This window comes from Hyphomonas sp. GM-8P (assembly GCF_003263315.1).
GTDB lineage: Bacteria > Pseudomonadota > Alphaproteobacteria > Caulobacterales > Hyphomonadaceae > Hyphomonas.
On sequence record NZ_AWFE01000094.1, the window covers coordinates 54215 to 110214 of the forward strand.

Below are 56000 nucleotides of genomic sequence, written 5' to 3' on the forward strand. Positions count from 1 at the left end.
GCGCCATGGCGGAGGCCCGGGCCCTGATCGAACGGGGGCTCGACCCCGAACTGCCAGCGATGAAGGCCCATGGCATGCCGTGGCTGGCCGCCTTTGCCCGCGGCGAAATCAGCGCCGAATTCGCCGCCGAGAACGCCAAGCGCGACACGCGGCGCTATGCAAAGAGGCAATTCACGTGGATTGGCAGGCAGTTCCCGTTCTGGCCGAGAATTCCCGGCACCGAAATGAGCGATCGCATGCGGGTGATTCTTGCCCTCTACAGGGAGATTGACAGGGAGATGGAGGCAGATTATTCCTAGCCCCCGTCGTTGGAGGAAACGCACGTGCGCATGTCAGAGGTACTCGTACTTAGACACCCGTAGCCGGAGTTCGCCAGAACCGGTTGCGGGTGTGCGCACAAAAGGGTCTCCGAAGGGGGCCCTTTTTCTTTTCAGAAAACATCCCGGACAAAACCTTCCTTTCTAACCTCAGACGCCAGAGCCAAGTCATGACCGTCAAAACCAAACAGAAGACCGAAACCCGCCTGATGACCGGCGCCGAGATCGTAATCACGGCCCTCCGGGAACAGGGCGTAGAGGTCATGTTTGGGTATCCGGGCGGCGCCGTCCTGCCGATCTATGACGCGTTGTTCGCCGCCGACGACATCCGCCACATCCTGGTGCGCCATGAACAGGGCGCGGGCCATGCCGCCGAAGGCTATGCCCGCTCCACCGGCAAGTGCGGCGTGGCGCTGGTCACCTCCGGCCCCGGCGCGACCAACATGGTCACCCCGATCACCGATGCGATGATGGATTCGATCCCGATGGTCGTCATCTCCGGCCAGGTGCCGACACACCTGATCGGCACGGACGCCTTCCAGGAAGCCGACACGACCGGCATCACGCGCAGCTGCGCCAAGCACAATTACCTCGTCACCGATGTCGACCAGCTGGCCCGTACCATCCATGAGGCCTTCCACATCGCAACGTCCGGCCGCCCCGGCCCGGTCGTCATCGACATCCCGAAGGACGTCCAGTTCGCCACCGGCACCTATTCCGGCAAGGACGGCGTCCACAAGCCGACCTATGCCCCGCGCACCGAACCGCAGCCGGAAGCCATCGAGGCTGTCGCCGAGCTGATCGCCATGGCCCGCCGGCCCGTTTTCTACACCGGCGGCGGCGTCATCAATTCCGGCCCGAAAGCCTCCGTAGCGCTGCGCAAGCTGCAGGCCGAGACGGGCATTCCGGTCACCTCCACCCTGATGGGCCTCGGCGCCTTCCCGGCCTCCCACAAGGACTGGCTGGGCATGGTGGGCATGCATGGCAGCTACGAAGCCAACAATGCGATGCACGATTGCGACCTGATGATCTGCGTCGGCGCCCGCTTCGACGACCGCGTGACCGGCCGGATCGACGCCTTTTCGCCGAATTCCAAGAAGGTCCACATCGATATCGACCCTTCCTCGATCAACAAGATCGTCCGGGTCGACGTGCCGATCGTTGCCGACTGCGCCGCAGCACTGGAAGCGCTGATCGCGGCCGTGAAGCACCGCAAGGGCAAGAAACCGGACCTGAAACCCTGGAAGGCCGAGATCGACGCCTGGCGCGCCCGCGACTGCTTCGCCTATGAGCCGTCGGACAAGATCATCAAGCCGCAATACGCGATCGAGCGCCTCTATGCCCTCACCCGCGAGCGCGAGACCTTCATCACGACCGAGGTCGGCCAGCACCAGATGTGGGCGGCGCAGTTCTTCCATTTCGACGAGCCGAACCACTGGATGACATCCGGCGGCCTCGGCACGATGGGTTATGGCCTGCCGGCAGCTGTCGGCGTGCAGTGCGCCCATCCGGAAGCCCTCGTCATCGACATTGCGGGCGAAGCCTCGATCCAGATGATGATGCAGGAACTCTCCACGGCGGTTCAGTTCTGCCTGCCGGTGAAAGTGTTCATCCTCAACAATGAATGGATGGGCATGGTGCGCCAGTGGCAGGAATTGCTGCATGGCGAACGCTATTCGCACTCCTACTCGGAAAGCCTTCCGGACTTCGTGAAACTGGCTGAAGCCATGGGCGCCCATGGCATCCGCTGCGAGGACCCTGCCCAGCTGGACGACAAGATCATGGAAATGATCGAGCATCCGGGCCCGGTCCTGTTCGACTGCATGATCGAGAAGGACGGCAACTGCCTTCCGATGATCCCGTCGGGCTCTGCACATAACGAGATGATCCTCGGGCAGATAACTGGTAACGAGATTGGTGAGACCGGGCGCAAGCTGGTCTGACTTCTGAGAGACCGGGAACCGGCGACGCTTCAGGGGATGGTGATGGCCACAGACAATATCTGGCAGATGCTGACCGACAATGTCGGGACGGTGGTTACGGTACTGTCCGCCATTGCCGCCGTGATCAGTGCCCTCGCCAGCCGCGCCGAAACCCGCAAGCAGCGCCAGTTGCGCACCGAGCAGCTCCGCCAGACGATCGACAGTTCCAGCCTGGACTGGGGCAGCGCCGCCATCGACACGATGGCACGGGCGGCCATGCTCGCCCGCACCCGCCACCTGCACGGCAATGAAGGCTCCTTCCAGTCGGCCAAAGCGGCAACGCTGGTGAACCTGACCGCACTGATCGACCGGGGCCGCATGTTCTTCCCCAATCTGGACGAGCAAAAAAAGGGCACGGAAAAGGATGGCGCCTATCGGGGCTCCCGTCCGCCAATCCTGGACGCAATCGTCTGGGTTCATTGTGAAATTTCAGCTCTCACCCGCGATGGCGGTCCGACGGGCGACAACAGCGCCGACTTCATTGACGACTGCCGCCGCCTCGTTGTCTCGGAACTGCAGGCCCATCTCGACCCGCGCCGGTTGAACCAGGTCGTCGGACGGTATGACGGACAGACCCGCACCCACCAGAAGCAGGCGATCGAACGCGCTCAGTCCCTCAGGCAGCTGCTCTTGACTCGGCGTCCCGGGGTCTCCATCGACAACTCAAACCGCCACCCAGAACAGCCGGAGACTGTACAATGAGCGACGGATCCGGAACGCCCGCCCCAAACGGGCCGAAATCCGCTTACTTCCTCAATCACGAGGACGAAGCCGTCGAGCGCCGCACGCTGGCCGTGCTGGTGGACAACGAGCCGGGCGTGCTGGCCCGTGTCGTCGGCCTGTTCTCCGGCCGTGGCTACAATATCGACAGCCTGACGGTCGCGGAGGTGGATTCCTCCAGCCACCAGTCGCGCATCACCATCGTCACCCAGGGCACGCCGCATATCCTGGAACAGATCGAAGCGCATCTGATGCGTCTCGTGCCGGTCGGCGAAGTCGTGGACATCACCAAGTCGAAGCGCGGGATCGAGCGCGAACTGGCCCTCGTGAAAGTGGCCGGCACCGGCGAAAAGCGCGTCGAAGCACTGCGTATTGCCCAGATTTTCCGGGCGAATGTGATCGATACGACGAATGAGAGCTTCATTTTCGAGATCACCGGCGCGTCGGATAAAATCAGCCAGTTCGTGGACCTGATGACGCCGCTCGGCCTCGTCGAGGTGAGCCGTACGGGCGTTCTCTCCATCAAGCGTGGTAAGGAGAAGGGATGAGACGTCTCTTCGCCCTCCCTTTCCTGGCGGCCTGTTTTACGGCGCCTGCCCTCGCCGAAGTGCCGGTGCCGGACAGCTGCCAGCCGCGCATCGCGGGCGTCGCCCTCGCTGTGGCCGATGAGGCCGGCGAGGCGCAGCTGACATGCGATGTCGACCGCGCCGCCATCTTCCAGAGCCGGGCGAACGCGATTTTCGGACCGGTCAGTAATCCGCTGGTGCAGGTCGTTGACCTCGCGGTTTCGCTGAGCGGGGCGGTCTACGTATATGCCGTCAGTGACGTGCAGGGCGCGATGATCCTCGACGCCCGCTCCGTCCCGGCGGACATGGACGATCCCGACAATGTGCCGGTCTGCCACCTGCACACGCTGATGCCGGATGAGGCCGCATCCGAGGTTTCCCTTGGCCTGCTGAAGGCCGCCTCGCCCGACCTGCCCGGCTATGCCGAGCGGATGGAAGTCGTGGTCAATCCGGACGGATCGCACCGGTCTGTTCTCTTGCTCGACTCCCACGACGTGGTCAGCCGCGTGCAGACCGCGAACGGGACACGCGATTTCTCCCGCCACATCCGCCAGAGCGACGATGTGGCGAAACTCAACGAATTGATCATTGGCGTCGCCAATGTCAGCGACGGCTGGGACTGCAACGCCCCCTGACCGCCTAACCCCTATCCAGAACAACCCCCGACGGAGCCGAACGGAAGCCCATGAAAGTTTATTACGAGCAGGACGCAGACCTCGCCCTCATCCAGAGCAAGAAAGTGGCCGTTGTCGGCTATGGCAGCCAGGGCCACGCCCACGTGCTGAACATGCGCGACAGCGGTGTGAAGCAGGTCAAGGTCGCCCTTCAGGAAGGGTCCGCCAGCCGCAAGAAGGCAGAGGCCGAAGGCCTTGAAGTCGTCACCCCGGCAGAAGCCGCCCAGTGGGCAGACGTGCTCATGATCCTCGTGCCGGACGAAAAGCAGGCTGTGCTTTACGCCAACGAGATCGAGCCGCACCTGCGTGCCGGCCAGCACATCATGTTCGGCCACGGCTTCAACGTGCACTACAACCTGATCCGCCCGCGCGCCGATGTTGACGTGTCCCTGTCGGCCCCGAAAGGCCCCGGCCACACGCTGCGCGCACAATACCAGATGGGCTTCGGCCTGCCGGGCCTGATTGCCATCCACCAGGACGCCACGGGCACAGCCCAGGCTGTCGCCCTCTCCTATTCGAAAGCCATCGGCAACACCCGCGCCGGCGTCATTGAGACGAGCTTCCGTGAAGAGACCGAAACCGACCTCTTCGGCGAACAGGCCGTGCTTTGCGGCGGGATCGTCGAGCTGATCAAGGCTGGCTACGAAACGCTGGTCGAAGCCGGATACGCGCCGGAAATGGCCTATTTCGAGTGCCTTCACGAGACCAAGCTGATTGTCGACCTGATCTATGAAGGCGGCATCGCCAACATGAACTACTCGATCTCCAATACAGCCGAGTATGGCGAATACGTTTCCGGCCCCCGCGTCGTGAACTCGGATGCCAAGGCGAACATGAAAAAGGTCCTGGAAGACATCCAGAACGGCACGTTCGCGCGCAACTGGGTGCTGGAAAACCAGGCCGGCGCGCCGGGCTTCAACGCCATGCGCCAGCGCATGAACAGCCACCCGATCGAAGAAGTCGGCGAAAAACTGCGCGGCATGATGCACTGGGCCCAGAACGACCGCCTGGTCGACAAGTCCCGCAACTAACTCACTCTCGCGCCTCCGCTCGAACGCTGATAGAGCGGAGGCGTGACCTCAACTGGCCCCTTTCTCGTCGCCGGAGCGAACCGCCCGCTGGGGGCATTGATCGCGCTGGACCTTGCTGCCCGCGGGCTGAAGGTCGTCGCGACACGGCGCCATCCCGATGCAGAGCTTGACGCCCGGCTGCATGTCGCCGGTATCGAACTCGCCCCACTCGACCTGTCAGACCTTGCCGCCGTCCGCGCGCTTGCCCCGGAAGTCCGCGGTGCGGTGCTGACCCCGATCCTGTCAATCTCTGCTCCGGCGGCGCGGGCCTTCTGCGAGGGCGGCGTGGAGCGGGGCGTTGTCTTCTCATCCAACAATGTCGCCATCGTCGGGGCTGATCCGGTTTATGACCGGCTGCGTGCGGCAGAGACCGATGTGCAGGACGGCGCGCCCGGCTGGGCGATCCTGCGGCCAACCATGATCTATGGCTATCCGGGCGATGGGAACCTGTCGCGCCTGCTGAAACTGCTGGCCCGCCTGCCTGTGTTTCCGCGTCTCGGGTCAGGCAAAGCCAGCCAGCAACCGATCCATGTCGAAGACCTTTCCCGGCTGGCGGCAGCGCTGGTGTCGAATGAATGGAAGGCAGCCGGTCTTCTTGCTGTTGGCGGCCCGCAAACCCTGCCGCACCGGGACCTGATCACGACCGCGCGCCAGGCATCGGGCCATGCCGGGATCGATATTCCCGTCCCGCTCGGCCCCATACGTGCGCTGGTCTCTCTCCTGTCCGGTCTCGGCCTGAAGCTGCCGCTCAGCCCGGCGCAGCTCGCCCGGGTCGATCTCGACAAGGCGGCTGTGGACCCGGCCGAAATCCCGGCTACGCTGCAGCCCCGGATCACGCCGGAAGAAGGCCTCACACGGCTCGCGCGGGACCTGGAGCTCTAATCGCCTGCCGGAATACGGTTGAGATCGACAAACCCCTCGACCCCCGGCACGCGGCCTTTCATCGAATATTGCCAGATGAGCACTTCGCCCTCCGGCGGGCCGGACAGGCTGCGCATCCAGACCGGGTTCGCGGGAAAGCGGCCTTCCAGCCAATCGCGGTGAAATTCGGGCGTCGTGTAGAGCACAGGCGGGACGCCATATTCCGCCTCCAGCGCATTCAGGAAATCCTCGATCTCGGCCAGTACGGCCTCCTTCGGGCCGTCCGGCGTACAATTGTGTGCGTATTCAAGGTCCACGGCCGGCGGCAGTGTGCCGTCACGTACTTCCACTGACTGGATGAAATTCGCCGCCTGCGCGGCCCCGTTCCGGCAAAGCAGGTAAAAATGATAGGCGCCGACATGCCAGCCCCGCTGGCTCGCCTCCAGCCAGTTTTCCTGGAACCGGGTATCCTTCCAGTCCCGCCCCTCGGTGGCCTTCAGGTACACGAAATCGATGGGCGCACTGCCGAGCGCCTCCCAGTTTACCCGGCCATTGTGATGGGAAAGGTCAATGCCTTCATTGCCCGGTGCAAATGGCCCATCGGGCGTGGCTTCCGGCGCAGGCATGGCCGGCTGGGAACAGGCCGCCAGTGCCAGAAAAACCGTCGCAATCAGGCCCGTGATACGCATATTCCGATCCAACTCCCCCGCCCCGGCAGACCTGAGGCCCGTGCGGGGCCAAATCGGGGCAAGTGCCCGATCCGCTGGCGAGCGGACACCAAACCCCCCATGGAATCAACAGATTCCGCTATCCGGGCATGATCCATGCATAGACGCGCTGATAGACTAGAGAAGGGTTCAAACCTCCATGGCACCTGCAGATAAAATGCGCGGCGGAGAACCGGCAAACCTGATCCTTGAGGGAACGCGCCTCGAAGGCGATCTTCACTTCACCACACAGCTGGTCGTGGCGGGCCTGATCAAAGGCAACATCCGCTGCGAAAGCATGCTGATCATCGAACGCGGCGGACGGGTCGAAGGCCGGATCGAAGCGCCGGTGATCATCGTGCACGGGGAACTGGAAGGCACGGTCCTGGCAAACCAGTCGATCGAGATCTGGTCGGGCGCAAATGTTGGCGGCGATGTCGCCGCACGTTCCGTCCGCGTTGATGAAGGCGCCATGCTGACGGCAAACCTGCTGATCGCGGCAGACCTTCCGGATCGTTTGGGCCCACCTGAGCCTCAACAAGTTCCAGCGCCGGCAGGCATCAAGGAGCCGGTCGCCGCAGTCTCGCAACCTGCTGCGCCGACTGTCCCGCCTGTCACGGATACGCGTCCGGCAGCGCCCATGTCACCGCCGGCTTCGTTCCTCTCATCCGGCCCGGCAACCAGCCGCAGCTAAGCACAAGGCCGCGCAGCGCCTCAGCCGCCGCGCATGTCTTTCAGGCGTTCATAAGCAACGGAATCGGGATCGTACGCGCCCAGCTCGTCCAACCGGTCGCACGCCCATTCATAGTCACGGTTGCAGGACTCCTGCAGCACACGCGTGCCTTCGGGCACATTCTTGGCTCCGCCCGTGCCAGTGAACAGCATGTTGCCATAACCGGCACAGCCGCTGACTTCGCCGAGGTCACAGGACTGCTTGTAAAGGCTGCGGGCCTTCACCGGATTGGCGTCCATGCCGCGTCCCAGCATGGTGAGGTAGGCCAGCGAGGAACATCCCTTCCCATTGTCGCCATTGCAGGCCCGTTCGTACGCCTTGATGGCCAGGCCGTAGTCCTGCGTACCGCCGGTCCCTTTGCGATAGGAGTCGCCCGCCTTCACACAGGCATCATAGTCCCGCGCGGCACAGGCCGTGTTGGCTTCCTGACGCGCGGCACGCTGTGTGGCGAACGTCTCCTTGGCGTTTTCGAGCGCGATCTCGGCCTGGGATTTCTCGACCCGGCCATACTGGGCCGCGGCCGGCAAGGCGATGGCGCAACAGGTCAGCGCCGCTGCAATCAGAGGGGAGCGTATCATGGGGTCTGCCCTTCCTAAGTCATTGTTCCGTCTCTGATATAGGGACCGGATCAGGGCGTCACCAAGGCTTTGCCAGCTTAAGCTTTCTTAACCCGCACTTGTCGCTTCCACACCTGCGGGGCAGTATCCGCCGCTCAACGCACGGTCGGAGAAAAGGGAGATATCCGGATGGCTGCAGAAGACCAGGCCCCGATCGGATCGGGATTCCACGACAAGTCCACCGCCGCCGAAGTGATCGAGGGAATCGACCTGTCCGGCAAGAATGCCATTGTCACCGGCGGTTATTCCGGCATCGGACTGGAAACGGTGCGAGCCCTCGCCTCGGCGGGCGCACGGGTCACCGTCCCGGCCCGGCGGCTCGATACGGCCGAAGCCGCACTGGCGGATGTGGCTGGCGACATCGAGATCGCTGCCATGGACCTCGCTGATCTTGCCAGCGTCGAGAAATTCACCCGCGAATATGACGAGACCGGACGGGGCCTCGACATCCTGATCAACAATGCCGGCATCATGGCCTGCCCGCTGGAACGGGTCGGCCCCGGCTGGGAAAGCCAGTTCGGTATCAACCATCTCGGGCACATGGCGATGAGCCTCGCCCTCGCCCCGGCCATGCAGCGCACGGAAAATTCTCGTCTCGTTGCCCTGTCATCGATCGGCCATGCCCGGTCGGACATCATCTGGGACGATCCGAACTATACCGAGCGCGCTTACGACAAATGGGAGGCCTACGGACAGGCCAAGACCGCCGACGCCCTGTTTGCCCTCGGCGTAGACCGGCGCGGCCGGGATATCGGCATCCGCGCCTTCTCCGTCCATCCGGGCGGCATCTTCACACCGTTGCAGCGCCACCTGCCGGAAGAGGAAATGGTCGCGCTCGGCTGGAAGGCGCCGGACGGGTCCATTCCACCCATGGTGCTGGAACGGTTCAAGACACCCGAACAAGGCGCCTCCACAACCGTCTGGGCGGCAACGTCGCCCCAGTTGGCCGATCGCGGTGGCGTCTATTGCGAGGATTGCGATATCGCGCAGCTGGCCACGGAATCGAGCGAACGCTGGGAACATGTCCGCCCATGGGCCTGTGATGACGAACGGGCAGAACGCCTGTGGGAAATGAGTGAGAAAATGCTGACCGAAGCCTGATCCGATAACGGACCGTCCTGAGGAGGACTGATAAATGAAACAGATTGCACTACTCAGCCTGGCCGGCGCCCTGCTGACTGCATGCGCCACACCCGCCGCAGAACCAGCTCCGGAAGCCCCCGTGGCCGCCCCGGTCGCACCGGAAGCAGACGACGCCCCTGCGCCCAAGGTTTCGCCGGGCGGCTTCGACTATGAAAGTGTCTTCGGACAGGACGACCGACCGGAACAGGATTACGACTTGTACCCAGTGCGGAAATCCGCCGAAGTACTCGCCTTTGCGGGCATCATGCCCGGCATGACCGTTGTGGAGATGGAAGCCGGAGATGGCTTCTATACGGAGCTGCTCTCCCGGGTCGCGGGGCCAGACGGCAAGGTCTACATGCAGAACCCGCCATCCTTCAAAGCTTTCCTCGGCGACTCCGTCTCGAAACGGGTCGATGGCCGGCTGCTGAATGTTCAGATCGTGGAGAGCGCCTTCGACAACCTGTCCAATGTGCCGGACGCAGACGCAGATATCGTGACCTGGTTCCTCGGCCCGCATGAGCTCTGGTACACGCCGAAAGACGAACCGGAGGGCGTCCTCGGAGATCCCGACATGACGTTCGACGAGATTGCCCGTGTGCTGAAGCCGGGCGGCCATCTGGTCGTGCTGGACCACATGGCACCAGCCGGCTCACCGCCGACAACCGGCGGCGATACGCACAGGATCGACAAGGCTGTCATCATCGCGCTGGCTGAAAATCACGGCCTGACGCTGGTGGATGAAAGCGACGTGCTGGCCAATCCGGACGATGATGGCACTGTGCAGGTGTTCGACCCGGCCGTCCGGCGCAAGACTGACCGGTTCCTGTTGAAATTCGCCAAATAGGCGTTTTTGGCACAAAACATGCATCTCCCGGGGCGAGTTTTGGATTTGCCCGGGAGTTGTCTCATGTCCGCCATTCGTTATGTCGCCGTCTCGCTCGCCGCTGCCAGCGTTGCCCTGCCCGTTCTTGCTGCTGAAGGTGGCCAGCTGCGCGGCCGTCTGGAAGCTGACTTCCTGCCGAAAGGCGAAGAGGCCCCGGCGGTCATGGAAACCGTTGTGGTGACGGACAAAGACGGATCAGACCTGCTGGTCTCCAAGCCTGCGATCATCCGCTATGATGCAGCGCCGGAAGTTCCGGTCCGGATGGTTGCGGAAACGCGCGGCCAGGATCCGGAGCGCGCCAGCAAGACGGCAACTGAGACGCACTAGGCTGCGCGGGCCATTCCGTTTCAGGACGGAACAACATTCTCCGACAGAAGCAGTTCGCGCTGTGCACTCACGGCGCGCATGGCTTGTGCCGGTAGCCAGCAGGTGACTTCCAGTCCGCCGCCATCGACCGGCTTCATGCCGACGGTGCCGCCGTGCAGGTCGACAAAATGCTTCACCAGCGCAAGGCCCAGCCCCGCGCCGCGCTGGTCGCCTGAGACGAAGCTGTCGAAGCTCGTCGCACGCTTGTCCGCCTCAAGGCCTCGGCCATTGTCGCGGACAGAGAAGGTCACCATGTCACCCATGCGCTGGGCCGAGATGACAATCTCGCCGCCGGAATCGGTGAAGCGCAGCGAGTTGGAAATCAGGTTGAACAGGATCTGGCGGATGCGCCGCTCGTCGGCACGGATCATGCCCAGCTTGCCTTCGATCTCAGACCGGACCGCGATCTGCGTATCCTCGGCCTTCGAGACAACCATCTCGATACTTTCCTCGATCACGCCAGCCAGATCGACATCTTCGAGGTCGAGATCCATGCGGCCGGCTTCGATCATGGCGAGATCGAGGATGTTCTCGATCAGCTTGGACAGGTGATCCGAAGCAGACAGGATGGCGCTGACATAATCCTTCTGGCGCTCGGTCAGGTCGCCATTGCGCTGGGTCTCCAGCAGCTCTGCATAGCCAAAGATAACCGTGAGTGGTGAACGCAACTGGTAGGAGACATTGCGGACGAATTCCGTCTTCAGGCGGTCAGCGGCTTCGAAGGCTTCGGCGCGCTCGCGCAGGGCGGATTCGACGCGGCGGGTCGCTGTCACATCGGCAAAGGCGATCAGCGTGTTCCCGTCCGGCAGTGGATGGGTGAGGTAAGTCAGGATGGAGCCGTCCGACCGGCGCATTTCACCCGTCGTTGACTGGCGCGCCTTGGCGGAGGGATCGGTGATGTGGCTCTTCATGGCCGCCCAGATTTCCGTGTCGTGGAACAGCGGAATGCACTCCTCCACCACATCGTCATAATCCGGATGGTCCTTCAGCATCTCTTCGCTGAGGCTCCACAGGCGCTCGAACGCATTATTGTGCAGCTTCATGCGTCCGTCGCCGCCGAACACGGCAACGGCTTCGTGGAGATTGTCGAGCGTGGAGCTCTGCGTCTTCACAATCGCATTGAACCGCGTCTGCAGCTCCAGTTCGCCGGTAATGTCCTTGAACAGAAGAAGCAGGCCGCCCATCGGGTGGCGCTGACGCGTAACCGACAGGGTCCGCTCGTCCGGAAGCGACCAGGTGTCTTCCTTCACCCCGTCAATGTCGAGATAGTAGGAGAGCTCTTCAGCGCGCCATTCGGCATAGTTCGCCCGGGCCGGCAATTTGCGTCGCTCGCGCAGCCGGTCCAGCAGTTGGCCATGGCCGGGACGATCCAGCAGGAAGCTCTCATCGAGATCCCACATGTCGCGGAACGCCTTGTTGTAGAAGGTCAGCTTCCGGTCGGCGCCGAAGATCGCGACGGCATCGGCCACATGGTTCAGGGTCTCATCATGGGCACGGACGTGACGGTTCAGTTCGTCGCGCGCGTCTTCCTGCGCGGTCACATCCAGTGCCATCGCCCCTGCCCCGCCGGATAGCGGGAAAGTCAGGATACGCATCGCCCGGCGCGCACCATTGATGGTGATGTGGCGCGTCTCGTCGATGTCGATACCTTCGCTGATCGTCTTGCGAGCCTGATCGGCAGTCGCCTGGTCCAGCATCAGCTGGCGGTCCAGCACCCGGTCGAGATTGGTCCCGTCGACGGCTTCGATATAGGCGGGGTTCACCCATTGCAGCTTGCCCATGCCGGACATGCGCCAGGCCGGGAACGGCGCCTTGCCCAGCATGTCGAGGAAGGCGGTCGGATCGCGTGCAATGACCTGGCGGGCCTCCTCCAGCTTGCCGCGGGCCGAGCTTTCTTCCAGCCCCTTGATCGTCGCATCGCTAACCCAGACCACGGCGCGGGCACCAGCCGTGCGGCCGTCGGCTTCGAGGAAACGGCCGGACGGGCCGATAATGGTCAGCGAGAAGGCCTGCCCCGTCTCGCGCAGCTCGCGCAGGCGGATGCGGAGGGTCGTGTCCTGGCCGGCACTGTCGCGGGCTTCGAGGTCAGCGAGGCCCTCAATGATACGAACCGCCGGATCCGGTGAGATGGCATCGTCGGTGAAGCTCAGCAGACCGGCCAACGCGACTGGAGACCCGTACATTTCGGGCGGGATGATGTCGTCGCCTTCGGCTTCGAGCGCTTCGCCCTGCCAGACGAGAATGACACCCGGATGGGCGCCGAGGATCGAGCGATGGGCGGCGAGCGTGGTTTCCAGTTCAGCTGACCGGTCCCGGTATTTGCGGGCTGCCCCGCGCGCACCGTCCGATACCCGCAGCGCCCAAAGCAGCGCGGCAAGGCCGAGCGCTGCCGCGCCGGCGGCCATAATGATCGGAACCTGCTCCGCTGTAAGTGCCATGCCGCGTCATCCAAAAGCCCGAATCGGCCGCGATAACGACCGATGAAACGGTTAACGAATTGCCCCTCGAGCGTTAAGGGCGCGTTAACGGAGTGCTAATGCCTGGTCCATTCCGGCGCAATATAACTGAAACCATATGTTGCATAAACACAACACTCGCTTAGTCTGGCCGCCTGTTAGTGGAGTAAATCCCATGATTTTCCGTTCGATTGCGCTGGCTGGCGCCCTGTTGATGGCTGCAACCGCCCCGGCGAGCGCCCAGCAGGCCGATGACGATATTGTCCGCCTGCCCGGACAGGGATTTACCAAATCCGAAGCCCACAAGCCCCGCGGAACGCCTGACCGGCTGGTTGCTGGCGGCGGCCTGTTCCTGAGCTTTGACACCGATGGAGACGGCCGGATCACCCGTGAGGAAGTGGAAGCGGGCACCGCAGCCGCCTTCAAGAAGGCCGATGCCAATGGTGACGGTCACCTGACAGCATTCGAGCAGATCAATTGGGCCGAAAGCCTGCCGACGCGCGACGATACGCTGGCCAATCCTGTCCGCTTCGACCCGAACCTCGACCGGCGCGTCAGCCCCGAAGAGTTCGAAACCGTGATCGCTGAACTTGCGGAACACTATGTCGAAGAGACGAGCGATGTGATCGTGATTGCCTCATTGAAGGCGCCGAAGCCGAAGCCGGAACGCGCGTCACATCCGACCCCGCCCGACAGCCAGCGGCCATCGCGCGGCGTCCCCGGCGGCAGCTGAAGCCTGCCCTAGACCAGAATGTCGTAAAGATCCGTCCGGCGGTCGCGGAAGAAGCCCCACGCTGCACGGTCACGATCGACCACGTCCAGGTCGAAGCTCGCAACCAGCACACCTTCCTCAATGCGTCCGAAATCGGTGACAACTTCGCCGACATGGTCGGTGATGAAGCTCGTGCCGTAGAAGATCTGGCCTTCCTCATCGCCCACGCGATTGGCCGCCACGACCGGAATGACATTGGCAACGGCATGGCCCTGCATCACCCGGCGCCAACGTGCGGCGGTGTCGAGACTAGCATCGTGTGGCTCCGCACCGATCGCCGTCGGGTACAGCAGGACGTCCGCGCACATCAGGGCCATGGCGCGCGCTGCTTCCGGAAACCACTGGTCCCAGCAGATGCCGACGCCGATATTGCCCTTCATGGTCTGCCAGGTACGAAAGCCCGTATCGCCTGGCCGGAAATAGTATTTTTCCTGGTAGCCGGGGCCATCCGGAATATGGCTCTTGCGATAGATACCCAGCGGCGTGCCATCGGCATCGATCATGACGAGCGAATTGTAATAGTGCGGACCGTCCTTCTCGTAGATCGAGACGGGGATGACGACGCCGAGTTCCGCCGCGAGTTCTGCCAGCTGCACCACGGCGGGATGGTCCTGCCAGGGCAAGGCACGCGCGAAATGATGCTCCTCCTGCGTCTTGCAGAAATAATAACCGCAGAAGAGTTCGGGCGGCAGCACGACATCGGCGCCCTGCCCGGCGGCCTCACGGATGAAACCTGCCACGCGGTCGATATTGTCCTGCATGTCGTCACTCGGGGTGAACTGGATGCTGGCGACAGTGAGAGTACGGCTCATCTTCAGATCCTCCGGATCAGGCGGGAATTTCGCGGGTCATGCAGTGGAAGCTTCCGCCTCCACCCAGGATATGTCCAGCCGGCAGGCCGATGATCTTGCGGCCCGGGAACAGGACACGCATCTCCGACAGCGCCACAAGGCTGTAATGGTCCTCATAGACCGGCACCAGCACGGCGCCATTGGTGATGGTAAAATTCATATGGCTTGCCGGGATCGGCTCGCCATCCTCGCCGAGGATCAGTCCGGGTGACGGAATCGTCGTCACATCCAGGCCTGCATTGCGCAGCGTGGCTTCGATCTCCAGCAGGACCTCGGTGTTCGGGTCATCGTCACCGGACGGCATCTGGCAGAGCGCATGGCCCGGCCCGATGAAGCGGGCGATATTGTCGACATGGCCGTCGGTGTGGTCGTTCAGCAGGCCATCGCCCAGCCAGATCATTTCGTCGATGCCAAGTGCCGCGCAGATGCGGGCCTCGATCTCGTCTGCCGTCAGGTCCGGATTGCGGTTTGGATTTAGCAGGCACTGGCGCGTGGTCAGCAGGCGGCCTGTGCCGTCGGCATCGATGGCGCCGCCTTCCAGTACGATGTCATGCGGAGTGGCAGGCAGCGTCTCATAGGTCGCAATCGCCGCTGCCGTCTCTGTGTCGCCGGGCATCAGGTATTTGCCGCCCCATCCATTGAAGCGGAAGGTCTGCGCCACACGCGTCTCGCCCTGCCCCGTAACGATGGGGCCTGTATCGCGCAGCCAGATGTCCCCGGCCGGCAGCTCCACGACTTTCGCCACGTCGCCGACCGCCGCGGTGGCCGAGGCCAGTGCTTCGGCAGATCCGGCTGCAACACGGACTGGCAGATGGTCGGCGGCTGCCCGGATGAATCCGGCGATCTGCTGGCGCGGGCCTTCAAGACTGCCGCCCCATTCGTCGGCAAGATGCGGCCAGCCGCACCAGAGGGCAGCCTGCGGCGCCCATTCGGGCGGAAGGAAGGGTTTGTTGTCACTCATCGCGCGCGCCATGCCACACCTGTCAATAAAGGAAAAGGGCGGCCCCACATGGAGGCCGCCCTTCCCGATTTCAATTCAGTTCAGGCCGTAAGGCTTAGAACTTGTACTTCACACCGAAGTGGACCTGCCACAGCGACGGGCTGACCACGATGGAGTCACGGTCGGCGCTCGAGTTGAAGCCGTCGATGATGTAACGGCCCTGGGCGTCGATGCCGCTGATCGAGTACAGCTCGGCGTTGGCCGGGAAGCCGTGCTCGCGAAGGATACCCCAATCCGAGTTCAGCAGGTTGCCGACGTTTTCGACAATGATGAACGCTTCAGCGCGGTCGTCAGCGCGGAGGCCCGGAAGCTCCTGGGTCAGTTTCAGGTCGAACTTCGTCCACCAGTCATCAGCAGCCGAGTTGCGACGGATGATGCTGCCACGTGCGTCCTGAAGGGTCTCGTCCTTGTTGATGAAGGCAACGAGCGACTCAACAGCACCCATATCCGAGTCAGGCGAGATCAGCGGATCTGCGATGCCAGTCGGGATGTAGGCCAGAGCACGGCGGTTGCTGAACAGCGGCGAGAAGATGCCGGTGTTCGAACCGAACGTGTAGGAGTACGGAGCACCTTCGTTGGCCGTACCGAAGAGCGATGCCTTCGTGTAGAGACCTTTGAAGAATTCCTTCTCCCAGTTGACCGTCAGGTTGATGCGGTGAGCGATCTCGTAGTCCGAAGTGCCGAGATCCGGGTTCACAGCGTCAGACGTCGTGAAGTTGGAGAAGTTCGAGAACGCAACCGACGAAGTCATCGGGTTCACATCGTCTGCGTCGGTGTAGGCATAGCCCAGCGACCAGTCGATGCCGTTGTCGTACTCTTTGGACACGCCCACGGACAGGACCAGTGCGTCACCCTTCTCCTCGGTATTGGTGAGAAGGAAGTCGTTGGTGTTGCCGGTGCCGTAGATCGGGCGGCCGTCCGGAGCGGTATCCGTCTGCACCCAGCTGATCGGAACAGCGATCGCTGCTTCGTTTGTCTTGGAGTACAGAATGTCGGCCATGAAGCGCCAGTTGTCGCCCAGCAGCGGGTGGCCGCTGTCATAGTCGACGACCGTACCGAGCGCGAACTTCCATTCGGACGGCAGTTCGAAGTTCGGGTCGAGCGCGTTGACCGGGCCACCGCCTTCAGCAGCGCCAACAGCAGCAATGAACTCATCCGGAACGTTGATGAACGGGCTGCCGGTACCACCACCGTAGGTGAAGTCGTTGATGTTGGTCAGCGAACCGTCGCCGACACAGTCGGACGACCGGCCACGGTTGCGGCATTCGAACAGGGTCACACCATTGTTGGAGTAGTTGTTCGAGATCCAGACGTTCGGGTTACCACCGGAGTAGAGACCGGCACCGCCGTGGAAGCTGATGTCGTCATTGAACTCATAGGTGAAGCCGAAGCGCGGCTGCAGCAGGTCGCGGCCGTCCATGTTTTCGTCGTTACGGATGCCGTAATCGTCGAAGAAGCCCTGGTTGAACATCGGCTTGTCGCCCGACGTGTAGAAGTCGTAGCGGAGGCCGAGGACAACATCGAGCTTGTCCGTAACCTGCCAGTCGTCCTGCACGTAGATCGTGTTGATTTCGTAGCCGAAGTCGGCTGCGCCATCATTCTGATCGTTGGAACCAGCAGCGTTCTCGTAGCGGAAGTCATCGAAATCGCCTGCAGCGAAGTCTGCGATCGAACCGAAGACCCACTCGCCCTTAACTTCCTGGATGAAGAGGTTGAACACTTCGAACTCTTCGCGTTCGGCACCGAACGTGAAGGTGTGGTCACCCATCGTGTAGTCGGCTTTCGCCTTGTAGTTCAGGGTCGTGTAATTCAGCTCGTTGGCGTGACGGGAATCGTCGGCGCCGAGGTAGACGGTGCTGCCACCCACATCGACCTGAACTTCACCGAAATTGTCGAGACCGGCAACCGGGGTCTGACGGTTGTCGAGATCAACATAGGTAACACGCAGTTCGGTCGACAGGTTGTCGGTCCAGTCGGAGTACAGAGCACCGGAGTAGTTCTGCAGTTTGGCGCCACGCTCATAGTAGTGGTTACCGTCAGAAAGACGGCTGGAGCCGGAATCCGACGGGCTCAGATTGAAGCCGTCATTGTAATTGTACGAGAAGGTCGCACGATGGTCATCGTTGATGTTCCAGTCGATCTTTGCGAAGATTTTCTCGTCCTCGACGCCGATAGACGTCGGCAGGCCGCCGGAAACGTAGCCATAGCCTTCAGCGATCGAGATGATCTGATCGTAATCAGCCTGGGTGATGCCAGCGCTTTCCGGCGTGAAGCCGAAGATGTTTGCGCCTTCGAATTTCTCGTAGGAACCGAAGAAGAACAGCTTGTCCTTGATGATCGGGCCGCCAACGTTGAAGCCGTAGCGCTTCTCTTCGAACGAGCCGAGGTCGCGGGCGATGCCGTCGGTTTCGTCGCCGGTCAGCGAGTCATCGGTGTAGTCGAAGAACAGGCCGCCGTGGAATTCGTTGCCGCCGGACTTGGTCACAGCGTTGACGTTACAGGCGGTGAACTGGCCGTATTCGACGTCGAACGGAGCAAGCTCAACAGAGACCTGTTCGATCGAGTCGAAGGAGAACGGAATGCGCTCGGTCGGGTAACCGTTCGAGTTCAGACCGAAATTGTCGGACAGGCGTGCGCCGTCGACGGTCAGCGAGTTGTAGCGCGGGTTGGCACCGGCGCAGTTGATGGAGTCGTTGAAGGCTTCGTCGACATAGACGCGCGGGTCGAGACGGACGATATCCTTGATGTCGCGGTTCATCGCCGGAAGATTTTCCAGCGTCGCGAGGTTGTAGGTCGAAGACGGGCCGGTAGCGACCTGAGCGACCTGAAGCGCGGTGCCGGTGATGACAACCGTGTCCATGACGGCAGCGTCGTCTGCGCGCGAGATCGAGAGGTTGAGGTCGGTATCTTCACCGAGGTTGGCGTAAACGCCTTCAGCGCGGGCCGGAACGAAGCCTTCACCGGTGATGGTGACGCTGTACGGGCCGCCAACGCGGAGGTTTTGAGCCGCGAACTGGCCAGCTGCGTTGGTCGAAGCGACGGAAACCGTACCCGATGGCTCGTGAAGGATGGTGACGGTAGCGCCGGAAACGGCTGCTCCGGACTCATCAGCGACGGTGCCGGAGATCGACGAGGTCGTAACCTGTGCCGATGCAATGCCTGCCGCCGTGATCGCGATGGCTGATACAGCAGCCCCGCGAGCGAAGTTATTCCAGTTGATCATGATTTTCCCCTGTCCGAGAGATCCCCAGCCGATGCCCTTGCACATCGCCCGGTTTGGGGTCGCATAACGACTCCGGATGACAGATTAGTGACAGGATCTTGAAGGTTAAACACATGCCTATCGGATTCGTGTCAAAGGCGATGGTGCGATGCAAAAATGACACGGTTGCAATAATCGGTTCACCTGAACTTCACCCGAAAACGTGCATTTTGGGGTATATTCTGTCTCCGCCCCATCGCATAACCGGCGTCTCTCCCGAAAGGCCTGAGGCAAATGACCGAATCCCCCGGCGAATCGACGACAGACTGGCGCCGTATCACCTATCTGACCCTGATGATTCTGCTGGCCCTGCGTGTCCTGCTGCTCGCGGTCTCACCGCTGAACCTCTATGCCGATGAAGCCCAGTACTGGCGCTGGGGCGAGACGCTGGACTGGGGCTATTATTCAAAGCCGCCGATGATCGCCTGGCTGATCCACGCGGTGACCTCCGTCCTCGGCAATTCGGAATGGGCCGTGCGCCTGCCCGCCCCTTTCTTGCACACGGCCGGGGCCATTTTCCTGTTTCATCTCGGTCGCGACATGTATGGCGCCCGCACCGGCATGCTGGCAGCACTTGGCTATGCGCTGATGCCGGCGGTGATCCTGTCCTCCGCCGTGATCTCGACCGATGGCGTGCTGATGCCCTTCTGGTGCGCGGCCCTCTTCTGCTTCTGGCGCCTGCGCACCGGGGACGGCAGCTGGGCCAGCGCCGCCGGTCTCGGTCTCGCCATCGGCGCGGGCCTCCTGTCGAAATATGCGATGATCTATTTCCTGATCGGCATCGTCCTGACCTTGCTGATCGACCGGGACACGCGCCGCGCGCTGATTTCGCCGCGCGGCCTCCTCGTGCTGGCACTCGCCGCGCTGGTCTTCGCCCCGCACATGGCCTGGAATGCCGCGCATGATTTCAAGACGGTCAGTCACACGGTCGACAATGCCAATCTCGGCGGAGACCTGATCAATCCCGAAAACGCGCTGACTTTCCTGGTCGACCAGTTGGGCGTGTTCGGGCCGATCAGTTTCCTGGCGCTCGTCTCCGGCCTGTTTGTTATCCGGTCCCAGGATGAAGGCATGATGGGGCGGGACCGTTGGCTCTTGTGCTTCATCCTGCCGGTCCTGATCATCATTCTCGGCCAGGCCGTCCTCTCCCGCGCGAATGCGAACTGGGCGGCAACAGCCTACCCCGCCGCCAGCGTGCTGGTTGCAGCCTGGCTGGTGCGCGCTCGCCCCAACCGGAACCTCTGGTTCATCGTGGCGGGGCTCACCTTTGTGGCGCTTCAGTTCGTGCCGGACCTCAGCGTCTGGGTGCGCCTTGGGCTGGGCGTTCTGGTGAGTGGCGGCCTTCTGCTGTTCGCGACCATGATGAAATACCGCCCGTCCGGCCTGCTCTGGTTCAGCATCGGCCTGCATGGCGTTCTCGCGCTGAGCTTCGCGGTGATCTCGCTCCTGCCTCTGCAAACATCCACCGCACTCGGTCTCGACAATGCGCTGAAGCGCACGCGTGGCTGGGACGAGGCGTCAAAGGACGTATTCGGTTTTGCCCGATCCCTCGGCGCAACCGCGGTGCTCGTGGACGAGCGCGAAGTCTGGCACGGACTGGACTATTATGGCCGCAACCGGACCTTGCCGCTGCTCTCCTGGCGGCGTTACGGCGTGCCGAAAAGCTTCTCTGAATCCCAGCCGCTCGCCACCCCGCTGGACCAGCGCGTGCTTGTCGTCTCGATCCATGCGGGTATGCGGCCCATGCTGCGCAGCGAGTTCGAGACCTTCGAACAGGTGGGCGAGATTTCGGTGCCGCTCGGCAAGCGCAGCAATGGCTGTCCGCTGTCGCGCACCTTCGTCCTTTATGTCGCTTCAGGATTTGAGCCACAGGTGCATGACGCGGCCTGGGAAGACCGGTTCAAAGGCCAGACGGAATTCCCGCCAGCCCCCTGCTCTGCAAAATCGGAATCGCCGGATCCGTGACCGCCAGATCAGTGGCCGGATGAGGCGCCTGCCCAGACATTCTTCACCCGCGCATCACGTCCGCAGGCTGTGCGGTAGTAGCGGTATTTGAGCGGGTTCTTCTTGTAATAGTCCTGGTGATAATCCTCGGCCGGCCAGAAAGTGCTGGCGTCGAGGATCTGCGTCACCACAGGCGTGCCCAGCACGCCGGACGCGTTGATCATGTCGATCTCGGCTTCCACCACTTCGCGCTGGTCACCATTGGCGACAAACACAGCAGAGCGATAGCTGTCCCCCTTGTCGCAGAACTGGCCGGTCGCATCGGTCGGGTCGATGTGGTGGAAATAGTAGTCCACCAGCGCATCATAGCTGACCTTGTCCGGATCATAAGTGACTTTGACGGCCTCATAATGGCCTGTCTTTTCGTGCGAGACCTGCTTGTAGGTCGGGTTCACCACCGTGCCACCGGTATAGCCGGACACGGTCGAGACGACGCCGTCCACCTTGTCGAAGTCCGCTTCCACGCACCAGAAGCAGCCACCTGCAAACACTGCCGTCGACAGACGTTTCGCGTCCGGGCTGGAAACCTGATCCTGCGCACCGGCGCTGGAAAAGAAGCCAAGCGCCATCGCGGCAAGGCCTGCAACAAGGGCAACAGACTGGGGTGAACGGGTACGCATCTTACTTCTACTCTGTCATTCAGGCCGGAACCATTTTACTTCCCGTCTGATATGGGAAATGACCGATGGTTCGTAACCCTGTAAACACAGTCCTAACAGGAATGTGTTGCGCCTGTGTTGTTCGAAAGCGGCACATTTGTGGCTTTGCCGTGTTTTCAGGCAGGCCCGGTCAGCACGCGCACACGGACGCGGCTGGCGCGTCCTGCAGAATCTACTGCAGTCACCGTGTAGAAGCCCGGCCGCTCCGGCTTCCACACCGGCGCTCCGGCATCATCCGTGTCGCACGGCCTGCCATCGATGTACCAGCTGAGCCTGCCTTCGCCCCGCCCGGCCAGAACAAAGCCGCGCGCGGCGCGCCCGTTGACCGGCCCCGCCCAAAGCTCTGCGGCCTGTGGCGGGAACAGAATCTGCGGCGGTCCGGCGTCTTCCAGGGACTTCATCGCGCCATGGGATTTCAAGAGGCGCTTCTGGCTGGTCAGCCGCATCGTCGCCTCACCTTCGTCCTGCAGGTGCTGGGCAACGCGGTCGGCCACTTCGAACAGGATCGGCAACGCCGTGTCGTGCCCGGTCTTTCCCGCGCGCGGCGCCCCGTCGGCCCGGCCCACCCAGACGATGATTGCGTGCTGGCCAGAGACACCCGCCGCCCAGGCATCCCGGAAGCCATAGGACGTACCCGTCTTGAACGCGATCTGTGGGGCATGCGCCGTCAGCGAGCCCGGCATGCGGCCTTCCGGTGTCGGCGCCTTGCGCAAAATGTCGAGCACTTCCCCGGCGCTTTCCCCGCTGACGAGACGCTTGCCGGTAGCTTCATAGTTTGCCGCTTCCTCGTCGGCGCGCCAGACCAGCGGCTTGGCGACGCCATCATCACCGAGTGCCGCATAGAGCACGGCCAGTTCGCGCGCGGTCAGCCCTGCCCCGCCCAGCGCAATGGCGAGCCCGGCTTCGTGTTCCGCCCCGCCGGAGATGCGCGGGCGGGCGCCGGCCGAAGCAAGCTGCGCGGCGAAGCGTTCCGGCCCGACCCGGTCCAGCATCGCAACGGCGGGAATGTTCAAAGAGTGCTGCAGCGCATCCGATACGCGGACATCGCCGCGGAACATGCGATCGAAGTTTTCCGGCTGGTAGGAGGCAAACCGCGTCGGCAAGTCTGCGACGCGTGTGTCCGGTGCGGCGGTGCCATCGTCGAAGGCCATGGCGTAGATGAAGGGTTTCAGAGTGGAACCGGGCGAGCGCGCCTGCGCCGTCAGGTCCAGCCAGCCACCCGGCCGGTCACGCGAGGCCGAGCCAGCCACCGCCCGTACGGCCCGCGTCGGCACATGCACGACCAGCACCGAAACCTGCACGTCTTCGCCCTCGGCTTCGGCCCGCGTCAGTGCGATCCGTTCGACTTCCGCCTGCAGGCCGGCATCGAGCGTGGAGCGGACATCTTCGCGCGGGCCTTCCGCCAGCGCCTTGGCCGTGCCGTGCCAGGCCCGGTCCGGGAAATCCCGCCGTCGTCCGGGCACGGAGAGCGTGGCGACATCCTCGACATCGCCTTTAGTGAAGACGTCATAGCGCTGGAGCTTCTCCGCCACCCAGTTGCGGGCGCGTTCGGCATTCTCTGGGTGTCGGTCCGGCCGGCGCACTTCCGGCGATTGCGGCAGGGCGATCAGCAGCGCGATCTCGTCCTTCGAGAGCTTGTCGGCCTCGTGCCCGAAATAGCTCCAGCTCGCCGCGCGTACGCCTTCAAGATTGCCGCCATAGGGCGTCAGCGACAGGTAAAGCGACAGGATCTCGTCCTTGGTGAGACGTCGCTCCAGCTGCCAGGCCCGGGCGATCTCGATCAGCTTCGAACCGATGTTGCGGTCCCGTGGTTCCAGCATGCGCGCAGTCTGCATGGTCAGGGTTGAGCCGCCGGACACGATGCGGCCAGCAAACACCGAGTCCACCGCTGCGCGGCTGAGACCCATCCAGTCAGTGCCCCGGTGCTGGTAGAAGCGCTTGTCTTCCACGCGGATCAGCGCGTCGATGAAGTCCGGATCGATGCGGTCGAGATCTCCGGCGAACCGCCAGCGGCCATCCGGCGTCGCGAAAGCGCGCAGCGGCTTGCCATCCCGGTCCGTCACGAGGGCAGACAGGCCTCCCGCCCTTTCCAGTGGCGGAGGCAGCAGCCTGTCCGCGATGACCACGGCAAGGAACAGCGCGAAGACGCCGACAAAGATCCGGCGCGCTGTCAGCATGGCCTTATCTGCCTCCTTCGGCCCCGCTCTGGGCCGGGGCGATGGTCACGCGGCCAGCCTTGGAGCGGGCGAACACGGCCGGGCGGTACATGTCCTCGGCAACGACGCCCGGGATGGCGAAGTCACCCGGTGTCACCGCGCGGGCCACATAAGCCATGGTCACCGAGTTCGAGTAGACATCGACGGCGGCCACATAGCGGTCGTCCTGCGCCTGCGCAGTCTGGACGTTTGCCAGCTGGCCCAGATAGGCGAAGGCGCCGGACTGGCCGTATTCCTGACGACCATCGGCCGGGCGCAGCACCGTCTCGATCTCGAAGCCGGCGGGCAGAAGGTCTGCCACGATCACCGGGTTCAGGCGGCGCTCCTCAGGTGAAACGGTCAGCTTCACGACCAGCTGGTCGCCCTGGGACACGCGGGCAAGATCCACCCGGCCACCGGTGAGCGTGTAGAAGGTCTTGTCGACCTTCATCTTCGAGGCGGCAGCCGGCGGCGCACTTGTCGGTGCGCCGGACACCAGCACGGTCCGGAACATCGGTGCCTTGCCGCCGAGAGTGAAGGTCACGCCTTCGCGAGCCTGCTCTTCGGTCAGGGCATATTGGCGGTCATTGTTGTTGCCGCGGCCAAGGCCTTCGACCTCAAGACGGAAGCCGTCTTCGCCAGCGCCCAGATCGTTCACCGCCTGCAGGAGGAAGGATTTCTCCTGCGTGGTCAGGCGGGACGGATCTGGCGATTCATTGCCGAGCTTTTCGGACAGGTTTTCCAGCGTGCTGGTCTGCCCGGCCTCCGCGGCGAGCGCGAGCACACCGGCCAGGTCCCGCAATGGCGTCTGGTAATAGTCGCCGGTATTGTTGTAACCGAGCGCATCTTCCGCCGCCTTGAAGGCCGAGTTCGCACGGGCCTTGTCACCCAGCTGCGCCAGCGCCGCACCGATATGGGCACGTGCCAGCGGGCTGTCGATCGACTTCAGTTCCCGGTCATGCAGGTAACGAAGGCGAGAAATGTCCGCCTTGCCTGCCTTGGCCAGCACATAGAGCGCATAGGCCGAGGACCGTTTCATCATCTGGTCGACCGTGTCGTTGGAATAGCGGCTCTCATAGACGTCCGTGTTGTAGCCATAGACCCGCCAGGCATCGCCCGTCGCAATCTGGCGCAGCGCGCCATAGGCCCGGTCCATCGCCTCGTCCGGTACGGCATAGCCGGCTTCCTTGGCACGGTAGATGAAGTCGGTCGCATAGGCGCCGAGCCAGGGCGAGGCATAGCCGTCGCCTTCGCGCCAGAGGCCGAACGCGCCGTCCGCTCCCTGACGGTTCAGCAGCGTGTTCACCGCCTCCTGCACCTTCATCTTCGGATCGTCATTCGCATCCTTCGCGCCCATGGCCACCAGCTGTTCCGAATAGAGCAGCGGCAGTGCGCGGCTGGTCGTCTGTTCGGTGCAGCCATACGGATAGCGATCCAGCGAAGCATAGAGCGTCGCCGCATCGACCGGGATGGACGAGAAGCCCACCGAGACAAAGCCGGAGCCCTGCACCAGATCCGACAGCAGGCTCGGATCAACCGAGAAGGCTTCGCCCGGCTGCATAAGTTTCGAGGACACACGCGTCACCGGCAGGTAAGGCGAACGTGTCTGGATCTGGTAGGTCCGGTTCACGGCATATTTGTCGGGGCCTTCCACATCCAGCCGGACGGTGGAAATGCCTTCATCCTCAGCCTCGACGCGGACGGGCAGGTCAGCCCGTTCGCCGGTCTTCAGCACACGGGTCAGCTTGCCGTCGGCAATCGAGACGCCTTTGGTGGCACCGACGAGGGCAGAGAATTCGCCATCGCCCAGTTCCACATTGTCGATGCTGGCAGTGAGGACGGCCTCGTCGCCCGGCGCCAGGAAGCGCGGCATGATCAGGTCTGCCGGGGCTTCATCGCGCACCGTCATGGTGGAGACGGCGGAACCGAGCCCGGTCTTCGACCAGGCGACCGCCATCAGGCGCATCTCGCCATTGAACTCCGGCACGTCGAAGCGGACCTTCGCCTTGCCGGACCGGCCGACATCAACGAGGCCAGAGAACAGTGCCACCGATTTGACCGGCACCACGGACAGGCCTTCCCCGCCCAGCTGGTCACCGCCTGTGCGCACTTCCGCCGGCAGGCCCATGTTCGGATCCAGCAGGCGGCCGTAGTCATCGTAGAGTTCCACGCCGAGCGCCTTCTTGCCATAGTAGTACGACACAGGGTCCGGGCTCTTGAACTTGGTGAGACGCAGGATGCCCTCATCCACAGCGGCCAGCGTCAGGTAGACCGGCTCGCGCGGGCCTTCGCCGATATTGACCTCGACCACCTGCTCGCCGCGTGGGCGTGCTGTCTTGGGGGCGTCGATCGACACGTCGAACGTGCGGGCTTCCATGTTGAGCGGGACATAGGTGACGCCCACGGCACGGCGCGGCTTCGCCTGCAGCACCGGATCGCGTTCGGTGAACACCGACACCATCACATAGGCACCGTCGCCCCACTCATCATTCACAGGCAGGGTCACCTGCGTGCCACCTTCCGTGACGGAGATGTTCTGTACAGAGAGCACCTTGTCGGTCGCGACCACAACCTGCGCCTGCCCGTCATAGGGCGGTACGATGGTGATCTCGGCCGTCTGGCCGGAAGCCGGCGCCCGGGCCGGGCCGGTAACCTTCACGCGGTCCGGCGCTTCGACGCCGTCATCAGAGACATAGCCGCCCCAGCCGACATAGAAATTGTCGCTGGCCGAAGTGCTGGCATCTGCATCCGTGCCTTCGATCACCAGTTCATGGCTGCCCCAGTCGAGACCGGAGACCGTGATCTCGCCCGTACCGCCTTCCGGCGTTGTGAGCACGCCTTCATTGACCTTGGTCACGGTGCGCGAGCGCCGCCAGCGCCAGCGGTCGCCGTCATTGTACCAGTCATAGTGCCAGTCGATGGCCAGGACTTTCCATGTCAGGTCCCGCGCCACGGCATTGCCGTCGGCATCCATGGCAACGACCTGATAGGTCGCATCCCCACCCCGCTCGACCGAATAGTCGAAGCCGGGTTTCAGGCCGAGATAGAGGTTCTCGGGCCGGTAAGGCACGCGCACGCTTTCCGACACGGCCCGGCCGCCTGGCTCCAGAACGGAGACGACCGTGTTCAGGCGCAGCGGCATGCCGGCATTGCTGCCTGCATTGCCGGGCTGCAGCCGGATCAGGGCATTGCCTGCACCGTCTGTCGTAACATCGTCGAATTCGAGAATGCGTTCCTGGAAATTGGAATCGTGGCGCCCGAAAGTGAAGCCTTCAAACTCCGGGAACGGATTGGGCTGGCGCTCGACACGAGCCTCGGCCTTGACGGTCAGGCCAGCGCCCGGCGCGCCATAGAGGAAGCGCGAAGACACTTCGACATCCCGCGTACCGCCCAGCTTGACCGGCGTCTCGTCATCGGCGGAAAGGTCCACCGCGATCCGCTGCGGCACGAAATCCTCAACCGAGAAACGGACCGTACCCGATGTTCCGGACAGGCCGTCCATCTGGACCTCAACCCGCCACTCGCCGCGCGAGGCACCTTTCGGCAATTCGAAATTATGCAGGACGGCTGCGGCTTCCGAGCCTTCGAAGCGGATCTTCTCGGACTGAAGGCCATTCGGGCGGTAAAGCACGAGGCTGCCGGCGCGGTCGGTCACGGCCTCCCCCGTGGAATCCCGCAGCATGGCGGTCAGCTTCACGGTCTCACCGGGGCGGTAGATCCCGCGATCCGTATACAGATAGGCATCAACAAGGCCCGGCATGCGGCGCCCACCGATTTCCTCTTCTGACAGGTCCACTGGCGCACGGGTCAGGTCCAGCGCGGCCAGCTCCCCCTTGGCGGTCAGTGCCATGATCAGTTTCGGCGCAAGATTGCCCTGGCCATTGGTCAGCTCTGCCGGGAAGACAACCCGGCCCTGCTGGTCGGAGCGGCCTTCGGACAGGATGTCATTGTTGCGCGCGATCAGCTGCACGGTCGTGTCGGAGATCGGACGGCCATCCCTCAGGGAGCGCAACGTCACGTCGATGCCGTTGCCGCCCTCATAGGCCGTGATGGCAAGGTCGGTCAGCATGATCCAGCGGCTGGTGGAAGCGGGCGGACCGACAGCTTCGCCGATGTCGTCGGCATCCTTCACGGTCACGAAATAGGCGCCCGGCTCAAGTGTGCCGATTGTGGCTTCCAGCGGGAAGACGGTGATAACCGGCGCATTCTGTTCACGGGCGACGTCCACCGTGCCCTTGAACAATTCTTCCTTCACATCATCCGGATCATCTTCGCCCCAGGTCCAGGAGTAGCTGCCCTGCGCCGTCGTGGTGCCCTGGCTGATACGCTTGAAAGCGAGCGCGCGGTCGTTGATGCGCGAGACCGTCACTTCGATTTTATCGACATTCACCGTCTCGATCGGCAGGCCGTCGGCATTCTCACGCGGCAGGATCACGCCCGTGCCCTTGAAGCCAACATAAGGCGGCCGGTCAGCGAAATCGATCGGCACGTCTTCCTGGTTTTTCAGGGTCCGGCCATCGGCAGCCGGCAGTCCGGAGAGCAATGTTGCCGTGCGCTCAGTCCCGAAAGACATGCCGCCAACGCAAAGCTCACGGCCCTCGACGCTCAGCGCCGGTTTGAAGGCCGGACGGAATTCGACATAGGGAGAATAGTCCTCTTCCGGATCCAGGGCGGCGGAGAAGACGAAACAGGCCAGCGGTTCGTCCTGGCTGGTGTCGATCCGGTAGCGGAAATAGGTGAAATCCTGCTCGCGCGCGTCCATCGCTGCCTGGCGCCGCTTTTCGCGCTGGCGAGCCGCAACGCTATCGGCAGGAGACAGCTGAACCACCGTGCCTTCTTCGCCGGCGCCCGATCTGGAGCGGTCCGTTTTGCCGCCTCCTCCGCATGCCGCGAGAATACCCACAAGCAACGCGATCAGCATTGCCTTACCGTATCCCCCCTGGCCCGGGATGAAGTGCGTCATGAACCCTCTCCTACGTGTACATGAACACTCTTACACATCTTCGCGGGGGCGCGAACAGGGCGCGAATTGGACAATTCCGACATTATTCAGGGTTTTCGCCGGTGCGGCACCGTTAAACCCGGCTTGCCAGCCGGTAAGCCCCGCGCCATCGTCGTGCCATGTGGAGCTGGCGTATCCTTGGATTGATCTCGTTCGCGTTCGGTGCGATCGGCCTGTTCCTGCCTATCTGGCCAACGACCGTGTTCTGGATCGTCGCCGCGCTCGCCTTCGCCCGCTCAAACCCGGCCTGGGCTGAATGGATCTACAACCGCCCCAAAATCGGCCCGCCGATCCGCACCTTTGTCGAGACCGGCGCGCTCAATCGGGCCGGCAAGGCGGCAGCGCTCGGCGGCATGGGCCTGTCGGCGGCCGTGATTGGCGCAGCATTCTGGAAGCGGCCTGTGCCACTGGGCATCGGCCTGTCGATTGTCGCCCTTGGCGCCCTGTTCGTGGTGACCCGCCCGCGGGCGCCTGCCGACGACTAGTCAGATCCCCTAGTTACCCAGCCCGCCATCTGTGCCCGGCAGGGGCACCTTCCCTTCCGGGGTGCGTTCGGCCTGGGAGGAATAGGCATGGGTGGCCGCCTGGGCCTTTGCCTCCTGCCGCTCGCGAAGCTCGTCCGAAAAGGCGCTGGCGAACACACCGGCCGGCAGGGCCACGACACCGATCCCCGCAATTGCAATCACGGAGGCAAACATCCGCCCCAGCGGCGTGACCGGATAGACATCGCCATAGCCGACCGTGGTCAGCGTCGCGATGGCCCACCAGATCGCCCGCGGGATTGAGGCAAAGCTTTCCTGCTTCTCCCCGCCAACCCCTTCGATGAAGTAGAGCGCCACAGCCGACACATAGACGAGCACCAGCGCCATCGCGAGTGCGGTCAGGAGCTGCGTCCCCGCGCGCTTCACCGCGGCGCCGAAAATGTCGAATGCCGGCACGAAGCGCGCAATCTTGATCAACCGGAACAGCCGCAGCACGCGCAGGGCAATCAGCGGAATGCCGAACCCGGCCAGCATCACGATCAGTTCCGGCAGGAAAGCCAGCAGGTCCGCGATGGAATAGAACCGCGTCATGTATTTCAGGCGTCCGCCGAGGCCCGCATATTTCGGGTCCAGCCCCGCCACGAAGACGCGCAGCAAATACTCCACCGCAAAGGCGGCGACGACGAAGACGTTGAATATGCTGAAAACCGTCTTCCAACCGGGCTGGGAATTCAGGGCCGGTTCGGTCTCAAGGGCCAGGAACAGGAAACTCGCCAGGACCAGCGCAACGATGAAGATATTGGTGACCGAGATGCCCCGCAGGCGCGCTTCCGGCACCAGCTCTGCGTAGAGCTTGTAGCGCAGACCGTTCTGCACCATCAGCTGCTGCACCACCATGTCCGGCCTCGCTGCGTTCCCCTTGGCTTATCCTCTTAGCACACCGCCGCAGCCTTTGGCGACGGCCGCCACGACCTTGTCCATCAGGGCCTGGATGTCTTCATCCTTCAGCTTTTCCTTCGGCTGGATCGTGAGCTCGAAGGCGACGGACTTCTTGTCTTCCGGCACGCCTTTGCCCTGATAGACGTCGAAGACTTCCACCTGGTCGATCAGCTGCTTGTCGGCGCCCTTGGCGAAACGGACAATATCCGCCGCCGGCACGGCCTCATTCACGAGGAAGGCCAGGTCCCGGCGGATCGGTGTCAGGTCCGACCGTTCGAGCACGGATTTCGTCTTTGTCGCCTTCGCCTTCATCACCGGCAGCGCGTTGAGGTTCAACTCGAAGCCGAAGGCCGGGCCTTCGACGTCCAGCTGCTTCAGCACGCCAGGGTGCAGCGCACCGAAATGCGCCACCGTCACCTTCGGGCCGAGTTTCAGCGCAGCCGCCTTCCCCGGATGCCAGTGCGGCTGGGATGGCGGGGCAACCTGGAACCGGTCTCCTGGCTGGCCGAGCGCTTCGAGCACGGCGAAGAGGTCCGCCTTGGCAGCGTAGGAATCGTAAGGCTTCGGCGCGCCCTGCCAGTGACGCTCGCTGAGCGGACGCACAAGCGCCGCAACAACCGTGCGCTGATCGTCCGGACCGTCGCCCAGATAGATCGGGCCTGCCTCGAAAAAGCGCGCGCCAGACTCGCCGCGGTTCGCCGCCCGCTGCGCCGCGCTCGCAAGGTTTGCCAGGATGGACGGGCGCATCTGATTGAGGTCACTTGCGACCGGATTGGCAACGGTGAGGCTCTCCGGCGTTTTCCCGAACAAGGCCGCATTTGCCTTCGACATGAAGCTCCAGGTCACAGCCTCGAGGAAGCCGCGCGCTGCCAGCACGCGCCGCGCCGTGCGTACGCGCTGCTGCATTGGTGTCGTGATCGCGCGGACGCCGCCTTCCGGCGCTGGCAGCGATGTCGTCGGCAGCTGGTCATAGCCGACCATGCGGGCAATCTCTTCCACGAGGTCGGCGGACTGCTCCATGTCGAACCGAAAGCTCGGCGGCATCAGGTACCAGGCTTCCCCCGCATCCTCGATGGCGAACTCCAGATCCTTCAGGATACGGCGCATGTCGGCACTCTTCACCTTGAGGCCGGTCAGGCGTTCCACGTCTGCCGGATAGAAAGTCACCTTGTCCGCCCGCGCCGGGATCATGCCGGCGACATTCGCCTTCGAGACCGTGCCGCCGCCGAACTCGGTGATCAGCGCCAGCGCGAGGTTCAGGCCATCGACACAGGATTGCGGATCGACGCCGCGCTCGAACCGATAGCGCGCATCGGAGTGAATGCCGGTTGCGCGGCCCGTTCGGGCGGTGCGCAGCGGATCGAACCAGGCGCTTTCGATGAAGACGTCGGTGGTCTCGGCCGAAACAGCCGTGGACTCGCCGCCCATCACGCCGCCAAGACCGATGGCCCCGCTGTCGTCAGCGATTACGCACATCTCTTCACCGATTTCATAGGTCTTGCCGTCGATCGCGACGAGCTTCTCGCCTTTCTTGCCGAGGCGCGCCGTGACAACGCCCTGCAGCTTCGCCGCATCATAGGCGTGCAACGGACGGGCCCGGTCCAGCGAGATGAAGTTCGTGACATCCACAAGCAAGGAGCGTGGCTGGATGCCGACAGCTTTCAACCGCTGCTGCATCCAGTCCGGCGATGGACCGTTTTTCACACCTTTGACCAGCGCGCCCGCGAACATCGGGCAGGCTTCCGGCGCTTCCAGCCTGATCTCGATCGGACAGTCGAAGCTGCCAGAGACTTTCTTCACGTCATTCGGGATGAACCGCCCTGCCCCGGCTGCAGCGAGGTCCCGCGCAATGCCCTGCACGCCTAGCCAGTCCGGCCGGTTCGGCGTAACTTCGAAATCGATCACCGGATCGGCGAGACCCAGCGCCTCTGCCGCCGGCGTGCCGAGCGGAATGGAATCGTCCAGGTCGGCGATTCCGTCATGGTCTTCGCCTGCCTCTATCTCCTTGGTGGAGCACATCATACCATGGCTTTCGACGCCCCGGATCGCGCGCGGCTTCTTGTCGAGCGCGAAGTCGAGCCCCGGAATATACGTGCCGAGCGGCGCATAGATCGCGGTCATGCCGGCGCGGGCGTTAGGCGCACCGCAGACGATTTGCTTCATGCCGTCCACGGTTTCCACCTTGCACACGCGCAGCTTGTCCGCATCCGGATGAGGCTCGGCTTCGATCACCTTGCAGACGGTGAAGTCTTTCAGCTTCTCGCGCGGATCGTGCACATCCTCGACCTCAAGGCCGGCCTTTTGCATGCACGCAAGAATATCCTCCAGCGTCGCCTTGGAGGCGATATGGTCGCTCAGCCAGGAAAGGGTGAATTTCATCGTCTATTCCAGTTCGGGATTTAATTCGTCTTGAACCTGATTGACCGGGGACAGGTTCTCAAAAACATCTTCTTCACTGCGCGTGCAGGCCTTTACCCGCCGGGCGGGGGAATTCAGGGCGAGGCCCTCGACTTCCCAGCAGCGCTGGAACACGGAGCAATAGCAGACGTTCATCGTCAGCTCGCCCCATTTTGCCGCTGTTTCCGCTTGCACGACCGCGCTTATTGACTCGGCCGGCCAGGAAATACGCAAGGCGTTGATCGTTTCCCCCGGCGCCACGGCGCGGCCCACCATGCTTGTCCATGACAGGTCATAGCCGTCCGGCAGCTCGTCACGATAGGCTTTGAGATTCTCCAGGCGCTCGCCATCTTTCAGCATGTCCACCGACTCGATCAGCGCCGGGCCGACACCGCTGTTGCGGAACCTGACACCGATCTCACGCACATGCAGGTCTGCCGAGACATAACCGTCTGCTTGCAGCACCGGATAAACAGAGCCGTGCTGCTGCGCCCGCATCACGCGGCCCTGATCCCAGGCAATGAAGACTGCTATAGCGCTGGTGATCACCGCGCAGATCGCAATCAGCATTTCAGCCTTGTTGCCGTTGCCCATGGCCGCGTCCTTAGCTCAGGCCGCCACTGACGGATGGCGTGCTCCACGGCGCGAAGCCATAATGGCGGGTCCATTGCGGATCAGCCTCGAAATACGGGCGCAGGTCCGGCATGCCGTATTTCAACATCGCCAGGCGGTCGATCCCCATACCGAAGGCGAAGCCCTGATATTCGTTCGGGTCGATGCCGCAATTGCGCAGCACGTTCGGGTGCACCATGCCGGAGCCGAGGATCTCCATCCAGCTGTCGCCGGCGCCGATCTCGATTGTCTCGCCCTTGCGGGTATATTTCACGTCCATCTCGGCCGACGGCTCCGTGAACGGAAAGAAGTGCGGGCGGAAGCGCGCTTCCACATTGTCGACTTCGAAGAAGGCTTTCACGAAGTCGATGAGGCAGCCTTTCAGGTGCCCCATATGGGTGCCCTTCTCGATGACGAGACCTTCGACCTGATGGAACATCGGCGTATGCGTTGCATCCCAGTCGTTCCGGTAGACCCGGCCCGGCACGAGGATGCGGATCGGCGGCTTCTGCTCCATCATGGTACGGATCTGCACAGGCGAGGTGTGCGTGCGCAGCACTTTCGGCGTGTCGCCTTCCTGTGCCTTCATGAAGAAGGTGTCGTGGGTCTCACGCGCCGGGTGGCCTTCCGGGAAGTTCAGCGCTGTGAAATTGTGCCAGTCGTCTTCCACGTCCGGGCCTTCGGCCACAGTGAAGCCCATATCACCGAAGATGGCGGCGACTTCCTCGAACACCTGCATCACCGGGTGCAGTGCGCCGGCATTCGGGCCGGGGGCCGGCGGCAGGGTCAGGTCCAGCTTTTCGCTGGCCAGCTGCTTTTCCAGCGCTTCGGCTTCCAGTTCGGCCTTGCGGGCGGTGATCGCATCATTCACCCGGTTTTTCAGCGCATTGAGCTTCGGGCCGTTTTCCTTGCGCTCTTCCGGGCTCATCTTGCCAAGCGAGCCCATCAGGCCGGAGACCCTGCCCTTCTTGCCGAGCTCCGCCACGCGCACCGCGTCCAGCGTTTCCAGGTCACCCGCAGCAGCCACCGCCGCCAGCGCTTCGTTTTCGATGGTCGTAATATCGGACAAGGTCTTGCCCCTCATTTGGTTCCGCGGGCTTTGTAGGCGCTTCGCGGGGGGATGCAAATCTGGAAGAAACGGAAAAGCCCGGCACGATGGCCGGGCTTTCTCTCATTCGGTTCGGTGCCTGCCCTTCCGGGCGGTCACCGGCGGCGCGGGGCCTGTCAGAAAGCTTACTTGCCGGCAGCTTTCTTGCGGGCGATCCGTGCGCGCTTGGTGTTGCCAAACACGCGGACTTTCGCGCGCTTGCCGAGATTGGCCTTCCAGATCGCGTTGCGGCGCTTGACGCGCGGCTTCTTCGACGGGTGCAGCACGGAGTTCGGGGACTTCGACATGGGGTCGTTCCTGTAGCTTCAGTCTGTAAAGAGCTTAGGCGAGAGCCGCTTTGGCCTGGGCAACCAGGGCGCCGAAAGCGTCCGGGTCCTTGATGGCGATGTCCGACATGACTTTGCGGTCGACTTCGATGCCGGCTTTGGTCAGTCCGTTGATGAACTGCGAGTAGTTCATGTCCTCGTCGTGGATGCGGACAGCGGCGTTGATGCGCTGGATCCAGAGCGAGCGGAACTTCCGCTTCTTAACTTTGCGGCCGACATAGGCGTACTGGCCGGCTTCCCAGACGGACTGGTGCGCGATGCGGAACGTATTCTTGCGGCGGTTACGGAAACCCTTTGCCTGCTTCAGGATTTTCTTGTGGCGGGCGTGGGCAGGAACTTTAGCGCGGGAGCGGGGCATCTGAGCCTCCTTCTATCAAGATCAGTATTAAGTCAGCGACGGCGGCTTAGAGGCCGTACGGCAGGAACTTTTTCACACGGGCTTCATCAGCCTTGGCACCGACGGACGTGCCGCGGTTCTGGCGGATGTACTTTGCATTGTGGCTGATCAGGCGGTGACGCTTGCCAGCGACGCCGTGCTTCAGCTTGCCCGATGCGGTGATCTTGAAGCGCTTTGCAGCGGCCTTCTTGGTCTTCATCTTCGGCATTTCATTCTCCTTTTTGGTGGAGCTCGCACCCTTGCGGGCGGCCCGGTCTGTCATGAGTGGAGGGCATGCCGTTCGCCTGCACCACTCGGAAGAGGCGGCTTATGGCGGATTGGGGGAATGGAATCAAGGGGCGAAAGCGGCTGAAAATGCACTTGAAAATGCCCTACCGTGCCGCCCTGGAACGGAAAGAGCCGGCAGGGTCCGCCCCGGCCGGCTCTTCATGGTGTATACATGGTCCCTATATGGGATTCTTCATGGTGTTCAGCGTGGTGAGAGGACCATGGTCATCTGGCGGCCTTCGAGCTTCGGCTCCAGCTCCACCTTCGCCATTTCGTCGAAGTCTTCCTTCACCCGGTTCAGCAATTCCATGCCGAGATGCTGGTGCGCCATTTCCCGGCCGCGGAAGCGAAGGGTCACCTTCACCTTGTCCCCAGCTTCAAAAAAACGCGTCATCGCCTTCGCTTTGACTTCATAGTCATGCGTGTCGATGTTCGGGCGCATCTTGATTTCTTTGAGTTCGGAATTCTTCTGCTTCTTCTTCGCAGCGGCTTTCTTCTTCCGCTCTTCGAAACGCAGCTTGCCATAGTCGAGAATCTTGACGACGGGCACTTCCTGGTTCGGCGAAACTTCGACGAGATCCATGCTGGCTTCGCGCGCAGCATCAAGAGCGGCTGCCAGCGGCATCACTCCCTGTTTCTCACCGTGTTCGTCGATCAACAGGACCTTTGCGGCCTTGATGTCGTCATTGGTGCGCGGTCCCTTATCCTTCTGGGGCGCTTCATTCATTGGTCTGCGAGCTATAGCCGATCTCCTTTGTGGCTGTTCTCAGGATGCCTGAATATGCCTGTGGTTGCGGGCATATTCAAGGAAAAGCGCACTCGGCAAAATTTGCGGTGCGGTCAAGTGGGAAGCACACCCAGCGCCAGAATTGACCGCCAGACAGTGTCGACTTCCAATTCCGCGAGCGTCGGTGCCGAATTGATGATCGGCGAACGGGCCCCGCGCGGCGCTGCGTGGTCAGGATTGCTTTCATTGGTGGCAAACAGGGCAACCCCCGGCGCGCCGGCAATCGCGGCCATGTGCATCGGGCCGGTATCGTTGCCGACGACGAAGGCAGCTTTCTCGGCCAGGGTCACGATCTGGAACAGGTCCGTCCGGGTCACGAGGCTCTTTGCCCGCTTCTCGAGCTTCAGAATGTCCTGCGCGATCTTGCCCTCGGCCTTGCCGCCGATAATGGCCGGGGTCACGCCTGCGTCGGCGATCCGTTTGGCCAGTTCGGCGAACCGTTCCACCGGCCAGCGCTTGGCTTCCCGGTGCTCGGAGGCCCCCGGAATCAGCAGCATATAGGGCTGTTCCAGCCCGAAAAAGGCCGGCTGAAGGCGTGGGGCATCGCGCAGTTTCGGGCGCACCCAGCTGAGGTCCGGCTTCGGGAAGTTCTGGCGGTTCCAGCGTCCGTCCGGCGCGACGCCTGCCACGGCCAGCTGCTCGGCCAGCCGATCGATCGAGTGCATGGTCGCCCGGTCCGGATTGTCGTGGAAGAAGGCCGCCTTCTCATGATGGCCGGACCAGAGCGGCGCCTTGCCCGTGCGGCTCAGCGCCGTGAAATAGTTCTTTGTCCGGCCGGAGGTCTGGAAGTCATAGATGATGTCGTATTTCGACTTGCGGATCCGGTTCAGCAGCGCGGTCGTTGCCTTCATCGTGGGCGGGCGGCCATCGGTCTCGATCCGGTCGAAATATGGGCAATGGCTGGCGAAATCCTCAAAAGGCGGCGTCGTCAGCAGCGTGATCCGGGCGGAAGGGTGAAACTCGCGCACGGCTTTCATGGCACCGAGCGCCAGCACGAAGTCGCCGAGCGCGCTCAGCTTGATGACCAGAACTTCCTTGGCGCCAGCCCCCGGATTGACCGGGCTGGCGAGCTTTGCGGTTTTTGCCATGCCTACCTCGTCGGTCCCCTAACCGATCAGGCGCTTATAGACGCCGAGGGTAGCCATCTGAAGCCCCCGCTTGGAGAAATGGCTGCGGACATGTGCCTGCCCGGCCTTGCCCATACCGCCGCGGGCTGTCTTTCCGACCGCCAGAAGCGCCCGGATCGCGCCCGCAAGGGCCGCGGCATCGCCCGGCTGGAAGCGCGCGCCGGTTTCTCCGTCCAGCACGGTTTCGCGCCCGCCGCCATGGTCCGACACGATCACCGGCCGCGCCATGGCCGAGGCTTCCGCCGCCACACGCCCAAAGGCTTCCGGCCGCGTCGACGGTGCCATCACGATGTCGCTGGCAAGGTAAGCTGCCGGCATATCGGTCTCATGGCCGACGACCAGAACCTGCCCGTCCAGCTGCAGGCGGCGGATCGTGTCATAGATCCGGCCCTCATAGGCATCGCGTCCCTGCGCATCCCCCGCCAGGACGAGCACCAGCCCTTCCCGCTCCTCTGGCGCCAGCAGGCCCAGCGCCTCAATGGCCAGAAGCTGGCCTTTCCACTCCGTCAGCCGCCCCGGCAGGAACAGGGTCAGGCGCTTGTCGTCTTTGAGACCCCAGCGGGCGCGGACAGCATCGATCCGCGCCGGTGTTACAGCGCCGGGATAGAACGCTTCGAGATCCACCCCGCGGGGTATGGTCACAATCTTTTCCAGCGGCACGCCATGTACGCGCTGCACGTGTTCGGCAATCCACTGGGAATTGGCGATCACCAGCTCGCCCTTGGCCATCACGGAGTTGTACTTCCGCTTGAGGCCTTCTTCGCCCGAATAGGCGCCATGATAGGTGGTCACGAAGGGCACGCCCATCGCTTTTGCGGCGGCATAGGCACTCCACGCCGGCGCGCGGGACCGGGCATGGACAAGGTTTACGCCCTCATTCCGGATGATCCGCTTCAGCTTGCCTTCATTGGCCTTCAGCACCAGCGGGTTCTTGGATTTGGCGTCCATGCGGAACAGCTCGCCACCGAGCTTTTCGAATTCGCCTTCCAGGCGACCGCCGCGACTGGCCAGCAGTGCCCGGCCGCCCGCCTCAACGATGGCTTCGGTCACTTCCAGAACGGTGCGCTCCACGCCGCCTGCTGAAAGTTCGGGGGCGACCTGCAGGATCGTCTTTCCGGTCATATCGGGGAGAGGTTCCAAGTCGCGTGCCACCCATTCGCTTGACAGGCGAGAGAGATGGCGGAACGGACAGACTATGACAACCGAACATTTCATCTCTCCTCACGGCAGACAGCTGGCCTATCGCCGTTTCGCCCCTGCCCGCAGCGATCTCACCTATGTGTGGCTGTGCGGGTTCAAGTCCGACATCACCGGCTCGAAGGTCATGTGCGTGGAAAAATGGGCAAAAGAGACCGGCCACGGCTTTCTCGCCTTCGACTATTCCGGCCACGGCGAATCAGGCGGCGCGTTCGAAGACGGCACGATTTCCCGGTGGCGCGAAGATGCGCTGGACGCGATCGACGCGCTGACAGACGGGCCGCTGGTCCTGGTCGGCTCCAGCATGGGCGGCTGGATGGCGCTACTCTCCGGCCTCGCCCGGCGCGAGCGACTGGCCGGCATGGTGCTGATCGCGCCCGCGCCGGATTTCACCGAAAAGCTGATGTGGCCGGAATTCACGCCCCGCCAGCAGGAAGAGATCATGGAGCACGGGCTGACCCTGCGCCCATCAGACTATGGCGACCCCTACCCCATCACGAAGGCGCTGATTGAAGATGGCCGGGGCTGGCAGCTCCTCGACGAGACCATCGACCTCGAATGCCCCGTGCGCATCCTGCAGGGCGCCGAAGACCCGGACGTGCCATGGCGCCACGCCTTCCGGCTGGTCGAGGCGATGAGTTCGAAAGATCTCGTCTTCACCCTGATCAAGGATGGCGACCACCGCCTCTCCCGCGATCAGGACATTGCCCGCCTGCTGGCGACCTGTGCAGAAATTGCAGGTATTACAAATCAGTAAGCGCCGACGGATTGGCTGAGTGGGGCCGTTCCAGCCGGGATAACAACCGGCAGGAAGGCCTCTCTCATGTTCGAACCCCGCCCGGCAGCTTTGTCTGTCACCTGCACCCTCGTCAGCATTCTCCTGATCGCGGCCTGCACCTCACGCCCACCCCCACGCGGCGGCCAGCCCGGTGGTCCGCCCGGCGGCGGCAGCCCCGGCGGACAGGCGACAAGCCTGAATGGCGGACAGGTCGCCCGGCCCATCGCACTCCTCTTCACTGGCATGGACACCGGCCACGACTATGCCATTGGCCCGGCTGAACTGACGGCTGGCATCTCGGCGGAGTGGGCGCACCTTCCTGTCAGCGCACGCGGCACCGTTCCGGCAGTTGCCATGTCGGACTGGGCCGAGACCGCGCTCGGCAATCCGGAAGCCCTGCCCAATCACATCGCCTTCGACGTGAACCTTGATGGACAGGTCAGCGAAGAGGAATTCCGCACCCGCCTGACTGACGAGTTCGACCATCTGGACCGCGACCATGACGGGCTGCTGACCCGAGCCGAAATGCTGATGGATGTGCCGCTTCGCTCACAAGGCGGTGGCGCCGGCATGCCGGGTGGCGGACGCCCGCCCGGTGGAGGTGGTGGCCGCCCGCCACGCTGATCAGGCCTGTGTCAGGCACCCATGCGGTCCAGCCACCACTGATTCATCTGCCAGATCGACTTCTCCAGCGGCGACAGCGGCCCGGCGCGGGACAGCGGCGCGTTGAGGCCAGCCCAGACAAGGTCGTTCGCGGCGATGTCTTCCTCGTGCACGCCCCGGATGGAAGCCTCGGCCCCGTCCACGATCGCATCGTAATCCTCCATGCCCCGCATCCAGTCCGGGAAGCAGAGGTGGATCTTCAGGTCCAACTGGTCTTCGGCCAGCGGGGTCATCTGGTACCAGGCCATGAACGGTCCCTGCACGGCCAGCATCAGGCCGGGAAAGGCGATAGCGGCGATCAGGTCGCGCAACTGCCAGTCTTCAAGGCCCGGCACAGGCGGCTGTGGCGCGTCCCGGTCGGCGGCCGGCATGTGCAGGATGGACCAGGGCTGGTCCGTATCCGGCACCTGCGAGTCGCGGGCGTGGTATCCCGGCTCCAGCGTCTTGGAGTGCGTGGCGATGTGGTGGTAGGCCTCCATGAAATTCTCGGCGAGCACCTTCCAGTTCCAGCCATGGGCATAGTCCAGCGTCCGCGCCACCACGAACCCGCCGAGATTGTAGTTCGCGAAATAATCCGTAAAGCCGCTGACCTGCGGCGCGAAGGCCGGCGCGTCGGCGTCCAGCGTCGCCATGACGAAACCTTCCCAGATTTCGGAGCGAATCTCGCGCAGGCCGTGGTCTGCAGGGTCGAACCCCTCCGCGCCTTCCATCAATGGCGCGCGGACGAGGCTGCCTTTCGTGTCATAGGACCAGGCATGGTAGGGGCAGGTGAACAGCTTGCGGCAGCCCTGCCCATTGGCCACCAGCGCGGCCCGGTGGCGGCAAACACGCGACAGCACACGCACGGCGCCATCCTCCCCGCGCACCACCATCACCGGCTCGCCCGCGAGTTCGGCGGAGAGATAGTCCCCCGCCCCCGGCACCTGATCCACCCGCGCCAGCGGCAGCCAGCTGCGTGCCAGAACACGGGCCTTCTCGACATGCCAGAGCCCCGCATCCGTATAAGCGGCGGGCGGCAGGGTACGGGCTTCGGCCAGCGGCCTGCGGCTCGCAGCGACGTCGGCGGGGGAGAGAAATTCCTGAGTCATGCGCCACCCTCATAAAAGATGACGCATGCGTCAAGTTTTCTGGCATCAAGTTCTAACGGAAATCCGGAGAAATCAGTGCGTCGCGGCACCGTCCTCGTCCCGATGCTCCAGCCTGACGAGCCGGGCCAGCATGCCACGCGCGGCGATGGCGGGCGCGGTGGTGCGCACTTCGTCCGTCATCGCCTGCATGCGATAGCGCGTCGTCAGCAGGTGGCCATCGGTGTCATAGCTGCCTTTGTAAGTCTTGCCTTCGATCTCGATTTCGATCGGGGTCGCCATGGGTGTCCTCCAATTTTTTATGGAAAGGATTCTTGTGTCCTTTCCTGGGGCGAAGTCTAACATGGGCGGCGAGATGTCCAAATTATTGATCGTTTATCATTCCCGCACCGGTGGTACGCGCCAGATGGCCGAGGCCGCCTTCGCAGCCGCACAAGAAGAAGCCGACGCCGTGCTGATGCGCGCAGAAGATGCAATGCCGGAAGACCTGCTGGCCGCCGATGGCTATCTCTTCGCCGGGCCGGAAAACCTCGCCGCGCTCTCCGGCGCGATGAAGGAATTCTTCGACCGCTGCTATTACCCCGTGCTCGGACAAATCGAGGGCCGCCCCTACGCCCTGATGATCTGCGCGGGTTCTGACGGCGAAGGCGCTGCCCGTCAGGCGGCCCGCATCGCCAAAGGCTGGCGCCTCCGTGACGTGCAGCCGCCCCTCATCGTCAACACCAGCGCTCAGACTCCGGAGGAGATCCTCGCGGAGAAGACCATCCCGGAATCGAAGCTGGAAAAATGCCGCGAACTCGGCGCCGCGCTCGGCGCGGGGATCAAGATGGGAGTATTCTGAGACTTTCGCCTCAGAACGACACCTCGACGCCCATCAGGAATTCAAACGGCTTGCCGGGGCGCAGGCCTGCCGGGTCGATCGAAGCGACATAGACCTCGTCGAACAGGTTCTCGGCCTTGGCCCGCACCCGGATGCGGTCGGTCAGGTCCACCCAGACGGCCATGTCAGCCACCCAGCGCGCTTCGATCAGTTCGCGTTCCGGAATGCTCCCCTGCCCGGCACGCGCCCGTGCATCGGAGACATAATTACCGGAGAGGCTCGCGCCCCAGCGGTCCGTTTCCAGGCCCGCGCTGAGGGTCAGCTGCTGGTCGGCGATGTAAGGCAGCTCGTCCCCGACAACGACATCGCCCCAGGGCTCGTAGTCGCTTTCGAAGCTCGTCTGGAATTCGGCATCGGTCAGCGTGTAGACGAGGCTCAGCGGAATGGAGAGGTCCGTATTCAGAGCAGATCCGGCATCCCAGCTGGCGGTCACTTCCAGACCCTGCACGTCCACTTCGCCGCCATTGAACTGGTCGCCCACCGTACAGCCGCCGCCGGACGAAGCCGTGCACGTGCCGAGCAGGTTCGAATAGTCGTTGAAATAGGCAATTGCCTCCAGTTCGAACTCGCCGCGCGAATAGCGTCCGCCGAACTCCCAGTTGACGCTCTCCTCGACATCGGCGTCCGTCGTGCCGGGGCTCGCAATGGCGAAGCCGCGATGCACACCGGCCAGCAGCGTCGTTGTCTCACTGATCTGGTAGAGCGCGCTGAGGCCAGGCACGACCACCGTATCGGACAGTTCTCTCACCTGTGTTGGCCCGGCAGCGCGGGTGGGGTCGCTGGTCGAATAGTCTTCGCGCGTCAGTTCGTAGTCCTCGAACCGCGCGCCGCCCGTGACCGACAGCCGCCCGACAGTGAACTTGTCCTGCACGAAGATGGCCAGCGCCTCGCCGGATGAGATACGGTTCGCCTGGCTGCCCGCGGCGCCTGCCGTGGTCAGCACCAGCCGCCCGCCCTCAAGGCGATAGGCGTCTTCCTCCTGGAACCGGTCTTCCTCGTCTTGATGAACACGGGCGCCGATGGTCAGTTCGTGGTCAATCCCGGCAAAGGCCGTCTTCCAGTTGAGGACGGACTGGACACCCTCGCTGTAATAGGCGCGCCGGTTGGCGCGGTAGACGATGGAATTATCGAGGCTTGTGGTGCCCACAGCCAGATCATACTCGGCCGCATAGGTCACCGGGTCTGCCAGCACGCTGGAGATCGAGACGTCGCCGCTTGCGCCATTACCGTCTGCATTGATGCCCTGCAGTTTGTACCAGTTGCGGGCGAAGTCGTGATGATAGGCGATCGTCGTCAGGCTGAGCTCCGGCGACAGGTCAATCCGGTGAGTCAGCTGGTAGAGCTCGTTCTCGCCATTGAACTGGTCGTCCGTGCTCGCATTATAGCGCCGGTAAGGATCGGCCCGGAAATCGTCCAGCGTCAGGCCGAGATAGGTCTCGTTCGAAATCTCTTCCCGCGTCTGGTATTTCAGCTCCACGCTTTGCGGCATGGCCCCTTCGGTCTTGTAGGCGCCGAGCTTCACGACCAGGTCGTCCGCGTCGAAGCCGGTCGGGCCGCCATTGTCCAGCCGCTTGAAGCCGTCCGTCTCGTCGGTGAACACTTCGACGAGGCCGCCCAGCTGCCAGCCGGCCGCCGCATCCCCCTTGCCGCCCAGCCAGAGGTGCGCGCGCTGGCGGTCATTCGTGCCGAACATCACCTGCCCGTGGCCGGACGGAGCATCCGGCACGGGCGTCGAGAACATGTTGATCGCCCCGCCCGTGGTGCGGGGGCCGTAGAGGATCGCCGCCGGGCCCTTGGTCACTTCGATGGCGCTCATCCGGGCGATGGTGGGGAAGTAGTAGGCCGACGGCGAGGCATAAGGTGCCGGCGAGATCGGCACGCCGTCTTCCATCAGCGCGACACGCGAGGAGCGGTCAGAGCCCGACCCGCGCAGGCCGATATTCGGGCGAAGGCCATAGCCGTCCTCTTCCTGGATGTTCACGCCCGGCACGGCGCGCAGGATGCGCAGCACATCGCTCTGCGCCTGCACCGACAGATCGGCATCGGTCAGAAACGAGACCGAGCCGGCAACTTCCAGCGCCGCCTCGGACGAGCCGGTCACAACAACCGTCGACAACAGGCGATAGGGGTCGTCCCCCTCCGTCGCTTCCGGCGCCTCTGCCCCGGCCGAAAGTGCCAGCACCGCCACCGATGCCATCAGGAAACCGCTCTTGTAACCGCTCACGCTGCCCTCGCTCCGCATATTTTCTATTCAGGTCGCGGCTGTTTATTGGAGACAGTTTGAGAATGCAAGTGCGACCTATTTGCAAAAACAGCGCAGAGTCCTGCTTACCCCCAGCCATCCGCCAGGGCCAGAACGTCAAAGCAAGGTGGGCGCGATCACCCGCCCAGCGGTTTCATGTAGGTGGCGAGGTCGAAATAGTCGCGCCAGACGGCGATCTTGCCGTCCTTCAGCTCGAAAACACCACAACAGGGCAGGTCGATCTGCTTGCCATGCGCGACGGTGCGGTCGAGGCGTTCGGCGACCACCTTGTCCCCGGCGGACATCAGCGTCAGGACATCCCAAGTCGTCTCGCTCCAGCCATTGATGAAGCCACCGATAAACTTGCGCAGCGCCGCATGCCCCTGCACCGGGCCCGTCGGCATGTTGTGATAGATGCCGTCCTCGGCAAAGAAGCTCACCAGCTCGTCCACATTCAGCCGCGACCAGGCCGCAATAAAATCCCGGATCACCTCTTCATTGCTCATGGCGTTTCTCCCTCTTTTTGCCGGCGAAATGGCCGAACGCTTGATCGTATATCACGCCCGCACCGATAGCCCGCGAGATGGCCGAGGCCGCCCTCGCCAGGCGGAAGATCAAGTGGCATCAGCACTTCGCCGTTTTCAACCAACGCTCAAACGATGCCTCTCCTGGCTTCGTGAAAGCGATGATGCGCGTGCCCGGGCGTCGCTGTGCCCAGCCAAGATCCATGATCTGTGTCAGGATTGCAGCGCCTGCCTGACCAGCCAAATGATGGCGCCGCATGCTCCAGTCGAGGCATGACCGGCACATGGGCCGCCGGGAATTTCCGAAATCCGCCTCTGCAATTCCGATTTTCCCAAGCATGCCCCAGCCGCTCTCAGTCAAGGCAAACTGCCCTCCCCGTTCATTCAAGCCACCCCCCCGTTTCATCGTATCGAACAATCGCACACCGAGTTCGCCGGCGAGATGATCATAGCAGATCCGCGCCTTGCGCAGCTCAGGGTCGGCCGGTCCTGTGCGTGTCCGCTTGCCGGGGCCACGCTCCGCCACATGCAGAAGGGCTTCTATCGCGTGGGCCACATCACCATCCTGCAGCCGGTAATAGTGATGGCGGCCCTGCACTTCCCTTGCGAGCAGCCCACCATCCATGAGTTTCCCGAGATGTGAACTCGCCGTCTGTTTGGTGATACCGCCCGCCTCGGCAAGTTCGCTTGCGGTCAGGGCGCGTCCATCCATCAGGCTCAGCAACATGTTGCTGCGCGCCGGGTCGCCAATCAGGGCGGCAATGCGGGAAATGTCCGGGCCGTCTTTCATGGTTCGACGGTAACCGAACCATTGATGCGGCGCAATCCGCTATGTCGGGGAACGGCAGAAAGGAGCCCGACATGATCACCTGTTTCATCCGATACGAAATCGATCCATTCCAAAAAGAAGCATTCGAACATTATGCCCGCCGATGGGGTCAGGCCATTCCACGCTGCGGCGCCGACCTGATCGGCTATTTCGCGCCGCATGAAGGCTCTGCCACCACGGCCTATGGCGTTTACTCCCTGCCCTCGCTTGCGGACTATGAAGCCTACAAGCAGCGTCTCGCAGCGGACCCGATTGGCCTTGAGAATTATGAGTTCGCAAAGCGCGAACGCTTCATACGCAAGGAAGACCGCATTTTCCTGAAACTCGCCTCAGCGCCGCATGCGGAGCTTATCCTGCCATGATTGCTGTCCTGTTCGAGCTGGAACCTCTGCCCGGTAAGGCGGATGCCTATTTTGAAACCGCTGCCGCGCTGCGCCCCCTGCTGGATGGCGTTGACGGCTTCCTCTCCATCGAGCGGTTCGAAAGCCTCACGATGCCGGGCAAATACCTGTCCCTGTCATTCTGGCGCAACGAAGCGGCAGTGCAGGCCTGGCGCAACCTGCCCCCACATCGAAGCGCGCAGGCACGTGGGCGGAACGATCTGTTCCGGGACTATCGATTGTGCGTCGCCGAAGTTGTTCGCGACTATGGGCTGACACACCGGACAAGCGCCCCGGACGATAGCCGCGAAACACATGGCTGATACGTCAGTGCCCCTCCGCCGCCAGGATCGCCGCCAGGCCTTCGCGGTAGGTGGGGTATTTCGGGCGCCAGTTGAGGGCGGCCTTGGTGCAGGCGTTGGAGATGCGTTTGCACTCGGCATAGAAGCTGCGGGCCATGGGGCTGAGGTCTGCGTCCTCGAAGGGCATGTCCGGCGGCGGGTCCATTCCGAGCAATTGGGCGGCGTGTGCGATTACATCCTGCGGTGGGGCGGGCTCGTCGTCGCAAAGATGGAGTACGCCGCCTGCCCGCGCGACCGCCTCCGGGCGCTGGTGCAAGGCCAAGAGGCCGCTCGCAATATCGTCCACATGCACACGGGAGAAGACCTGCCCCGGCTTCACAATGCGCCGGGCTGTGCCCTCCCTCAGCCGGTCGAAGGCACAGCGGCCGGGGCCATAGATGCCCGGTAGGCGCACGAGGCTGGCGCGGCCTTTTGTGGCCTCGCGCCACTGATCCTCGGCGCGGGCGCGGGCCTTGGCGCGGCGGCTCTGCGGGTTAGGCTTGCTCCACTCGAACGCCCAGCCGCCGGCAAGGTCGCCATAGACACCGGTTGTGGACAAATAGGTGACGGAGAGGTCATCGCTCAGTCCGGCATGATCATGGCCTGGTTCGGTATGCACATGGCGCAGCACGGGGCAGCCATGTGCATCGGGCGGGATCGTCACCAGAAGGCATGCCTTTTCGGGCAGCTGAAGCGGGCTCTCGCCATCCCAGACGCGGGCGTCGATGCCGTCTGCCCGCAGCGCCGCCGCCTTCGCCTCGCTGCGCACCGTGCCGGCCACAGGGCCCGGCCACATCCGCGCCAGGTGTGTGGCACTATAGCCAAGCCCGGCGACAAAAAGCAGAGATGGCTGAACTGTCATTTGCCTGTGCTGATCCCTTTGTATCTATGAGGTTTGTTACAGGTTCCGGAGTGTCCGATCCATGCCCCTTCTCACCCTGGCCGCCGTGTCGCTCGCCTTCCTGCAGACCACGTCGGCTGGCGAACGTATCGCCGCTGAGGAACAGGCCCGGCTGGAGGCCTGCCTCGCCAAGATCGAGACCGATCCGGACGACGCCTATGAAGACGGCCTCGCCTGGCTCTACCAGGGCAACCGCCCCGGCGCACGCCAGTGTACGGCCATGGCGCTGATCGCCCTCGGCCATCAGGCAGAAGGCGCCGAGCGGCTGAAAAACCTCGCAAATTCAACGGATGGCGGCACGCTGGAACAGCGCGCAGCCTATCTCTCACAAGCCGGAAACGCGTGGATCGAAGCCGAGGATCCGGACTCCGCCCTGCAGGCCTTCGACGGCGCGCTGAAGATCGCGCCCGACGCGCCGGAGCTGCTGCTGGACCGGGCCTCGGCACACATCCTGCTGGAGAATTATGACAAAGCCATCGAAGATCTCGACGCCGTGCTGATGCGCGTGCCTGACCATGCCGAGGCCTACCAGATGCGCGGCGCCGCCTGGCTCGCCAAAGGCGAGCCGGACAAGGCCATGCTGGACGTGAACGCGGCGATGGAAGCAGACCCGGAAGACATCAACACGCTCGTCTTGCGCGGCCAGGTGCGCGAGGCCCTGCGCCTGCAGGCCGATGCCGGCGGCCCGATCGAGCGTCTGGAAACCGACTAGGCCTCAGCCCACACGCTGGCCGTTTTCGTCAATCAGAAGCGCGCCGTCTTCCTTGTAGAACGGGCCCGGCGGCAGGGATTCCAACAGGTCCAGCACCACCTCGCTCGGCCGGCACAGGCGCACGCCTTTCGGGCTGCACACGATGGGCCGGTTCACGAGGACAGGATGTTCCAGCATCGCCTCAAGGATCGCCTCATCACCCACTCCGGGCTCCAAAAGTCCCAGCTCTCTTGCCGGGGATTTCGTTTCCCGGAGAGCCGTGCGTGGCGTCAGGCCAGCCGCCGCGAAGAGCCCGAGCAGCTGCGAGCGGGTCCAGCCTTCTTTCAGGTATTCGATCACGGTGGGCTTCTCGCCGCTGGCCTCAATGATGGCCAGAACGTTCCGGGACGTGCCGCAATCGGGATTGTGATGAATGACAATCATGGTGCCGCAACCTCCTCTTCTGAGCTGACAAAAGCCGATCGGGTGCGGTTGGCGAAAGCGACCAGCGACAACATCACCGGCACCTCGACCAGCACGCCGACCACCGTGGCCAGCGCGGCACCGGAGTTCAGGCCGAACAGGCTGATCGCGACGGCGACCGCCAGTTCAAAGAAATTGGACGTTCCGATCAGGGCGCAAGGCGCCGCGATCCGGTGCGGCACTTTCCAGGCCCATGCGGCGGCATAGGCCAGCGCGAAGATGCCATAGGACTGGATCAGGATCGGCACGGCGATCAATGCGATGATCAGGGGCTGCGCCAGGATCGTCCCGCTCTGAAAGCCGAACAACAGGACAACCGTCGCCAGCAATCCGATCACGGAGAGCGGCTTGATCCTGTGGGTGAAATCCGTCACAGCCGCTTCTCCGCCCTTCCGGGCCAGCGCGTTGCGCGTGAGGATTCCGGCGATCAATGGAATGACGACATAAAGCGCCACCGACAGGAGCAGCGTTTCCCAAGGCACGCTGATCTCCGTCACGCCCAGCAGGAAGGCCACGATCGGGGCGAAGGCGAACACCATGATTGCGTCGTTCACGCTGACCTGCACCAATGTGTAGTTCGGGTCACCACGGGTAAGTTGGGACCAGACAAACACCATGGCTGTGCATGGCGCCGCGCCCAGCAGGATGAGGCCGGCGATATAGCCTTCGGCATCTGCCTCGGGAATAAACCCGGCAAAGACATGCCGAAAGAAGAGCACGCCTAGAAGCGCCATGGTGAACGGCTTGATCAGCCAGTTCACCACCAGCGTGATGATCAGCCCCTTCGGCCGCTCGCCAACCCGGCGCATGGCCGAGAAATCGATTCCGATCATCATGGGCCAGACCATCGCCCAGATCAGGACGGCAACGGCAAAATTGACGTTGGCATATTCCAGCGCCGCCAGTGCGGAGAATGCACCTGGCACGACGCCCCCCAGGCTGATCCCTGCAAGGATGCAGAGACCGACCCAGACCGACAAGTATTTCTCGAACGCCCCCATATTGCGTCAGCAGCAGCCAGCGCTTTTCGGTTCAGCGATGGCCGGTGCGCAGCAGGCTCGCTCCACCGCCATGCCGGTCGGTGTTGTAGCCAGCCGCCCGTCATTCAGTTCCGGGCCGCCCCCATAAACGGCGCTGTCTCCGGTTGTGTGGAACACTTCCCACGGCACGCCTGCCGGATCGGCGATCCAGCTCTTCTCTGATTGGGCATAGCAGCAGACCGTCTCCCCCTCTTCCAGAACCGGGGCGTCAGCGCGCTTCAGGCGATCATAGACTTCCGCGAGCTCACCCGAATCTTCGGCCTGAATGCCCAGATGCTCCACGCCGGGTGCTGCGCCGCGGGCGCTGATGGCGAGGTTCACATGCGGATCGTCCAGCATCCATTTGGCGTAGTCGTCCTTGCGCACACTCGGCGGCGCATCGAACAGGGTCGAGTAGAAATCGATCGAACGCTGGAGGTCATCGACAGCGATGTGGACATGCAGGCGTTTCATGGAGTTTCCTTTCCAGGGACAGGTCAGCAGCAGGCAGATTGGGCCGCCGCCATAACGGGGCTGCACACTTCTTCACGGCCCTGACAGCAATCTTCCATCAGGAACACGATCAGCCCACTGATGGCGTCATAATTGGCGGTATAGATGATGGATCGCCCCTGGCGTTTGCCTTCGATCAGGTTCGCATTCGAAAGAATGTTGAGCTGAGCCGAAAGCGTATTCGGCGGCACGTCTAGCGCTGCCGCAATCTCCCCTGCTGGTAAGCCATCATGCCCGGCCCTCACCAGAAGGCGGAACACTGCCAGACGGTTTTCCTGAGCCAGGGCGGAGAGTTTGGAGAGGGCGTTTTTCGATTCCATATTTCCACGATACTGGAAATATGGAATGAGTCAACACGCTTTTCGAAACCCCTGTCTCCGAAAATCTAACGGTAGCGTTTCTGCAGCATCGCCCAGACCGCCCGCAGGCCGCAGGCGGCGGCCCCTTCCGGGCGGCCATATTTGGTTTTGCGCCATGCCCAGACATCGAAATGGGCCCAGCTTTTCGCATCCACGAACTGTTTCAGGAACAGGCCGGCCGTGATCGAACCGCCGAAACTGCTGCCGGAGTTCACGAGGTCCGCAATCGGACTCTTCAGTTCCGACATGTAGGGGTCCCAAAGCGGCATGCGCCAGACCGGATCGCCGGATTGTGCTGAACCCTCAAGGATATCGGCGACCAGTTGCTCGTCATCGGAGTAGACCGGCGCGAGATCCGCCCCGAGCGCGACACGGGCCGCACCGGTGAGCGTCGCAAAGTCGATCAGCAGATCAGGCTCCCCTTCGGAGGCCCGCGCCAGCGCATCCGCCAGGATCAGCCGGCCCTCGGCATCCGTATTGTCGATCTCGACCGTCAGGCCCTTGCGGGACGACAGGATATCGCCTGGCCGGAACGCATCGCCGCTGATCGCGTTTTCGACCGTCGGCACGTACAGCTTCAAATGCACCGGCAATTTTGTAGCCATGACGAGGCGGGCCAGCGCGATGACATGGGCGGAACCGCCCATGTCTTTCTTCATGATCCGCATGCCGCTGCCCGGCTTGATATCGAGACCGCCGGAATCGAAGGTTACCCCCTTGCCGACAAGCGCGAGCTTCGGCTTCGACGCATCGCCCCATTCCAGTTCCAGGAAGCGCGGCGCCGCCTTGGCCGCGCGGCCAACGGCGTGAACCATGGGGTAGTTCTGTTCCAGCAGGGCGTCGCCAACAATCGCGGTCAGCTTCGCGCCGAATTCCTCCGCCAGCTTTTCGACGGTCTGCTGAATACCCGCCGGGGTCATGTCGCCGGCCGGAGTGTTCACGAGATCCCGCAACAAGGCGATGGAATCTGCTTCCGCCGACAGCGCCTCACCCGCATCGCCCTCGGGGATCACGAGCTGCGGCGGGCAGGACTTTTCTTTCAGATACCGCTCGAACCTGTAGGCCCCGTCCGCCCAGCCAGCCGCAATGGACGCCATGGACAGGCCGCCATCTGCCGCGATCTCATAGACCCCTTCCGGCAGCTTGCCCGAAAGAGCGGCGACTGCCAGCGCATCCTTTCCGTCGCCGATACCGCCCAGAACATGCGCAAGGCCACCTTCCGGGCTCGGCACCAGCACCATCTGCCCTGCCCCGCCCTTGAACGCCTGCGCCGTTGCAATCGCACGGGCGGAAGGGAACGGATCGTTCTCCAGGGATTTGAAGGCATCAGCGGTGTACAGCCAGACGCTGACCGCCCCGTCGGCACCGGTGGTGAAACTCTTGTGCATGAAAATGGCCTCGTACGGGCAAGTGTTAATGGAGTCTGCGCTGGCGTTAACCCATCCTTGACGCCCACAGGTCCAGACTCACGCGGGAATGATCCTGATTCAAACCCGGAGCGGTCCCATGTCCAGAGCCAAAACCTCACTGGCTGCACTTGCTGTCGCCCTGGCCGGTATCTCGGCCTGCGCCTCGACGCCTGATCCGGATGCCAAAGCGGCGGCAGAGCTGCAGGCCGCCATGGCTGAGGCAATGAAGCCGGCAACCCCAGAGGAAATCGAAGCGGCCAATAATTCGGACCCGCTGACCAAGGCGAATTTCTGGTCGAAGGAATATGCCAAGGATGCCGAAAACCTGGACAACGCCCTGACCTTCGCTGACGCCTTGCGTGGCATCGGCTCCACGGAACGGGCGGTGGAGGTCCTGTCCGAAGTGCTGGTCATCCATCCGAACGAGCCGCGCATCCTGATGCCGCTGGGCCGGGCGCTGGCCGCCAATGGCAACCAGTTGGGCGCTGCGCGGGCATTCGAGCAGGTCGCCGTCGCTCAGCCTGACCGGGCAGACGCCTGGGCCGCGCTTGGAACCGCCATGGACCAGCTGGAAAATCACAAAGGCGCGCAGGTCGCCTACGAAAAAGCGCTGGCGATCGAGCCGGCACGCGCCTCAACGCTGGCCAATTACGGGCTCTCCCTCGCACTGACTGGCGATCTGACCGGTGCTGAAGCCAAGCTGCGCCAGGCTGCTGATGTCGCACCGGGCGATGTTCGTATCCGCGAAAACCTCGCACTGGTGCTGGGTCTTCAGGGCCGGTTCGAGGAGATGCAGAAGACGAGCGCCGGTTATGCGCCGGACGCCGTGGTCGAGCAGAATGTCGAACTCCTGAAGGAAATGATCAAGCCGGGCCGTGATCTGGAGGCGCTTCAGGAAAAAGCTTCGGCGCAGGCCGCGGCACAGGCGCCGGAGGCTGACGCGCCACCGGCCGAAGCGACGGGCCTGAGGTTACGCCGCACGGGCGGCTGAAACATCCGTCTCTGAATTTCTCCGGCTGATCAGGCCAGGACGCTGACTTCAATGCGCGGGTCGATCCCGATCAGGCCGCCCGCATCCGAGCGGCGGTCATTCGTGCGTTGCTCCGTCGTGACAGCCGGAACTGCGTCATTCTTCGACTGCATCTTCTGGAATTTGATGTAGGCCGGGCCAAGCACGACGAGGAACAGGACCGGCAGGAAGAAGACAATCATCGGCACGGTCAGCTTGGCCGGAAGTGCCGCGGCCTTCTTCTCAGCCTCCGACATCCGCATCTCACGGTTTTCCTTGGCCATCACACGCAGCGCATCGCCCAGCGGCGTACCATAGCGTTCGGCCTGGCCAAGCGCCATACAGACAGCCTTGACGCCTTCGTGACCCGTACGTTTCGCCAGGTTTTCATAAGCCTGACGGCGCTCTGGCAGATAGGACAATTCTGCAACCGTCAGGCCGAATTCCTCAGCCAGCTCCGGAGACGCAGAGCCGATTTCCTGGCTGACCTTATGAAAGCCAAGCTCGATCGACATGCCGGCTTCGACACAGATCAGCAGCATGTCGAGCGCATCGGGAAAGGCGCGCATGATGGATTTCTGGCGTTTCTGGGCCAGATTGGAGACATACAGGTTTGGCGCATAGAAACCTGCCGCAGCCCCGAAAAGGAGGGAGCCGTACTTCATCATCGGCTGGAAACCGAAATCATTGACGAAGAAGACATAGACGAAGACGACCAGCATCCCCACGAAGGGCAGCGTCATCCGCGCAAAATAGAATGCGGAGACAGGGCCCGGGCCCCGCATGCCGGCCTTGTTCAACGTGTCCTGAAGGTTCGGATCTTCCAGTGCCTTGGCGAGGTTCAGGCGGGAAGAAATTTCGCCGATGGTCGAGTCATCTTTCCGGCGCAGGCCTTTTTTGTTCTCAAGCGCAGCCCGGTTTTGCTTACGCAGTTTTTCCCGCTGCATCGAAACGGATTTGAGCCGCGTTTCCAGCTTGTTGCCCTGCAGATAGGGCATAAACATGGTCACCATGGTGCCGAACACGGCCACCGCGACCAACAGGGATGCCAGGGCTTCAGGCTTCGTCAGGGAAAGGATGATCTCGTACACTGTGCCTGCCTAGATATCGAAGTTGATCATCTTCTTCATCGTCATGATGCCGGTAAACATCAGTGTCGATCCCGTCGCCAGAACGACGTGCCCCGTCTCGGTCCGGAACAGTTCCATGATGTAATCGGGTGTAGTCATGAAGACGAGCAGGCCGACCGCAAAGGGTAGAGAACCAATGATCATGGCCGATGCTTTCGCTTCGGACGACATCGCCTTGATCTTCTCGCGCATCATTTTACGCGACCGGATCACGCTCGACAGGTTGCCGAGCGCTTCGGACAGGTTACCGCCCGCCTTGGCCTGAATCAGCAGCACGATCATGAAGAAGTTCACTTCCTGCAATGGGACGCGCTTGTAGAACATGTTCAGAGACCGTTCGGTCCCTGCCCCCATGGCCAGATTGTCCGCAAGTGTGCCGAATTCGGTCCGCAGCGGTTCCGGGCTCTCCTTGGCGATGATCCGGATACATTCATTCAACGGCAGACCGGATTTCACACCGCGCACGATCACATCCAGCGCATCGGCGAACTGGTTGATCATCTTCTTGTGGCGGCCTTTGATCATGAAGTTCAGGAAAAAGCGCGGCAAACCAAATGCCCCGCCAAAGAACGCGCCTGCCACGAGAGCTGGGCGGCTGCGCAAGGCAATGCCGGAAATGGTCAGGCCTTCGAATCCCGACAGGAAGACCAGCGCACCGCAAACGCCCCCCAAAAGGATGGAGAACATCCAGAATGCGGAGAGCGGGACATCAAGGCCCGCTTGCACGAGTTTGTCCTTGATCGTCTGAGCGCCGCTGCTTTTCCGGCGCGCCTGCCCCTGCTTGCGCAGCGAGTCCAGCATCTCCTGCGTCTTGGCGCGGCGCTTCGCCGATTCGTCCATGACCTTTCCGGCCCGGCCCTTCCCCGCCACAGTCGCGCCGGCGCCGATGGCGCGCGCACGCTTTCTTGCCGCTTCCTTGTCACCGCCCGAGAAAGCAAATCCGAGGCCGGCGATGGCCACAAATGCCAGACCGGCAATTGCGATGGTCATCATGTTTCCGTCCATCGTCAGCCTCCCAGCTCATCAAGGGCGGCTGCGAGTTCGCGCTCAAGATTGTAATAGGAAGCACGGTCCCAGAACCGCGGACGGCCAATACCGGTGCCGCGATGCTTGCCTACGACACGGCCGTTCTCGTCCTCGCCCTCAATTTCATATTTCAGGACATCCTGCAGGACGATCGTATCTCCTTCGAGACCCAGAACCTCGGTGACGTTCATGATACGGCGCGAACCGTCACGAAGACGCGATGCCTGGACGACGACATCGATCGAGCCGACGATCATCTCCCGGATTGTCTTTGCCGGCAGAGAGAAACCACCCATCGTGATCATGGATTCCACACGGCTGAGTGCTTCGCGCGGGCTGTTGGCATGCAGCGTTCCCATCGAGCCATCGTGGCCGGTGTTCATGGCCTGGAGGAGGTCAAACGCCTCCGGGCCACGCACCTCGCCCACGATGATCCGTTCCGGACGCATACGCAGACAGTTCTTCACGAGATCCCGCATGGTGATCTCACCGGAGCCTTCGATGTTCGGCGGACGTGTCTCGAGCCGCACGACATGCGGCTGCTGGAGCTGGAGTTCCGCGGAGTCTTCGCAGGTGATGACGCGCTCGCCCGGTTCAATGAACCCGGTCAAGCAGTTCAGCAGGGTTGTCTTACCCGAACCCGTACCGCCGGAGATCAGGATATTACACCGCGAATGTCCGATGATCCGGAGAAGCTCAGCACCCGGCTCACTGATGGAGCCGAAATTCACAAGGTCCTGAAGGCGCAGCTTGTCCTTTTTGAACTTACGAATTGTCAGGGTCGGCCCGTCAATCGCCAGTGGCGGCGCAATCACGTTCACACGAGAGCCATCAAGAAGTCGCGCGTCACAAATGGGTGAGGAATCGTCAACGCGGCGGCCAACCTGGCTCACAATCCGCTGACAGATGTTCATCAGCTGGGCATTGTCGCGGAAGCGGATATTGGTTCGTTCAATCTTGCCGTTGACCTCGATATAAGTCGTATCGGCACCATTGACCATGATATCGGCAATGTCGTCGCGCGCCAGAAGCGGCTCCAGAGGTCCATATCCGAGAACGTCGTTACAGATGTCGTCGAGCAGCTGCTCCTGCTCCGACAGGGACATCACCACATTCTTGATGGAGATGATCTCGACGACAATGTCGCGGATCTCTTCCCGCGCGCTTTCGGAATCGAGCTGCGCCAGCTGAGACAGGTCGATCGTGTCGATCAGCGCATTGAAGATTGTGGTCTTCGTTGCGTAGTACTGTTCAGACTGCTGTGAAACCTGGCGGAC

At 62.8% G+C, this 56000-nt stretch carries 54 protein-coding genes (2 of these 54 running past the window's edge); 21 read left to right on the top strand and 33 right to left on the bottom strand.

The features are described from left to right. The 7 genes from miaA to HY26_RS14455 all read left to right on the top strand — a co-directional run. A protein-coding gene (gene miaA / locus HY26_RS14425) for a tRNA (adenosine(37)-N6)-dimethylallyltransferase MiaA (protein WP_112073900.1) crosses the window boundary here: on the top strand, positions 1-299 show its 3' portion. Its footprint begins 652 nt before the window's first position; 299 of the gene's 951 nt are visible here — the last part of the coding sequence; its start codon lies beyond the left edge, outside the window; its stop codon occupies positions 297-299. A gap of 188 nt (positions 300-487) precedes the next feature. Then, positions 488-2260 carry an acetolactate synthase 3 large subunit gene (locus HY26_RS14430; RefSeq protein ID WP_112073901.1) on the top strand — a complete coding sequence of 591 codons (1773 nt, stop codon included), beginning with the start codon at positions 488-490 and terminating at the stop codon, positions 2258-2260. Between the two features lie 42 nt (positions 2261-2302). Continuing rightward, entirely contained in the window at positions 2303-3001 is a 699-nt protein-coding gene (locus tag HY26_RS14435; protein WP_146740244.1) for a hypothetical protein, read from the top strand. Continuing rightward, complete coding sequence (gene ilvN / locus HY26_RS14440) at positions 2998-3567, top strand: acetolactate synthase small subunit (RefSeq protein WP_034761807.1); 570 nt, start codon at positions 2998-3000, stop codon at positions 3565-3567. Before HY26_RS14435 ends, ilvN begins: the two co-directional genes overlap by 4 nt. After that, positions 3564-4220, top strand: a complete 657-nt coding sequence (locus tag HY26_RS14445; protein ID WP_034761804.1) for a hypothetical protein — start codon at positions 3564-3566, stop codon at positions 4218-4220. The genes ilvN and HY26_RS14445 overlap by 4 nt, the downstream gene beginning before the upstream one ends. 50 nt (positions 4221-4270) lie before the next feature. Further along, positions 4271-5290 (top strand): ketol-acid reductoisomerase, encoded by a 1020-nt coding sequence (gene ilvC, locus HY26_RS14450; RefSeq protein WP_112073903.1) that lies wholly within the window; start codon positions 4271-4273, stop codon positions 5288-5290. A 42-nt stretch (positions 5291-5332) separates the two neighbouring features. Then, entirely contained in the window at positions 5333-6211 is an 879-nt protein-coding gene (locus HY26_RS14455) for a hypothetical protein (RefSeq protein WP_146740245.1), read from the top strand. Here HY26_RS14455 and HY26_RS14460 read toward each other — a convergent pair. Beyond that, on the bottom strand, positions 6208-6879 hold the full coding sequence (locus tag HY26_RS14460) for a GH25 family lysozyme (protein ID WP_112073905.1): 672 nt from the start codon (positions 6877-6879) through the stop codon (positions 6208-6210). The two genes, HY26_RS14455 and HY26_RS14460, sit on opposite strands and share 4 nt — an antisense overlap. Positions 6880-7057: 178 nt before the next feature. Between HY26_RS14460 and HY26_RS14465 the strand changes: the two genes are divergently transcribed. Further along, a complete protein-coding gene (locus HY26_RS14465) occupies positions 7058-7591 on the top strand; it encodes a polymer-forming cytoskeletal protein (protein WP_112073906.1) in 534 nt (177 codons plus the stop codon). Between the two features lie 20 nt (positions 7592-7611). Here the strand turns inward: HY26_RS14465 and HY26_RS14470 are convergent, their stop codons facing one another. Next, positions 7612-8208, bottom strand: a complete 597-nt coding sequence (locus tag HY26_RS14470; RefSeq protein WP_034761795.1) for a tetratricopeptide repeat protein — start codon at positions 8206-8208, stop codon at positions 7612-7614. Positions 8209-8376: 168 nt separating this feature from the next. Between HY26_RS14470 and HY26_RS14475 the strand changes: the two genes are divergently transcribed. The 3 genes from HY26_RS14475 to HY26_RS14485 all read left to right on the top strand — a co-directional run bounded on the left by HY26_RS14475 (position 8377) and on the right by HY26_RS14485 (position 10582). After that, a complete protein-coding gene (locus HY26_RS14475) occupies positions 8377-9348 on the top strand; it encodes an oxidoreductase (RefSeq protein ID WP_112073907.1) in 972 nt (323 codons plus the stop codon). Between the two features lie 34 nt (positions 9349-9382). Then, positions 9383-10216 carry a class I SAM-dependent methyltransferase gene (locus HY26_RS14480; RefSeq protein ID WP_112073908.1) on the top strand — a complete coding sequence of 278 codons (834 nt, stop codon included), beginning with the start codon at positions 9383-9385 and terminating at the stop codon, positions 10214-10216. A gap of 63 nt (positions 10217-10279) precedes the next feature. Next, positions 10280-10582, top strand: coding sequence for a hypothetical protein (locus tag HY26_RS14485; RefSeq protein WP_034761792.1), 303 nt, complete (start codon positions 10280-10282; stop codon positions 10580-10582). Positions 10583-10602: 20 nt separating this feature from the next. Here the strand turns inward: HY26_RS14485 and HY26_RS14490 are convergent, their stop codons facing one another. Further along, on the bottom strand, positions 10603-13059 hold the full coding sequence (locus HY26_RS14490) for a PAS domain-containing sensor histidine kinase (protein WP_112073909.1): 2457 nt from the start codon (positions 13057-13059) through the stop codon (positions 10603-10605). Positions 13060-13252: 193 nt separating this feature from the next. Here HY26_RS14490 and HY26_RS14495 point away from each other — a divergent pair, with 193 nt between their 5' ends. Further along, complete coding sequence (locus HY26_RS14495; protein WP_158531516.1) at positions 13253-13810, top strand: EF-hand domain-containing protein; 558 nt, start codon at positions 13253-13255, stop codon at positions 13808-13810. A gap of 8 nt (positions 13811-13818) precedes the next feature. Here HY26_RS14495 and aguB read toward each other — a convergent pair whose 3' ends face one another. The 3 genes from aguB to HY26_RS14510 all read right to left on the bottom strand — a co-directional run bounded on the left by aguB (position 13819) and on the right by HY26_RS14510 (position 18923). Continuing rightward, the gene (gene aguB, locus HY26_RS14500) at positions 13819-14661 is read right to left on the bottom strand and encodes an N-carbamoylputrescine amidase (RefSeq protein WP_112073911.1); all 843 of its coding nucleotides are present in this window, start codon (positions 14659-14661) and stop codon (positions 13819-13821) included. Between the two features lie 16 nt (positions 14662-14677). Continuing rightward, positions 14678-15661: an agmatine deiminase family protein gene (locus HY26_RS14505; RefSeq protein ID WP_034762501.1), complete on the bottom strand. Its 984-nt coding sequence runs from the start codon at positions 15659-15661 to the stop codon at positions 14678-14680. A 94-nt stretch (positions 15662-15755) separates the two neighbouring features. Further along, entirely contained in the window at positions 15756-18923 is a 3168-nt protein-coding gene (locus HY26_RS14510) for a TonB-dependent receptor (RefSeq protein WP_112073912.1), read from the bottom strand. A 273-nt stretch (positions 18924-19196) separates the two neighbouring features. Here HY26_RS14510 and HY26_RS14515 point away from each other — a divergent pair, with 273 nt between their 5' ends. After that, on the top strand, positions 19197-20927 hold the full coding sequence (locus HY26_RS14515; protein ID WP_112073913.1) for a glycosyltransferase family 39 protein: 1731 nt from the start codon (positions 19197-19199) through the stop codon (positions 20925-20927). Between the two features lie 8 nt (positions 20928-20935). On the opposite strand, the gene msrA is transcribed toward HY26_RS14515, so the two are convergent. The 3 genes from msrA to HY26_RS14530 form a co-directional block, all read right to left on the bottom strand. Beyond that, complete coding sequence (gene msrA, locus HY26_RS14520; protein ID WP_199288559.1) at positions 20936-21586, bottom strand: peptide-methionine (S)-S-oxide reductase MsrA; 651 nt, start codon at positions 21584-21586, stop codon at positions 20936-20938. A gap of 155 nt (positions 21587-21741) precedes the next feature. Further along, the gene (gene pbpC, locus HY26_RS14525; protein WP_112073915.1) at positions 21742-23802 is read right to left on the bottom strand and encodes a penicillin-binding protein 1C; all 2061 of its coding nucleotides are present in this window, start codon (positions 23800-23802) and stop codon (positions 21742-21744) included. A gap of 4 nt (positions 23803-23806) precedes the next feature. After that, positions 23807-28783: an alpha-2-macroglobulin gene (locus HY26_RS14530; protein ID WP_112073916.1), complete on the bottom strand. Its 4977-nt coding sequence runs from the start codon at positions 28781-28783 to the stop codon at positions 23807-23809. A 158-nt stretch (positions 28784-28941) separates the two neighbouring features. Between HY26_RS14530 and HY26_RS14535 the strand changes: the two genes are divergently transcribed. Beyond that, positions 28942-29307 carry a YbaN family protein gene (locus tag HY26_RS14535; protein WP_034761778.1) on the top strand — a complete coding sequence of 122 codons (366 nt, stop codon included), beginning with the start codon at positions 28942-28944 and terminating at the stop codon, positions 29305-29307. Between the two features lie 9 nt (positions 29308-29316). Here the strand turns inward: HY26_RS14535 and HY26_RS14540 are convergent, their stop codons facing one another. The 10 genes from HY26_RS14540 to HY26_RS14580 form a co-directional block, all read right to left on the bottom strand. After that, positions 29317-30201: an ion transporter gene (locus tag HY26_RS14540; protein ID WP_233348585.1), complete on the bottom strand. Its 885-nt coding sequence runs from the start codon at positions 30199-30201 to the stop codon at positions 29317-29319. Between the two features lie 27 nt (positions 30202-30228). Then, positions 30229-32622 carry a phenylalanine--tRNA ligase subunit beta gene (gene pheT / locus HY26_RS14545; RefSeq protein WP_112073917.1) on the bottom strand — a complete coding sequence of 798 codons (2394 nt, stop codon included), beginning with the start codon at positions 32620-32622 and terminating at the stop codon, positions 30229-30231. 3 nt (positions 32623-32625) lie between these two features. Further along, positions 32626-33234 carry a hypothetical protein gene (locus HY26_RS14550; RefSeq protein WP_034761774.1) on the bottom strand — a complete coding sequence of 203 codons (609 nt, stop codon included), beginning with the start codon at positions 33232-33234 and terminating at the stop codon, positions 32626-32628. A gap of 10 nt (positions 33235-33244) precedes the next feature. Next, the gene (gene pheS, locus HY26_RS14555; protein ID WP_034762493.1) at positions 33245-34321 is read right to left on the bottom strand and encodes a phenylalanine--tRNA ligase subunit alpha; all 1077 of its coding nucleotides are present in this window, start codon (positions 34319-34321) and stop codon (positions 33245-33247) included. 164 nt (positions 34322-34485) lie between these two features. Further along, positions 34486-34647, bottom strand: a complete 162-nt coding sequence (locus tag HY26_RS19050) for a hypothetical protein (RefSeq protein WP_158531517.1) — start codon at positions 34645-34647, stop codon at positions 34486-34488. Positions 34648-34681: 34 nt separating this feature from the next. Beyond that, positions 34682-35044 carry a 50S ribosomal protein L20 gene (gene rplT, locus HY26_RS14560; RefSeq protein WP_034761773.1) on the bottom strand — a complete coding sequence of 121 codons (363 nt, stop codon included), beginning with the start codon at positions 35042-35044 and terminating at the stop codon, positions 34682-34684. 46 nt (positions 35045-35090) lie between these two features. Continuing rightward, positions 35091-35291 (bottom strand): 50S ribosomal protein L35, encoded by a 201-nt coding sequence (rpmI, locus tag HY26_RS14565; RefSeq protein ID WP_034762490.1) that lies wholly within the window; start codon positions 35289-35291, stop codon positions 35091-35093. 261 nt (positions 35292-35552) lie between these two features. Beyond that, complete coding sequence (infC, locus tag HY26_RS14570) at positions 35553-36077, bottom strand: translation initiation factor IF-3 (RefSeq protein ID WP_034761771.1); 525 nt, start codon at positions 36075-36077, stop codon at positions 35553-35555. Positions 36078-36190: 113 nt separating this feature from the next. Next, positions 36191-37225 (bottom strand): glycosyltransferase family 9 protein, encoded by a 1035-nt coding sequence (locus HY26_RS14575; RefSeq protein WP_112073918.1) that lies wholly within the window; start codon positions 37223-37225, stop codon positions 36191-36193. 18 nt (positions 37226-37243) lie between these two features. After that, on the bottom strand, positions 37244-38386 hold the full coding sequence (locus tag HY26_RS14580; protein WP_034761770.1) for a glycosyltransferase family 4 protein: 1143 nt from the start codon (positions 38384-38386) through the stop codon (positions 37244-37246). Between the two features lie 73 nt (positions 38387-38459). Between HY26_RS14580 and HY26_RS14585 the strand changes: the two genes are divergently transcribed. Both HY26_RS14585 and HY26_RS14590 read left to right on the top strand, forming a co-directional pair. Then, positions 38460-39218, top strand: a complete 759-nt coding sequence (locus HY26_RS14585; RefSeq protein WP_034761768.1) for a carboxylesterase — start codon at positions 38460-38462, stop codon at positions 39216-39218. 66 nt (positions 39219-39284) lie between these two features. Next, positions 39285-39863 (top strand): EF-hand domain-containing protein, encoded by a 579-nt coding sequence (locus HY26_RS14590; RefSeq protein WP_034761766.1) that lies wholly within the window; start codon positions 39285-39287, stop codon positions 39861-39863. A gap of 11 nt (positions 39864-39874) precedes the next feature. On the opposite strand, the gene HY26_RS14595 is transcribed toward HY26_RS14590, so the two are convergent. Together HY26_RS14595 and HY26_RS14600 are read right to left on the bottom strand one after the other, a co-directional pair. Beyond that, a complete protein-coding gene (locus HY26_RS14595) occupies positions 39875-40990 on the bottom strand; it encodes an aromatic ring-hydroxylating dioxygenase subunit alpha (protein WP_112073919.1) in 1116 nt (371 codons plus the stop codon). 72 nt (positions 40991-41062) lie between these two features. After that, positions 41063-41269, bottom strand: a complete 207-nt coding sequence (locus HY26_RS14600; RefSeq protein WP_034761765.1) for a hypothetical protein — start codon at positions 41267-41269, stop codon at positions 41063-41065. A gap of 73 nt (positions 41270-41342) precedes the next feature. Here HY26_RS14600 and HY26_RS14605 point away from each other — a divergent pair, with 73 nt between their 5' ends. Next, positions 41343-41828, top strand: coding sequence for a flavodoxin family protein (locus HY26_RS14605; protein ID WP_034762479.1), 486 nt, complete (start codon positions 41343-41345; stop codon positions 41826-41828). Positions 41829-41838: 10 nt separating this feature from the next. On the opposite strand, the gene HY26_RS14610 is transcribed toward HY26_RS14605, so the two are convergent. The 3 genes from HY26_RS14610 to HY26_RS14620 all read right to left on the bottom strand — a co-directional run bounded on the left by HY26_RS14610 (position 41839) and on the right by HY26_RS14620 (position 45423). Then, positions 41839-44091 (bottom strand): TonB-dependent receptor domain-containing protein, encoded by a 2253-nt coding sequence (locus HY26_RS14610; RefSeq protein ID WP_158531518.1) that lies wholly within the window; start codon positions 44089-44091, stop codon positions 41839-41841. A gap of 155 nt (positions 44092-44246) precedes the next feature. Beyond that, entirely contained in the window at positions 44247-44615 is a 369-nt protein-coding gene (locus tag HY26_RS14615; RefSeq protein ID WP_034761763.1) for a limonene-1,2-epoxide hydrolase family protein, read from the bottom strand. A gap of 118 nt (positions 44616-44733) precedes the next feature. Next, positions 44734-45423 (bottom strand): helix-turn-helix transcriptional regulator, encoded by a 690-nt coding sequence (locus HY26_RS14620; protein WP_034761761.1) that lies wholly within the window; start codon positions 45421-45423, stop codon positions 44734-44736. 71 nt (positions 45424-45494) lie between these two features. Here HY26_RS14620 and HY26_RS14625 point away from each other — a divergent pair, with 71 nt between their 5' ends. Together HY26_RS14625 and HY26_RS14630 are read left to right on the top strand one after the other, a co-directional pair. Continuing rightward, the gene (locus tag HY26_RS14625) at positions 45495-45824 is read left to right on the top strand and encodes an NIPSNAP family protein (protein ID WP_112073921.1); all 330 of its coding nucleotides are present in this window, start codon (positions 45495-45497) and stop codon (positions 45822-45824) included. Beyond that, positions 45821-46165, top strand: a complete 345-nt coding sequence (locus HY26_RS14630) for an antibiotic biosynthesis monooxygenase (RefSeq protein WP_112073922.1) — start codon at positions 45821-45823, stop codon at positions 46163-46165. Before HY26_RS14625 ends, HY26_RS14630 begins: the two co-directional genes overlap by 4 nt. 4 nt (positions 46166-46169) lie before the next feature. Here HY26_RS14630 and HY26_RS18885 read toward each other — a convergent pair whose 3' ends face one another. Continuing rightward, positions 46170-47045 carry an SDR family NAD(P)-dependent oxidoreductase gene (locus HY26_RS18885; RefSeq protein WP_146740246.1) on the bottom strand — a complete coding sequence of 292 codons (876 nt, stop codon included), beginning with the start codon at positions 47043-47045 and terminating at the stop codon, positions 46170-46172. Positions 47046-47106: 61 nt separating this feature from the next. Here HY26_RS18885 and HY26_RS14650 point away from each other — a divergent pair, with 61 nt between their 5' ends. Further along, entirely contained in the window at positions 47107-47796 is a 690-nt protein-coding gene (locus HY26_RS14650) for a tetratricopeptide repeat protein (RefSeq protein WP_051599541.1), read from the top strand. Between the two features lie 3 nt (positions 47797-47799). On the opposite strand, the gene arsC is transcribed toward HY26_RS14650, so the two are convergent. The 5 genes from arsC to HY26_RS14675 form a co-directional block, all read right to left on the bottom strand. Continuing rightward, positions 47800-48219, bottom strand: a complete 420-nt coding sequence (arsC, locus tag HY26_RS14655) for an arsenate reductase (glutaredoxin) (protein WP_112073926.1) — start codon at positions 48217-48219, stop codon at positions 47800-47802. Next, entirely contained in the window at positions 48216-49259 is a 1044-nt protein-coding gene (arsB, locus tag HY26_RS14660) for an ACR3 family arsenite efflux transporter (protein WP_112073927.1), read from the bottom strand. Before arsB ends, arsC begins: the two co-directional genes overlap by 4 nt. Positions 49260-49265: 6 nt before the next feature. Then, complete coding sequence (locus HY26_RS14665) at positions 49266-49751, bottom strand: ArsI/CadI family heavy metal resistance metalloenzyme (RefSeq protein WP_112073928.1); 486 nt, start codon at positions 49749-49751, stop codon at positions 49266-49268. A 23-nt stretch (positions 49752-49774) separates the two neighbouring features. Further along, entirely contained in the window at positions 49775-50110 is a 336-nt protein-coding gene (locus HY26_RS14670) for a helix-turn-helix transcriptional regulator (RefSeq protein ID WP_034761750.1), read from the bottom strand. Positions 50111-50175: 65 nt separating this feature from the next. Further along, a complete protein-coding gene (locus HY26_RS14675; RefSeq protein ID WP_034761747.1) occupies positions 50176-51537 on the bottom strand; it encodes a M17 family metallopeptidase in 1362 nt (453 codons plus the stop codon). A gap of 118 nt (positions 51538-51655) precedes the next feature. Here HY26_RS14675 and HY26_RS14680 point away from each other — a divergent pair, with 118 nt between their 5' ends. Further along, on the top strand, positions 51656-52549 hold the full coding sequence (locus HY26_RS14680) for a tetratricopeptide repeat protein (protein ID WP_065382760.1): 894 nt from the start codon (positions 51656-51658) through the stop codon (positions 52547-52549). Positions 52550-52578: 29 nt separating this feature from the next. Here HY26_RS14680 and HY26_RS14685 read toward each other — a convergent pair whose 3' ends face one another. The 3 genes in view from HY26_RS14685 to HY26_RS14695 are tightly spaced (at most 18 nt apart) and all read right to left on the bottom strand, a layout consistent with a single transcriptional unit that may run on beyond the window. After that, positions 52579-53649: a type II secretion system F family protein gene (locus HY26_RS14685; RefSeq protein WP_370453452.1), complete on the bottom strand. Its 1071-nt coding sequence runs from the start codon at positions 53647-53649 to the stop codon at positions 52579-52581. Between the two features lie 18 nt (positions 53650-53667). Continuing rightward, the gene (locus HY26_RS14690) at positions 53668-54702 is read right to left on the bottom strand and encodes a type II secretion system F family protein (RefSeq protein ID WP_233348583.1); all 1035 of its coding nucleotides are present in this window, start codon (positions 54700-54702) and stop codon (positions 53668-53670) included. A 2-nt stretch (positions 54703-54704) separates the two neighbouring features. After that, positions 54705-56000, bottom strand: the 3' portion of a protein-coding gene (locus HY26_RS14695; protein ID WP_034761742.1) for a CpaF family protein. Its footprint extends 201 nt past the window's final position; the window shows 1296 of its 1497 coding nt (coding positions 202-1497); the start codon falls outside the window, past its right edge; the stop codon is at positions 54705-54707.

Excerpts from the sequence above, each read along its gene's own strand:
- HY26_RS14650 (WP_051599541.1), top strand. The coding sequence starts at position 47,107 with ATGCCCCTTCTCACCCTGGCCGCCGTGTCGCTCGCCTTCCTGCAGACC.
- HY26_RS14445 (WP_034761804.1), top strand. The coding sequence starts at position 3,564 with ATGAGACGTCTCTTCGCCCTCCCTTTCCTGGCGGCCTGTTTTACGGCG.
- HY26_RS19050 (WP_158531517.1), bottom strand. The coding sequence starts at position 34,647 with ATGTCGAAGTCCCCGAACTCCGTGCTGCACCCGTCGAAGAAGCCGCGC.
- HY26_RS14580 (WP_034761770.1), bottom strand. The coding sequence starts at position 38,386 with ATGACCGGAAAGACGATCCTGCAGGTCGCCCCCGAACTTTCAGCAGGC.
- HY26_RS14530 (WP_112073916.1), bottom strand. The coding sequence starts at position 28,783 with ATGACGCACTTCATCCCGGGCCAGGGGGGATACGGTAAGGCAATGCTG.
- HY26_RS14585 (WP_034761768.1), top strand. The coding sequence starts at position 38,460 with ATGACAACCGAACATTTCATCTCTCCTCACGGCAGACAGCTGGCCTAT.
- HY26_RS14490 (WP_112073909.1), bottom strand. The coding sequence starts at position 13,059 with ATGGCACTTACAGCGGAGCAGGTTCCGATCATTATGGCCGCCGGCGCG.
- HY26_RS14495 (WP_158531516.1), top strand. The coding sequence starts at position 13,253 with ATGATTTTCCGTTCGATTGCGCTGGCTGGCGCCCTGTTGATGGCTGCA.
- pbpC (WP_112073915.1), bottom strand. The coding sequence starts at position 23,802 with ATGCTGACAGCGCGCCGGATCTTTGTCGGCGTCTTCGCGCTGTTCCTT.
- HY26_RS14675 (WP_034761747.1), bottom strand. The coding sequence starts at position 51,537 with ATGCACAAGAGTTTCACCACCGGTGCCGACGGGGCGGTCAGCGTCTGG.
- HY26_RS14460 (WP_112073905.1), bottom strand. The coding sequence starts at position 6,879 with ATGCGTATCACGGGCCTGATTGCGACGGTTTTTCTGGCACTGGCGGCC.
- HY26_RS14665 (WP_112073928.1), bottom strand. The coding sequence starts at position 49,751 with ATGAAACGCCTGCATGTCCACATCGCTGTCGATGACCTCCAGCGTTCG.
- HY26_RS14670 (WP_034761750.1), bottom strand. The coding sequence starts at position 50,110 with ATGGAATCGAAAAACGCCCTCTCCAAACTCTCCGCCCTGGCTCAGGAA.
- HY26_RS14575 (WP_112073918.1), bottom strand. The coding sequence starts at position 37,225 with ATGGCAAAAACCGCAAAGCTCGCCAGCCCGGTCAATCCGGGGGCTGGC.
- HY26_RS14465 (WP_112073906.1), top strand. The coding sequence starts at position 7,058 with ATGGCACCTGCAGATAAAATGCGCGGCGGAGAACCGGCAAACCTGATC.
- HY26_RS14535 (WP_034761778.1), top strand. The coding sequence starts at position 28,942 with ATGTGGAGCTGGCGTATCCTTGGATTGATCTCGTTCGCGTTCGGTGCG.
- ilvN (WP_034761807.1), top strand. The coding sequence starts at position 2,998 with ATGAGCGACGGATCCGGAACGCCCGCCCCAAACGGGCCGAAATCCGCT.
- HY26_RS14540 (WP_233348585.1), bottom strand. The coding sequence starts at position 30,201 with ATGGTGGTGCAGCAGCTGATGGTGCAGAACGGTCTGCGCTACAAGCTC.
- HY26_RS14680 (WP_065382760.1), top strand. The coding sequence starts at position 51,656 with ATGTCCAGAGCCAAAACCTCACTGGCTGCACTTGCTGTCGCCCTGGCC.
- HY26_RS14470 (WP_034761795.1), bottom strand. The coding sequence starts at position 8,208 with ATGATACGCTCCCCTCTGATTGCAGCGGCGCTGACCTGTTGCGCCATC.
- rpmI (WP_034762490.1), bottom strand. The coding sequence starts at position 35,291 with ATGCCGAAGATGAAGACCAAGAAGGCCGCTGCAAAGCGCTTCAAGATC.
- HY26_RS14620 (WP_034761761.1), bottom strand. The coding sequence starts at position 45,423 with ATGAAAGACGGCCCGGACATTTCCCGCATTGCCGCCCTGATTGGCGAC.
- HY26_RS14550 (WP_034761774.1), bottom strand. The coding sequence starts at position 33,234 with ATGGGCAACGGCAACAAGGCTGAAATGCTGATTGCGATCTGCGCGGTG.
- HY26_RS14505 (WP_034762501.1), bottom strand. The coding sequence starts at position 15,661 with ATGAGTGACAACAAACCCTTCCTTCCGCCCGAATGGGCGCCGCAGGCT.
- rplT (WP_034761773.1), bottom strand. The coding sequence starts at position 35,044 with ATGCCCCGCTCCCGCGCTAAAGTTCCTGCCCACGCCCGCCACAAGAAA.
- HY26_RS14625 (WP_112073921.1), top strand. The coding sequence starts at position 45,495 with ATGATCACCTGTTTCATCCGATACGAAATCGATCCATTCCAAAAAGAA.
- HY26_RS14690 (WP_233348583.1), bottom strand. The coding sequence starts at position 54,702 with ATGGACGGAAACATGATGACCATCGCAATTGCCGGTCTGGCATTTGTG.
- HY26_RS14480 (WP_112073908.1), top strand. The coding sequence starts at position 9,383 with ATGAAACAGATTGCACTACTCAGCCTGGCCGGCGCCCTGCTGACTGCA.
- HY26_RS14430 (WP_112073901.1), top strand. The coding sequence starts at position 488 with ATGACCGTCAAAACCAAACAGAAGACCGAAACCCGCCTGATGACCGGC.
- arsB (WP_112073927.1), bottom strand. The coding sequence starts at position 49,259 with ATGGGGGCGTTCGAGAAATACTTGTCGGTCTGGGTCGGTCTCTGCATC.
- HY26_RS14435 (WP_146740244.1), top strand. The coding sequence starts at position 2,303 with ATGGCCACAGACAATATCTGGCAGATGCTGACCGACAATGTCGGGACG.
- infC (WP_034761771.1), bottom strand. The coding sequence starts at position 36,077 with ATGAATGAAGCGCCCCAGAAGGATAAGGGACCGCGCACCAATGACGAC.
- HY26_RS14590 (WP_034761766.1), top strand. The coding sequence starts at position 39,285 with ATGTTCGAACCCCGCCCGGCAGCTTTGTCTGTCACCTGCACCCTCGTC.
- arsC (WP_112073926.1), bottom strand. The coding sequence starts at position 48,219 with ATGATTGTCATTCATCACAATCCCGATTGCGGCACGTCCCGGAACGTT.
- pheT (WP_112073917.1), bottom strand. The coding sequence starts at position 32,622 with ATGAAATTCACCCTTTCCTGGCTGAGCGACCATATCGCCTCCAAGGCG.
- aguB (WP_112073911.1), bottom strand. The coding sequence starts at position 14,661 with ATGAGCCGTACTCTCACTGTCGCCAGCATCCAGTTCACCCCGAGTGAC.
- HY26_RS14475 (WP_112073907.1), top strand. The coding sequence starts at position 8,377 with ATGGCTGCAGAAGACCAGGCCCCGATCGGATCGGGATTCCACGACAAG.
- msrA (WP_199288559.1), bottom strand. The coding sequence starts at position 21,586 with ATGCGTACCCGTTCACCCCAGTCTGTTGCCCTTGTTGCAGGCCTTGCC.
- ilvC (WP_112073903.1), top strand. The coding sequence starts at position 4,271 with ATGAAAGTTTATTACGAGCAGGACGCAGACCTCGCCCTCATCCAGAGC.
- HY26_RS14605 (WP_034762479.1), top strand. The coding sequence starts at position 41,343 with ATGTCCAAATTATTGATCGTTTATCATTCCCGCACCGGTGGTACGCGC.
- HY26_RS14595 (WP_112073919.1), bottom strand. The coding sequence starts at position 40,990 with ATGACTCAGGAATTTCTCTCCCCCGCCGACGTCGCTGCGAGCCGCAGG.
- HY26_RS18885 (WP_146740246.1), bottom strand. The coding sequence starts at position 47,045 with ATGACAGTTCAGCCATCTCTGCTTTTTGTCGCCGGGCTTGGCTATAGT.
- HY26_RS14485 (WP_034761792.1), top strand. The coding sequence starts at position 10,280 with ATGTCCGCCATTCGTTATGTCGCCGTCTCGCTCGCCGCTGCCAGCGTT.
- HY26_RS14630 (WP_112073922.1), top strand. The coding sequence starts at position 45,821 with ATGATTGCTGTCCTGTTCGAGCTGGAACCTCTGCCCGGTAAGGCGGAT.
- HY26_RS14515 (WP_112073913.1), top strand. The coding sequence starts at position 19,197 with ATGACCGAATCCCCCGGCGAATCGACGACAGACTGGCGCCGTATCACC.
- HY26_RS14615 (WP_034761763.1), bottom strand. The coding sequence starts at position 44,615 with ATGAGCAATGAAGAGGTGATCCGGGATTTTATTGCGGCCTGGTCGCGG.
- HY26_RS14510 (WP_112073912.1), bottom strand. The coding sequence starts at position 18,923 with ATGATCAACTGGAATAACTTCGCTCGCGGGGCTGCTGTATCAGCCATC.
- HY26_RS14600 (WP_034761765.1), bottom strand. The coding sequence starts at position 41,269 with ATGGCGACCCCGATCGAAATCGAGATCGAAGGCAAGACTTACAAAGGC.